The organism is Limibacillus sp. (assembly GCA_037379885.1).
Classification (GTDB): domain Bacteria; phylum Pseudomonadota; class Alphaproteobacteria; order Kiloniellales; family CECT-8803; genus JARRJC01.
In genome coordinates this window covers 1-56,926 of sequence record JARRJC010000026.1, presented here as the reverse complement: position 1 = coordinate 56,926, position 56,926 = coordinate 1, and the positions used below count along the sequence as shown (strand labels likewise).

Sequence of the window (56,926 nt, the reverse complement as noted above, 5' to 3'; positions counted from 1 at the left end):
CGCGGACCTCGAGCTTGCGGCCCTGGGAGGAGCTGATGGGGATCAGGGGCTTGTTCATGGCGTAGGGTCTCCTTCCCGGGGGCTCAGGCTGCCGCCGACTTGGCGGCGGCGGCCTTCTTGTCGAGGAACTTTTCGATCTGCAGGGCGGCGTCACGTCCGTCGCGCACCGCCCAGACCACGAGCGAGGCGCCGCGCACGATGTCTCCGGCGGCGAAGACGCCCTCAAGGCTGGTCTCGAAGGTGCGGAAGTCCGTCTTCAGCGTACCCCACTTGGTCACCTGAAGCTCGGGCACGTCGAACAGCCTGGGCAGGGCCTCGGCGTCGAAGCCCAGCGCCTTGATGACCAGGTCCGCTTCCAGGTCGAACTCGGACCCCTCGACCGGCTCGGGCGTCTGGCGGCCGGAGGCGTCGGCGACGCCCAGGCGCATGCGGAAGGCGCGCACGGCGGAGACCGCCTCGTCGCCCAGGAAGGCCTGGGGCGCGGCCAGCCACTCGAAGATCACGCCCTCGTCCTCGGCGTTGGCGACCTCTCGCTGGGAGCCGGGCATGTTCTGGCGGTCGCGGCGATAGAGGCAGGATACCTTGGTCGCGCCCTGGCGCACGGCGGTCCGCACGCAGTCCATGGCCGTGTCGCCGCCGCCGATCACCACCACCTTCTTGCCCTCGGCGTTGAGGCTGCCGTCGTCGAAAGCCGGCACCTCGTCGCCCAGGCCCTTGCGGTTGGAGGCGATCAGGAAGTCCAGGGCGGGCACGATGTTCTTCAGTCCGACGCCCGGCGCCTTGATGTCGCGGGCCTGATAGACGCCCGTTGCGATCAGAAGCGCGTCGTGCTTGGCGCGCAGCTCCTCGAAGCCGACCGTGACGCCGACGTCGACGTTGGTGTGGTAAGTCACGCCCGCGTCGGCGATCAGCTTGGCGCGGCGCTCCACCACTTCCTTCTCCAGCTTGAAGTTCGGGATGCCGTAGATCATCAGGCCGCCGATGCGGTCGTAGCGGTCGTAGATGTCCACCTTGAAGCCCTGGCGGCGCAGCTCCTCCGCGGCGGCGAGGCCGCCGGGGCCCGCGCCGATGATGCCGATGGACTCGCGGCGCTCCTGGCGCGGCGTCGCGGGCTTCACCCAGCCTTTTTCCCAAGCGGTGTCGGTGATGTACTTCTCCACCGACCCGATGGTGACGGTGCCGTGGCCCGATTGCTCGATGACGCAGTTGCCCTCGCAGAGACGGTCCTGAGGACAGATGCGTCCGCAGATCTCCGGGAAGTTGTTGGTGGACTGGCTGACCTCGTAAGCCTCCTGAAGGCGGCCCTCGGCGGTCAACTTCAGCCAATCGGGGATGTTGTTGTGCAGCGGACAGTGAACCTGACAGAAGGGGACGCCGCACTGGGAGCAGCGCCCGGCCTGATCGGCGGCGGCTTCCGGCACGTACTCGTCATAGATCTCCCCGAAATCCTTTGCGCGCTCTTCGGCGGCCCGCTTGTGCGGCATGGATTTCTCCAAATCCACGAAGCGCAGCATTTTCTTAGCCATGAGGCCCTTCCTCCGTCATGATTCTTTTGTGCTGAGCGGCCGCCGACGCGGTCCGTGGAAGGGTAGATACGTCAAAGACCCGCGGAAATCCAGTCTAAAGCGCAAAATAGGTCAAGTGTGTTGACTATTTGTCCGGCGCGCGTTCCCGGCTTTTGGAGATTTTCGCCCTTTATCCGCCCGCATCAGGTCTAATAGTCCGATTTTGAGACTATCTAGGCCCTGGCGGCGCGGCGGGGGATTGGTGTAAGCCCAGCGGCAAGGGCGCGGGCCCTGATGGGTAAATTGCCGCAAGACCGAGCGGGGTCAAGCTTGCCGATACTCTTCCTTCTGATCCTGGCGCTGGTGCAGGGCGTCACCGAGTTCCTTCCGGTCTCCTCCTCGGGCCACCTGATCCTGACCTGGGCGCTGTTCGACAGCGCCGGGGCCGAGGCGGCGCGCCTCAGCGAGTCCGAACGGCTGCTGATCGACATTTCGGTCCACTGCGGCACCCTGGGCGCGGTCTGCCTCTATTTCTGGCGCGATCTGGCGGCCATGACGGGCGGCTTCATCAAACTGCTCGGCGGCCAGCGCGGTCCCGGCGCGCGCCTTGCGGTCGCGGTGCTGATCGGCACGCTGCCGGTCATCCTGGTCGGCTTTCTGGCCAAGGACTTCATCACCCAGACCCTGCGCAGCGCGGAGGTGATCGCCTGGACGACCCTGCTGTTCGGGCTTTTGCTCTATGTCGCCGACAAGGTGGGCCTGACCGTGCGCCGGGTCGAGCACCTGACTCTCGTCCAGGCCGGCCTCATCGGCCTTTCCCAGTGCCTTGCCTTGATCCCGGGGACCAGCCGCAGCGGCATCACCATGACCGCGGCGCGCTTCTTCGGCTATGAGCGGGCCGAGGCGGCACGCTTTTCCATGCTGCTTTCGATCCCCGCGATCCTCGGCGCGGGCACGCTCGCCGCGCTCGACCTCTACAAGATCGGCGACCTCGCGCTGACGCAAAGCGCGCTGGTGGCGCTGGCGCTCTCCTTCTTCTCCGCCCTGATCGCAATCGCGTTAATGATGGCCTGGCTGAAGCGGGCCAGCTTCACGCCCTTCGTGATCTACCGCGTGCTGCTGGCGGGGGTTCTTTTCTGGCTGCTCTATGGCGGCGGGGCCGCGGCGCTTTAAGCCGGGCCCTCAGACCTCGGCCGTCGTGAAGCCGCCGCCCTTGCGGTAGCGCTGCAGGTAGGCGGGCACGATCGCCTCAAGCGCGCGCGGCTCGATCCCCAGATCCATCAGGCCCGGCATGCCCGGATCGACGACGTTGTCCCGCTCCAGCATCTTGACCTGATCGCGGGTCAGGAGCGGCGGACCGGGCAGCCTTTCCAGCACCGCCGCCTGAAGGTTCGCGAGCGGCACCGGAAGCGGCGCCAGGAAGCGGCGGCGCCCGATGGTCTCCAGCAGGAACTCCATCAGCTCCTTGAAGCTGTAGACCTTGGGCCCGCCGAGCTCGTAGGTCTTGCCCTCGGCCTTCGGATCCTCCAGGGCCTTCACCACGGCGTCCGCGACATCGGCTACGAACACCGGCTGGAAGCGCGTCTTGCCGCCGCCGATCAGCGGCAAAGCCGGGGAGAGTCTGGCCATCGCAGCAAAGCGGTTGAAGAACTCGTCCTCCGGTCCGAAGACGATGGAGGGCCGCAGGACCGTGGCCTTGGGGAAGGCCTCCATCACGGCCTTCTCGCCATAGGCCTTTGATCGGGCGTAGTCGGCTGGCGAGTCGTCATCGGCGCCGATGGCCGAGATCTGCACCAGCTTCGCCGTTCCGGCGGCTGCGGCGGCCTTGGCGATCCGCTCCGCGCCCAGGGCCTGGACGTCGCCAAAGGTCTGATCCCCGGCCTCATAGAGGATGCCGACCAGATTGATCACGGCGTCCGAGCCCTCGCAGGCCACCCGGACCGCCTCCGCGTCCTGCAGGGGCGCGCGGATCGGCACGATCTGCCCGACGTCGCCCAGAGGCTTCAGGAAGTTGGCGCCGCGCGGGTGACGCACCGCGACCCGGATGGTCCAGCCCTTGTCCGCCAGGCGCTCCACCACATAGCGTCCGATGAATCCCGATCCGCCAAAGATGGTAACTTGTCGCCCTGCCATCGCTTTGCCTTTCTTGAGCTTCCTGTTATCTCGACCGCCAATTCGCGAGCCTACCTCAGCCTGACCCGACGCGGAAAGGCCTCAAGCCCCGCCCGCGGCATCAAGGCCGCAGGCCCTGCATATCATCGCGGGAATATTAACGGCAAAGGCCTACCCCGCTAGTGGGAACAGAACTAACACGCCGCCGCCGCCGGACGCCTGTCCCATCCGGGGACCGCCCGTTCGGCGCCGGCCCCTCGGAAAAGCCTTGACCCGATATGGCGTACTTATTAAATAGCCGCTCTCACCTGGGCCCAGGTGGCGGAATTGGTAGACGCGCAGGTTTCAGGTACCTGTTCCTTAACCGGAGTGGAAGTTCGAGTCTTCTCCTGGGCACCATTCTCCCCGATCCGATAACGCTTTTTTGCCCTTTAGGGTCGTGGCGCCTTTCTTGAGGGGCGATTGCGATCGACCCGAGGGCGCCCGGGGGCACCTGAGGGCAATTGACCTGAGGGCGAAAGCGCGTACTCTCGCCAGCAGCGGGGCCGCCGGACGAGCGGGCGGCGCCTCCATTTGAGAAAACTCCGGGTTCGAGGCTCTTTCCCATGTCCATCTCCCTGCATCAGTTCGACCTTCCGGACGGTCTCGCCCTATCCGGCGACCTCGCCGTGGATACCGAAACGCTGGGACTGAACCTCAACCGCGACCGCCTTTGCGTGGTGCAGCTCTCCACCGGTGACGGCAGCGCGCATCTGGTTCACTTTCCCGAGCCCAACTACGCCGCGCCGAACCTGAAGGCGCTGCTGGGCGACGAGGGCCGGACCAAGATCTTTCATTTCGCGCGTTTCGACCTCGCGGTCATCGAGCGCGACCTGGGCGTGACCTGCCGCCCGGTCTACTGCACGAAGGTCGCCTCCCGGCTGGTGCGCACCTTCACCGACCGCCACGGACTGCGCGATCTCTGCCGCGACCTGCTGGAGGTCGAAATCTCCAAGCAGCAGCAGTCCTCGGACTGGGGCGCCGCCGAGTTGACGGAAGCGCAGATCGCCTACGCCGCCAGCGACGTTCTCTACCTGCACCGGCTGAAAGAGAAGCTGGAGGTCATGCTGGCGCGCGAAGGGCGCGGCGAGCTGGCTCAAGCCTGCTTCGATTTCCTACCCTGGCGCGCGCGCCTCGATCTCGCCGGATGGCCCGAGGTGGACATCTTCGCTCACGTCTGACGGCGCTCTGCCGCTTCACGAGACGGGCAAGGGGGGCCATTGCCCGGCGCGTAGATAGGGCGGCTGCCCGGCGCGTATAACTGTTGTAAAGTGATCTCGCGCCTTCGCGGCGCCACTATTTTGGATTATTAGGCTGGCTGCATGAAAAGCGACGCCAAACCCGCAAGCGTCAAGAAGGGCCGGGCCCCTGAGGACGACCGCAGCGCCGCCCAGCGCGTGCTGCGCATCGAAGGAGAGGGCCTGGAAGCTCTCAGCGCGGCGCTCAATGAGGACGACAGCCTGACCAAGGCCGCCGACCTGCTGGAAAGCCTGGAGGGCCGTCTGGTCGTCACGGGCATGGGCAAGAGCGGCCATATCGCGCGCAAGATCGCCGCGACGCTGGCCTCCACCGGCACGCCCGCGCTCTATGTCCATCCGGGCGAAGCGAGCCACGGCGACCTCGGCATGGTGGGGCGCGAAGACGCCGTGCTGGCGCTTTCCAACTCCGGCAACACGGCGGAGCTGGCGGACATCATCGGCTACACCAGGCGCTTTTCGATCCCGCTCATCGCCATGACCGCCCGCGGCGACTCCCAGCTCGCCGAGCAGGCGGATATCAGGCTCTTACTGCCGCGCGCGCCGGAAGCCTGTCCCATGGGCCTGGCTCCCACCACCTCGACCACGCTGATGCTCGCCCTCGGCGACGCGCTGGCCGTGGTGCTGCTGGAGCGCAAGGGCTTCTCGGCCAGCGACTTCGCGGTGTTCCATCCCGGCGGCAGCCTGGGCGGCCAGCTCCTGCGTGTTCAGGACGTGATGCACGGTGGCGGCGAGCTGCCGCTTTCGCCGCCCGATGCTCTCATGAGCGAGGCCATCGTCCGCATGACGGCAGCCGGTTTCGGCTGCATCGGCATCGCCGACCCCGAAGGCGCGCTGCTCGGCATCATCACCGACGGCGACCTGCGGCGGCACATGGGCGAGGACCTTTTGCAGCGGACCGCGGGGGAGGTGATGACCCGCTCCCCCAAGACGATCCGGCCCGAGGCCCTGGCCGCCGAGGCCCTGGGCTTCATGAACGAGAATCTGATCAGCTCGCTCTTCGTCACCGAAGGCGACCGTCCGGTGGGCATCATCCGCCTGCACGACTGCCTGCGGGCCGGCGTGGCTTGATAGGCGTAGCGTGAATGGGCATGACGCCGGGTTCTGGACTGGGCTTTTGGAAAGGTGAGGTTTGAGCGTGGCCGACGCCAATCGTCATAGCGGACCCGGCGCGGACGCGCCGCCGCGCTATTCGCTTCTGAGCGGATACTCGGCCTTCGTCGGCTTCATGAAGCTTGCCCTGCCCGCGATCGGGGTGGGGCTCATCCTCTTGATCTTCATCTGGCCGCAACTGCGCGACGAGGGCCGCGTCGCGATCGAATCGCTGGAGGTGACCGAGCAGGACTTGAGCGCGCGGAAGATGCGCAACCCCCGTTATGAGAGCTACGACAGCGACGACCGGCCCTTCATCATCACCGCCGACGAAGCCTCCCAGGAACGGGCGAACAAAAACCTGATCGACCTTGCCGCGCCCAAGGCCAAGGTCCAGATGGAAGGGGGACAGTGGGTCGATGTGGAGGCGCCCAAGGGCGTCTACAACGAGAAGGCCGAGATCGTGCGCCTGGACGGCGGCGTGCAGTTGCACCACGAGGATGGCATTACCCTGGAGACCGACTCGGTGCGCATTCTGGTCAAGAAAGGCCGCGCCGTCAGCGAGACGCCGGTCGTCGGCTCGGCCCCAGAGGGAGACCTTCAAGGCGAAGGATTCCGCCTGGTCGACGAGGGCCGCATCATCTTCCTGGACGGGCAGAGCCGGGTGGTGCTTTACGAAAGACCCACAAGCGGTGATAGTGTTCCGCCAAACGGCGGGACAGAAACGAACGAGAAGGAAGCGGACCCCCAATGACCCCGCGGCACCTGCGCGCAATCCGAACCACCGGGCTGGGCTTGGCCATGGCGATGGGCCTGATCGCGCTTGGCGCCGGTCTGGATGTCGGAGGCGCCGCCGCCCAGTCCGTCGGGCTCGGCAGTTCCAAGGGACCCCTGGAGATCACCGCCACCAACGGCATCGAATGGCGCCGCGACCAGAAGGTCTATATCGCGCGCGGCAGCGCCCGGGCGGCGCGCGGCGAAGTGACGGTGCTGGCCGACGAACTGCGCGCCCTCTACCGCGGCGAAGACACCTCGGCGATCTACCGCGTCATGGCGATCGGCAACGTGCGCATCTTCACCCCGCGTGAACAGGTGACCGGCGACCGCGCAGTCTATGATCTGGACACAGCCCACATGATCATCACCGGCGACGATCTGAGGCTGACCACCCAGACCGACGAGATCACCGCCGAGGAAAGCCTGGAGTACTTCGAAGCCGAGCAGCGCGCCCTGGCGCGGGGCAACGCGACCGTGGTGCGCGAAGACCGCCGTCTCGCCGCCGATTTCATGGAAGCCTTCTTCGTCGCGGGCCCGGACGGCGAGGACGATCTCGTGCTTGAGCGTGTCGATGCGACCGGCGATGTTCGTGTTTCCACGCCGAAGGACTACGCGCGCGGCGACAGCGGCGTATATTATGCGGATCAGGAACTGGCGACGCTGGAAGGCGATGTTAAGATCACCAGCGGCGAGAACCAGTTGAACGGCGGCTACGCCGAGGTGAACCTCAAGACCGGCGTCAGCCGGATGCTGGGCGGCCCGCCGGGCAGCGGACAGCGCGTTCGCGGACTGCTGCTGCCCCAGGAGAAACCGGAGCAGAATTGAGCATGGATCAGACCAGGCAGCGGCCAGAGGACGCGGAGAACGAACCGGAGGATTGGGCCGGCGGCCCCCGTCTCGTCGCCGCGAACAACGGCCTCCATGCCGTCAACATCGGCAAGTCCTTCAAGAAGCGGCCGGTTCTGCGGGATGTCTCCGTTTCGGTGCAGCGCGGGGAGGCCGTTGGCCTTCTGGGGCCGAATGGCGCCGGCAAAACCACCTGCTTTTACATCATCACCGGCCTGATCTCTCCCGACACCGGCTGGGTGACGCTGGACGGGCATGACATCAGCGACCTGCCGATGTACCGGCGCGCGCGCCTCGGCGTCGGCTATCTGCCGCGCCGGACCTCGGCGATGGCGCTGTCCGGCGGCGAGCGGCGCCGGGTCGAGATTTCCCGGGCCCTGGCGTCCAATCCTCAGTTCATCCTGCTGGACGAGCCCCTGGCCGGCATCGATCCCATCGCGGTCAACGATATCCGCGAGCTGGTCCTGCATCTGAAGGACCGCAACATCGGTGTGCTCATCACCGATCACAACGTGCGCGAAACCCTCGGCACGGTGGACCGGGCCTACATCATCCACGAAGGCGTTGTGCTGATGGAAGGCGCGCCCGAAGAGATCGTCGCGCACGAGGACGTGCGCCGCGTCTACCTGGGCGACCGCTTTTCCATGTAACGGCGCGGGAAAGGCCGTTTCCCATGGCCCAGAGCGCCAGCCTCTCTCTAAAACCCAGTCAACGCCAAGTCCTGGCGCTGACCCCTCAGATGCAGCAGTCGGTCAAGCTGCTGCAGATGACCCATGCCGAGCTGAGCGAGTTCGTGCAGCAGCAGGTCGAGGGCAACCCCTTCCTGCAGCGCGAAAGACTACGCGGCGGCGCGGGCGCAGGCAGCGGCGCGAGCGACCAGATCGGCGACTGGAGCGAACGGATCGCCGGCAAGCCGGACCTGCTCAGCCACCTGACCCAGCAGATCCGCCTGTCCTTCAACGATCCGGCGGAGCGCGGCATCGCTTTTCACCTGCTGACCCTGTTGGACGAGCGCGGCTTCCTACAGGAGCCGCTCGAAGACGCCGCGGCGCACCTCGGGGCCGCGGCCAGCGAGGTCGCCTCGGTGCTGGAGCGCCTGCAAACCCTGGACCCGCCGGGCATCTTCGCCCGCCACTTGGCCGAATGCCTTTCGATCCAGTTGCGCGAGGCGGGCGCGCTGGACGAGGCGACCAGGATCCTCCTGGAAAACCTGCCGCTCCTCGGCAAGCGGGATTACGCGGCGCTTCAGAAGCTCTGCGGCACCGACGCCGCCGGGCTCCAGGAGGCGATCGGCAAGCTGAAGGGCCTCAACCCGCGCCCCGCCGCCGAGTTCGAGCGCGGCGACCCGCAGATCCTGGCCCCCGACATTCTGGTCAAGCCGATGACCGGTGGCGGCTGGCGGATCGAGATCAATTCGGCGACCCTGCCCAAGGTCCTGATCGACCGCGAGTACTATGCCGAGATGCGCGCCGGGTCGAAGCGCAAGAAGGACAGGGAATACCTCTCCGAGCGTCTTCAGCACGCGCGCTGGCTCAGCCGCGCGCTGGACCGCCGCCAGACCACGCTGCTGCGCGTCGCAGAGGAGATCTTCAATCACCAGGAAGGCTTTCTGGCCTCGGGCATGGAGGCCTTGCGGCCCCTGACCCTGCGCGCCGTGGGCGATGCGCTCTCGCTCCATGAATCGACGGTGAGCCGCGCGGTCGCGCACAAGACGGTCGAAACGCCGCGCGGACTGCATGAACTGCGGGTCTTCTTCTCCGCGAAACTCTCGGGCAAGCACACTGGCGAAGGCGACGCGGGAGAGATCGCCGCCAGCGCCGTCAAGGCCATGATCCGGCGCAAGATCGCTGCGGAACGCAAGCCCGGCGAGGTGCTGTCGGACGCCGCTTTGGCTGAGGCGCTGGCCGCCGAGGGCGTGGAGGTGGCGCGCCGCACGGTCGCCAAGTACCGCGAACAACTCCACATGCCCGGCTCCGCGGCGCGCAAACGCGAGCTGCGCGCCAAGGCACAAGCGGTCGCAAAGCCTCGCTAGATCAGGGGTTTCGGGCTTTTGCTGGAAACCGCTACGGCAGCAATGCTATCGTCGCGGACAGGAGAACAAGTGGCGGCTTCGGCCAATTTCCCGATGGCGCCGGCTGCTATTGACTTCACCCAGGCTCGCCCATATGGTCGCGCCTCATTTGGCGAGGAGAGGAATGCTCTCCACCATCAAAAACAGTCGGAAATCCGGATAAGACACGCTATGCAAGTCTCTGTTCAGGGACGTCAGGTGGACGTCAGCGATGCCTTCCGTGAGCATGTCGAGACCAGTCTCGCGACGATCCTCGATAAGTACTTCGGGGACGCCATCGAGGCCACTGTCACGATCGCCCGGGAGGCGCACCTCTTCAAGGTGAGCGTGTCGGCCCACATCGGGCACGGCGTGGACGCCATCGGCAGCGCCGAGGCGGACCAGCCCTACCCGGCCTTCGACATGGCGGCGGAGCATCTGGCCAAGCGCCTGCGCCGTCACAAGCGCCGTCTGCGGGACCACAGCCGCAAGATGGAGCAGCGCGAAACCATGATCGCGCAGCAGTATATTCTCGCCGGGCAGGTGTCCGACGAGGAGGAAGAGGACAACAGCCCCGCGGGCGGCGACGACATGCCGCTGGTGGTCGCGGAGATGACCACGGAGATCCCGACGCTAACCGTCAGTCAGGCGGTCATGCGCATGGACCTCTCGGACCTCCCGGCGATGCTCTTCCGCAACAGCAGTCATGGCGGGATCAACATGGTCTACCGCCGCAGCGATGAGAACATCGGCTGGATCGACCCGACCGGAAATGGCGGATCTTGAACCAAGCCGTTCAATCGAGGTGATGAAATGGAGTTGCGCGACCTGATCGCTCCGGACGCCGTGCTCTGCGATTTGAAAGCCGGCAGCAAGAAGCAGGCCCTGCAAGAGCTGGCCAAGCGCGCCAGCCGAATCACGGGCCAGCCCGAGCGCGCCATCTTCGAGGTGCTGATCGAGCGTGAGCGCCTGGGCACCACCGGCGTGGGCAACGGGATCGCCATCCCGCACGGCAAGCTGCCCGAGCTGGATAGGCTCTACGGCCTCTTCGCGCGGCTGGAGACCCCTGTGGACTTCGACGCCATCGACGAACAGCCCGTCGACCTGATTTGCGTGCTGCTGGCGCCCGAAGGCGCCGGGGCGGACCATCTGAAGGCGCTGGCCCGCGTCAGCCGGGTGCTGCGCGACCGCGCGACCTGCGACAAGCTTCGCGGCGCGGACTCGGCGGACGGCATCTACGCCATCCTCAACGAGCAGGCGGACAGCCAGGCGGCCTGACCGCCCGGCCTTCCATCCGATTTTCTGGACTTCAGTCTCTTAGTTGAGCCGGACCGGCTCCAGGTCGTTCTGGCGGATCGCCGCCCAGGCGGCCTCTTCGCTCGCGACCAGAGCCAACTGGTTGCCGTCGGCGGAATGGATCGCGACCATCGGCTGGCCATCGACCTCGACCGGCTTGGCATAGGCGATACGGTCCATGCCCAGGGTTTCGAAATCCTGGGGGGAGAGGGGGGTCTGTCTTGCTGTCTCTTCAAACATCGCGCTCTGGTCTCCTTAGTTCTTCTCGCCCGCCCCGATCGTCTTGGGGCCACTGCCCTTGGCGCTGCGGATCTCTATGGTCTTGACCTCCGGCTCCTGCAGGGGGCGCAGAAGGTCGATGTGCAATAGCCCGTTGTCGAGGGTCGCATCGGTGACCTCGATCCCCTCGGCAAGCACGAAGTTGCGCTGGAACTGGCGCGCGGCGATCCCACGGTGGAGATAGACCCGCTCGCCTTCGTCGATCTGCTTGCCGCGAATCACCAGCTGCTGATCTTCGATCCTGACGCTCAATTCCTCCGGCTTGAAGCCGGCGACCGCCAGGGTGATACGTATCTGCTGCTCGCCGACCTGCTCCACGTTGTAGGGCGGATAGCCGTCGGTCGCAGCCTTGCTGATACGGTCGAGCGTGCGCTCGAACTGGTCGAAGCCCAGCATGAGCGGGCTGTTGAACAGGGAAACCCGAGACATTTCGTCCGAATCCTCCTCAAGGGTACGAGCAAGGACGTCTTGCGTTCTATGGGCGGCCGGTACGCTCCGCGCCGCCGGTCCCAACCCCGCGGCCCGAAAGGCGCCGCTGAGGCCTGACTGAAAGATGGTGAAGCGCCGTCCCTGTATCAAGCGGCATGAAAAGCGACCGCCGCTTCCGGCATTTTAAGCTTTCTTTAGCTGCGTGCCTCTATCCTGGGGTCCGGAAGCGGCGAATCCGCGGATTGGAGTAAGGCATCGGCAGCATGGAGAGACGGGCGAACCCCCTTTTGAGCGGAAAAGCGGACAAGGCCGCCGCGCCGAACCGGCGCGCCGCCTATGTGGGGCTGGCCTTGCTGCTCTCGCTTATCGCCTGGGGCTATATCTCCGCACTGATGACCACGGCGCAGGAACCCTGGCGCGGCGACTATCTCAACATCTACATCGCCGCCCACCAGCTTGTCGAAGGCGAGGACCCCTACCGCCAGGCGAGCTGGGAGGCCGCCGCGCCCAGCGTTCTGAAGGACGCCGGCCCGGCGAGCCGCCTCAGCGTCGTGTCGCGGCCGCAATCCCTACTGCTGCCCCCGGTCATGCTGCTGCTGGCAGCACCCTTCACCGAGATGCCGTTGACCTCCAGCTTCTACCTTTTCAGCGCGGTTTCCTTTCTCTGCCTGCTTCTGGCGCTCTTGAAGCTGGAACGCTCGCTTGGCCTGCTGCACCAGGACTGGCTGTTCCGTCCGGGCCGCCACCGCTTGCTTCTGGCCGCCGCCTTCTGCCTTCTGTTCTTTCCCACTTGGCTCAATCTCTGCCTGGGCCAGCCCTATCTCCTGCTGCTGCCCGCGGTGGTCTTCCTCTGGACCGCTGCGCGCAGCGCAAACGACCCCAGGGCCGGCGTCCTGCTGGGTTTCCTGATCACTCAGGTTCCAGGGCTCGTGCTGCTGCTGCTGTTCTTTCTCGGCTCGGGGCGCTTGCGCCTCGTGCTCTGGTCGCTGGCGGCCTGCCTGGCGCTCGGCTCGCTGCCAATGGTGCTGTTCCGCAGCGCAGTCTATCTCGACTATTCCAACGCCCTCTTCGCCGCCGCCTGGTTCGGGGCCGGCTGGAACGCCTCTCTTCTGGGCATGGTAAGCCCGGTCTTCGGCGCATCTGCCAACACGCCGCTCATCGACGCGCCCTGGCTGGCCGTCGGCTTCTGTGCGCTGGCCGCGGGCGGGATGGCGCTTCTGGCGTGGCGTCTCGGGCGGGGCCTTCGTCAAGCGAAGGAGCGCGCGCCGCACCGCGAGCGGCGGCTCGCCGCCCTGGCCGACCTCGGTTTCGCGGCCTGCTTCCCGCTTGCCTTCCTGGTGCAGCCGATCTCCTGGCTGCATACCTTCGCGCTGCTGATCCCCGCAGCCTTGATCGGCTTGCAGCTTCTGTTGCGCCGCCGCAACCCCTGGCGCTGGCGCGAGCGCCTGCTGTTCGTCTGGCTGCTCGCCGCGGCTCCCTATCCGCTGGTCACGGCGGCCGCCAACGACAGCGCCCTGCTCTGGATCGGGTACCCGACCTTCGACACCTACGCGCTCCTGCTGATGGCCCTGGCCCTCGTGGGCCTGTTCCGCCGCGAGCTGGGCGGGGAATCGAACGAGGCCAGCATCGCCTCCGGCGGCGGGCTATCCCTTCATGGGGCCGGTTAACCCTTCACGTCGAGCGACGCCGCAGCCTCAAACGACAAGACCCCCAGGTTTTGCCTGGGGGTCTTGATTGGTGGAGCCGAGGGGAGTCGAACCCCTGACCTCTACAATGCCATTGTAGCGCTCTCCCAACTGAGCTACGGCCCCGGTATCTGGTCTTTTGGGAACCCCCCGGCCGAGGCGGGGAGCGGCGGATCGCACGGGGTCATTTCGCCCCCGTCCTCCGCGAGCCGGGAAACTAGTGTCGGCTCAGCCGAACTGCAAGAGAAAAAATCTGCTTCCGGCGCCTGCCTCAGCGCTCCTCGTCGTCTTTCTCGATATCGATGTTGAGGTCGTCGTCGTCGTCCAGGTCGTCGGTGTCTTCGAGCAGGTCGTCGTCCAGGTCGTCGTCCAGCTCCTCGTCGTCGTCATCCTCGTCATCGTCGTCGTCGCCGAGAGTGGGCTTGATGCCCTTTGTGTAGTTGGCCTCGTCGTCCTCGTCCTCGTCGTCGTCACTGTCATCGAGCTCGTCGTCGGCCATGGCGTCGAGCGAGACTTCCTTGGAATCCTCGTCCTCGTCTTCGTCTTCCTCGTCGTCGAGGGTTTCGTCCTCCAGCTCCTCTTCGTCGTCCTCGACCGCCTTCTTCGCTGCTGCGGGCTTGGGCGGTTTGGCGGCCTTGACCTTGCGGGCGCGTAAGGACGCGTCCGGGTCGAATGCGGTACCGCACTTGGGACAGACAATGGGCGTGCGCTTCAAGTCGTAGTACTTGGCGCCGCAGGATTGGCAGATACGCTTGGTTCCCCAATCGGCTTTCGTCACGGCAAAGGCTCCCCTCGGATAGGCGGTGCGCGGCAGGCAGCCAGACCGGCCGGCGCATTGGTAAGCTACTTTTCGGCAATTGCCATGATCGGCCCCGGCTGTCAAAAGATAAATCCGCGAAGCGGCGCCACCGGGCTGCGCTGCTTGTGAGCCTGTGCTTTTGCAGGTAGGAACGAGGCCCGCACCGCTGGGAAGAGAGAGGCATGACCGCGCTGACCGCCCATCCGTCCGAAAGGCTCACCGGCCGCGCCCGCGTCCCGGGCGACAAGTCGATCTCGCACCGCGCGGTGATGCTGGGCGGCCTTGCCGTCGGGGAGACCCGCATCAGCGGCCTGCTGGAGGGCGAGGACGTGCTCTCGACCGCCGCCGCCATGCGCCAGCTCGGCGCCGAGATCGAGCGGAAAGAGGACGGCGCCTGGCGCATCTGGGGCCGCGGCCTGGGCGCGCTCTGCGAGCCGTCGGACGTGCTGGACCTGGGCAACTCCGGCACCTCGGCGCGCCTGCTGTCCGGCATCCTGGCGAGCCACCCCATCGTTTCCGTCATGACCGGCGACGCCTCGCTCAGACGCCGTCCCATGGGGCGGGTCACGGTCCCGCTGGGCAGGATGGGCGCGCAGTTCATCACCCGCGAAGGCGGGCGTCTGCCCATGACGGTGGTCGGCTCCGACAGTCTTCTGCCGCTGCGCTACAAGCTTCCCGTCGCCTCCGCCCAGGTGAAATCCGCCATCCTGCTCGCCGGACTCAACACCGCCGGCGTGACCGAGGTGATAGAGCCGGTCGCCACCCGCGACCATTCCGAGCGCATGCTGCGCGCCTTCGGCGCTCACCTTGAGATCGACGACACGCCGGAAGGCCGCTCGATCCGAGTGACCGGCCAGCCCGAGCTGCACGGCTGCGCCGTCGAGGTTCCCGCCGATCCTTCCTCCGCCGCCTTTCCCATCGTGGCCGCGCTTCTGCTGGAGGGCTCGGACCTGCTGCTGCCCGACGTCGCCATGAACCCGGCGCGCATCGGCCTGATCGAAACGCTGCGGGAGATGGGCGGCGACATCGAGGAACAGAACCGGCGGGAAGCGGCGGGCGAGCCGATCGCCGACCTGCGCGTTAGAGCCAGCCGCCTCCAGGGCGTTTCGGTGCCGCCCGAGCGCGCGCCCTCCATGATCGACGAGTATCCCGTGCTCTTCGTCGCCGCCGCCTGCGCGCAAGGCCGCAGTCATTTCGCCGGACTCGAGGAACTGCGGGTCAAGGAGAGCGACCGTCTGGCCGTCATGGCCGAGGGGCTCGCCGCCTGCGGCGTCGCCCTGAAGGCCGGGAAGGACGATCTGACGGTCGAGGGCTGCGGCGGACGCCCCAAGGGCGGGCAACGGGTCGCCACCCATCTGGATCACCGTATCGCCATGGCCTTTCTGATCCTGGGCCTGGCCGCCGAACAGGCCGTGACGGTGGACGACGCCAAGCCGATCGAGACCTCCTTTCCCGGTTTTGCCGGGCTGATGGGCTCCATCGGCGCAAAGCTGACCAGGGAGGAAGCGGCGTGATCGTGGCGGTCGACGGGCCCGCCGGCGCGGGAAAGGGCACGCTCGCCCGCCGTCTCGCCGCCAGCCTCGACTTCGCCTATCTGGACACCGGGTCGATTTACCGCGCCGTCGCGGCGCGCCTGCTGGCCGAAGGCGGCGACCCTTTGGACGCCGGGGCCGCAGCGGCGGTCGCCGAGAAGCTTTCGCCCGGCGACCTGGAGCGCCGCGACCTGCGCGCCGAGGCGACCAGCCAGGCCGCGAGCCAGGTCGCCAGTTATCCGGGCGTCCGCCGGGCGCTGTTGGCTTTCCAGAGGGATTTCGCCGCCCATCCTCCGGAGGGAAAGGCGGGTGCGATCCTGGACGGGCGGGACATCGGAACGGTGATCTGCCCCGAGGCCGAGGCCAAGATCTTCGTCACCGCGAGCCTGGAGGAGCGGGCGCGCCGGAGACATAAGGAGTTGCTTGATCGCGGAGAGGAGTCTATATACGCGCGCGTCCAGGACGAGATGGCCGCGCGGGACAAACGCGACAGCGAACGGGCGGAAGCGCCCTTGAAGCCCGCCGAAGACGCTTTCGTACTGGACACGACCGAGCTGGACATCGACGCGGCCTATGCCGCGGCCCTGTCTTATCTGCGTTCGCGCATGGAACCCCGCGAGCCGCAGTGACTTTCGAACCGAGTAGGGCTCCTTAACCTCTAGCGTTGACTGTTCGATTAACGCCCGGGGCCGATCGAAGACGAGAAGATCGACGAACCTTGGGAAGACCGCCGGTAAACCGGCTGGCCCGGATAGCGACGAATAAGCGAAGAGGACGATCCTTTACCCATGGCTACAGCCACCCCCCAGAAAGAAGATTTCGAAGCGCTCCTCGAAGAGAGCCTCGGCCAGTCCGAGCGTCTCGAAGGCAGCGTCCTGAAAGGCACCGTGATCGCCATCGAAGGCGACGAGGTGCTGGTTGACGTCGGCCTCAAGTCCGAAGGCCGCGTCGCCCTGAAAGAGTTTTCCTCCCCCGGCAAGCCCGCCGAGCTGAAGGCCGGCGACGAGGTCGAGGTCTATCTCGAGCGCATGGAGAACCGCTCCGGCGAGGCCATGCTGAGCCGCGAGAAGGCCCGCCGCGAGGAGTCCTGGAACGAGCTGGAGAAGGCCTTCGAGGCCGGCGAGCGGGTCACCGGCGCCATCTTCGGCCGCGTCAAGGGCGGCTTCACCGTCGACCTGGGCGGCGCCGTGGCCTTCCTGCCCGGCAGCCAGGTGGACATCCGCCCGGTGCGCGACGTGGGCCCGCTGATGGGCACCCCGCAGCCCTTCCAGATCCTGAAGATGGACCGCAGCCGCGGCAACATCGTGGTGTCCCGCCGCGCGGTTCTGGAAGAGACCCGCGCCGAGCAGCGCGCCGAGGTCATCGAGAACCTCAAGGAGGGCCAGGTGCTCCAGGGCGTGGTGAAGAACATCACCGACTACGGCGCCTTCGTGGACCTGGGCGGCGTCGACGGCCTGCTGCACGTCACCGATATTTCCTGGAAGCGCATCAACCACCCGAGCGAGGCGCTTTCCATCGGCCAGACCGTGGACGTCCAGGTCATCCGCTTCAACGCCGAGACCCAGCGCATCTCCCTGGGCATGAAGCAGCTTGAGGCCGACCCCTGGGAGGGCGTGGCCGCCAAGTATCCGGTCGGCGCCAAGTTCATCGGCCGCGTCACCAACATCACCGACTACGGCGCCTTCGTGGAGCTGGAAGCCGGGATCGAGGGCCTGGTCCACGTCTCCGAGATGAGCTGGACCAAGAAGAACATCCACCCGGGCAAGATCGTCTCCACCTCTCAGGAGGTCGAGGTCATGGTGCTGGACGTGGACGAGCAGAAGCGCCGCATCTCGCTCGGCCTGAAGCAGACCATGGAGAACCCCTGGGACGGCTTCCAGGCCAACTATGGCCCGGGCAGCGAGCTGGAAGGCGAGATCAAGAACATCACCGAGTTCGGCCTTTTCGTGGGTCTGCCCGGCGATATCGACGGCATGGTTCACCTGTCCGATCTGGACTGGAACCGTTCCGGCGAGGAGGCCATCCAGGACTTCAACAAGGGCGACATGGTGAAGGTCAAGGTGCTGGACGTCGACGTCGAGAAGGAGCGCATCTCGCTTGGCATCAAGCAGCTGGCCGACGATCCCTTCGCCGCCGCGATCGCGGGCGTCAAGAAGGGCGACGTCGTCACCTGCACCATCACCGAGGTGAACGACAACGGCATCGAGGTGGCGATCACGGACGGGGCCACCGGCTTCATCCGCAAGGCCGATCTCTCCCGCGAGCGCTCCGAGCAGCGCCCGGACCGCTTCGCCGTGGGCGAGAAGGTTGACGCCAAGGTCACCAACGTGGACCGGAAGTCGCGCAAGCTGAGCCTGTCGATCAAGGCCCGCGAGATCGAGGAAGAAAAGGAAGCGATGGAGAACTACGGCTCCAGCGATTCCGGCGCTTCGCTCGGCGACATCCTGGGCGCGGCCCTGTCTCAGGCCAAGGAAGGCGCTGAGGAAAAGGGCGAAGAGAAGCCCAAGGCCAAGAAGGCTCCCGCCAAGGCCACCAAGACCGCCAAAGCCAAGAAGACCGAGGACAAGGCTGAGGACGCGGCTGAAGAGAAGGCCGAAGAGGCCTCCGACGACGCCGAGGAGAAGTAAGCTCTCTCCCGCCGCTGGCGGGTCAGCATGAGCCGATAAGAGGGCCCGGTGTTCGACGCCGGGCCCTTTTCTTTGATGAAGTATTTAGAATGCCGCCAAAAAAACGTGGCAATATAAGCACTTAGTCTTGACTGTGCGCCGCGCCTCTGGCAGCGTCATCGGCCTTGGGAGGATGCCAGGGGCTCTTTGAGCCGGTCAGGGCGCTCTTTCGGAAGGCAAGAATACAAAGAAACGTGGGTCGGTCACCGAACGGGAGCGGAGACCGGGCTCGAGAGCAGGGTAGGGGAGACTCGTCCAAGATGACAAAGTCCGAATTGATACAGCGCATCGCTGAAATCAATCCGCATCTCTATCACCGTGACGTCGAGCGCATCGTGAACACGATCTTCGATGAGATCACGACCGCCTTGTCGCGGGGCGACCGCGTCGAATTGCGCGGCTTCGGGGCCTTTTCGGTCAAGCAGCGGGACGCGCGCATCGGGCGCAATCCGCGCACCGGCGAGAAGGTCGAGGTCGAGGAGAAGGTCGTTCCCTACTTCAAGACCGGGAAGCAGTTGCGCGAACGCCTGAACGACGAGTAGGCCGGCGCCCGCCTGCCGCCTCTACCCAAATTCCAGACCGCCTGCTAGCCTGAGCCAACGCGAGTGATCGCGCCTCATTCCTTGCAAGAGAGGGTCCGGCCCCGTGAAGCATCTTTCCTGGATCATCACCCTGCCGATCACCATCGTCGCGGTGGTTTTCGCACTGTCGAACCGCCAACCCGTCGTGATCGACATCTGGCCGCTGGAGTTGAGCCTGACGGCGCCGCTCTATCTGGTGCTGCTGCTGGCCGCGCTGGTCGGATTCATCCTGGGCGGCATCGCCATGTGGTTCACCGCCGGACGAAGCCGAAAGCGCGCCCGCGAGGCGGCGGCCAAACTGCGGGAGATGGAAGGCCAGATCGCAAACCTGAAGCGCAGCGAGCAGCTGCGCAGCGCCGCCAACGATAGCGTGGCGCAAGGGCCCGGCGGGGGCCAGGCGCGCCTGACCAGCGCGCGCGGCTAGCTGCCGTCCGGACGGTCCGCTCCGCCTCGCCATGCGCATCCTTGCCGCCTCCGATGTCGCCGGAGCCCTTGACCTGGAATCGACGGTCGAGCGCCTGCGCCAGGCTTGGCGCGGGCAGGAGGTGCAGCCCGGCCCCCTGGACCTCGACCTGCCGACCCTCGATGGACCCGGCGCAAGGCTCTCGCTCCTGCCCGCCTGGCAGCTTGGGCGCTTCGTCGGCCTGCGCATCACGACGGCCTTTCCCGGCAACGAGGAACGCGACACCCCCGTGGAGATGAGCAGCTACCTGCTGCTGGACGGGCGCAGCGGACAGCCGGTGGCGCTGATCGACGGCGCGCTTCTGGTGCGCAGGCGCGCGGCCGCGACCTCGGCGCTGGCGGCCGGCTATCTCGCGCGACCGGATTCCGAACGCCTCTTGATGATCGGAGCCGGGGCCATGGCCGGCCATCTGATCGAAGCCCACGCCAAGGTCCGCCCGATCTGCAACGTCTTGATCTGGAGCCGCAACGCCGGGCGGGCCAAGCGCCTCGCCAAGCGCCTGGACCGGCGCGATTTCCGCGTGGCGGCGACGGAGGACCTGGGCGAGGCGGTGCGCGGCGCGCACATCATCTGCTCGGCGACCCGCAGCCCCGACCCCCTGATCGAAGGGGCATGGCTTCAGGAAGGACAGCACCTCGACCTGGTGGGCTCCACGAGACTCGAGGTCTCCGAGTGCGACGCCGCCACCCTGCGGCGCGCGCGGCTGTTCGTGGACTCGCGGGAAGAGACGCCCCACCGCTCGGGCGAGCTCGCCGCTGCGCTGGCGGCGGGTGCGATTCAGCCAGAGGACATCGCCGCCGACCTCTTCGAGCTGACGCGCGGCGAGCGGGCGGGACGGCGCTATTATGACCAGATCACGCTTTTTAAATCGGTCGGACTCGGCCTTGCCGATTTGGCTGCGGCCCAACTTGTGCTACAGCGGCGCTAACCGAAAGCAAAGGAGCAGCGCCCCATGTCCGATCCATCGCCCCGAGAGCGCATCCTGGTTGCGCTCGACACCCAGGACTTGAGCCGCGCCGCCGCGCTCGCCAAGGATCTGCGCGGGTTGGTCGGGGGCATGAAGATCGGCAAGGAGTTCTTCACCGCCAACGGCCCGGACGGGGTGCGCGCCGCGGTGAGCGGCCAGCCGCTCTTCCTCGACCTGAAGTTCCACGATATTCCCAACACGGTGGCGGGCGCGATCCGCGCGGCCTGTCACTTGCACCCCATGATCGTCAACGTCCATGCCGCGGGCGGACGGGCCATGATGGAGGCCGCCGCCGAGGCCGCGCGCGAAGCGGCGGAGGACCTGGAAGTCGAACGGCCGCTGGTCATCGCCGTCACGCTGATGACGAGCCTGGACGAGGCGGACCTGAAGGAGGTCGGGATCCAGGGGCCGATGGAGGAACGCGTGGTCGCCCTGGCGCGGCTCGCGCAGGACTGCGGGCTCGACGGCGTGGTCTGCTCCGCGCGGGAGATCAAGGCCCTGCGCGCGGCTTGCGGTGAGACCTTCACGCTGGTGGTGCCGGGCATCCGTCCGGCCTGGGCCGCAAGCGGCGACCAGAAGCGCGTGATGACCCCGGCGCAGGCCGTCGCCGAAGGCGCCGACTATCTGGTGATCGGCAGGCCCATCACCGGCGCCGACAACCCCGCCGCCGCCGCCAAACGCATCATCGAGGAGTTGGATAGCGCGTGAGCGACCCCCATAACCCCGAGGACCCCCAGGACAGGCAGATTGGCGGCCAGCAGGGCGGCGGCGCCTCTTCCGGACCGCCGCCGGGCCCGGTGCGCGATCTGGCGGTCGGCCCAACGGTTCGGGACGTCTTTCTGGCGATCTTCGGCAATCTGCCCGCGTTGCTGCGCCTGATGGCGCTGCCTGCGGCCCTTCAAGCGGGCATCACGCTGATCGTGATGAGCGGCATCGAGAGCGGCGAGATCACCATGCAGGACCTTGCCTCCTTCCTGATCCCGCTGCTGCTTTTCTCCATGCTGCCCATGGCGGTCTTCGGATATGGCTGGCTGCGCTACCTGCTGCTGGGCGCCGGGGGCGCGCCGCTTCTCTGGCCGCGTGAGATCAAGGCCGTGATGAAGCTCTTTTTCAGCCTGCTCGGCATCCTGATCGTGTCCAGTCTCGCCGGTGCGCTGGCCTCCAACCTCGGGATCATGGTCCTGGGGCTGCCCACGGGAGGGCCGGCGAGCCTCGCTCAGTTCCTGCCCATCGCCCTCATCAGTCTCGGCGTCTCGCTCTGGCTGCTGCTGCGTCTGGGCCTCGTGCTGCCCGCCCGGGCGCTGCAGGAGAGCTACAGCCTGCGCCATTCCTGGAACCAGACCAAAGGCCAGAGCATGGCGCTGCTGCTGGCCGCCATCGCAACCCTGCCGCCGGTCTACATCGTCTCGGTCTTCCTTTCGAGCCTCACCGGCGGGGTGGCGGGCGTGATCCTCTCCGCCATCGGCATCCTGCTGGTCCAGGCCGCGTTCTTCGCGCTGCTGGCCAGCGCCTTCCGCCAGATCAGCGGCTGGGTCCCGCCCAACTGACAGGTCCGGGCCGACAAAATAAGACAAAAATGACGCTCCCTCCCGCCTGAAGCCGCTTTAAGCTGCGCAGGAACATATATCGAACATCATGGCTGTGCTCAAAGGCGCAAGTCGACCGAAAGGGCAGTAGGGTCAAAGGGCAGCGGGATCAAAGGGCGGTGGGATCATGGTGACGGCGCAGGACGAGCAACCTTCGGCGCATCAGGAAAACCTCCAGGATGTCTTGGGCGACTCGCTCAAGATCGCCTTCAAGAACTGGAAGGCGATGTTGGGGTTTGGTTTGCCCCTTTCCCTGGTGGCTATGTTCGCGGTCTTCCTGCTTTGGAAGGCGGACGTCGGCGTCGATCCCTTTCTTTACGGCTATCAAGTGATAGAGGTGATCGCGGTCGCGCTCTTCGCGGCGCTTTGGGTGCCCTGGTTGGAGCAGTCACTGGAGATCCGGCGCTGGCCGCGGCCCTTCGCGGTAACCTTCCTATGGGCGGTCGCGGGCACAATCCTGATCAGCGTGGTCGCGGGCGTGGTCATCGCTGCGAGCGAGGCTTTGATCACGGGCCCGCTCGGGTTGGAGATCACCTCTATCGGCTCGATCGCCATCCTCAAGCTCGCCAGCGCACTGGCGTACTCCCTGACCGGAGCCCTCTTTGCGGGATGGTTGGTGGTAGGGAGCAAGATGCCGGTCTTCGGGGCGCTCGGGGGAGCGCTCAAGCGTCAGTTCCATTTCTTCGCCATCTGCGCCCTGCTGACGATCGCCAGCTCGATCATGGGCGGCCTTGCGGGGGCGGCCATCGGCGCCATCCTCGGTTTCCTGACCGGGTACGGCCTTTGGGAGCAGACCATCGTGGAGTTCCTCGCCAAGATGATCTTCCACGCCTTCCTGCTGGCCTTCTCCCTCATGGCGCTGCACCAGGTTTATCCCGCGTTTCAGGAAGAGCCTCATGCCGGGTGAGTCGGGGAAGAAGGCTTCCGGCCTCAAATAAGAGACGACGCTCGCACTAGACGGCGCCGCGCGGCTGCATTACCTAAGGCGCTATGGCGATCGAGGTGAAAATCTGCGGGCTGTCGGACGAGCAAGGCGTCTCCGCCGCTTTGGCGGGCGGGGCGGACTTGCTTGGTTTCGTCTTCTATCCGCCGAGTCCGCGCTACGTCGCGCCGGCGAGCGCCGCGGCGCTCTGCCGCTATGCGGGCGAGCGGGCGCTGCGCGTCGGGCTCTTCGTCGATCCCAGCGACGACCTGCTGTCCTCGATCCTGGCGGCGGCGCCGCTCGACATGGTGCAGCTGCATGGCAAGGAGACGCCGCAACGCGTGGCGGAGATCCGGGAGCGCTTCGGCCACCCGGTGATGAAGGCCCTGCCGGTCGCAGAGGCCGCAGACCTGGAGGCCGCCGACAAGTACCTTCCGGTGGCCGACCGCCTGCTGTTCGACGCCAAGCCGCCCAAGGGCATGAAGGACGCCCTGCCGGGCGGCAACGCCCTTTCCTTCGACTGGAAGATCCTGGCCGGGCGCGACTGGAAGCGGCCCTGGATGCTGGCGGGCGGCCTCTCGCCCGACAACCTAGCCGAGGCGGTGAAGATTTCGGGCGCACGGCGGGTCGATGTCTCCTCCGGCGTCGAGTCCAAGCCCGGCAAGAAGGACCCGGAGCGCATCAAGGCGCTGCTCGCCATCGCCAAGGGCCTCTAAGCCAAGGCAAAAACGCGCGGGCGGCAGTTGCCCCGGACTGCGTCTTGGGGCAGAGTGCGCGGCGCTTTCAATCAGGCACGAAACTGCGGGACAAAGAGCATGGCCAAGCCGCTCAACAGCTACAGAACCGGCCCCGACGAGCAGGGGCATTTCGGCATCTTCGGCGGACGCTACGTCGCCGAAACCCTGATGCCCTTGATCCTGGAGGTCGAGAAGGCCTACGCCGACGCCAAGGCCGACCCGGATTTCTGGACCGAGTTCGACTACTACCTGAAGCACTACGTGGGCCGCCCGAGCCCGCTCTACTACGCCGCGCGCCTGACCGAGGAGCTGGGCGGCGCGAAGATCTACTTCAAGCGCGACGAGCTGAACCACACCGGCGCGCACAAGATCAACAACTGCCTGGGCCAGATCCTGCTGGCCAAGCGCATGGGCAAGAAGCGCATCATCGCCGAGACCGGCGCGGGCCAGCACGGCGTGGCCACGGCCACGGTCTGCGCGCGCTTCAACCTGCCCTGCGTGGTCTACATGGGCGAAGAGGACATCCGCCGCCAGAAGCCTAACGTCTTCCGCATGAAGCTGCTGGGCGCCGAGGTGATTCCCGTGACCTCCGGCACCGGCACCCTCAAGGACTCCATGAACGAGGCGCTGCGCGACTGGGTCGCCAACGTCGAGGACACCTTCTACATCATCGGCACGGTGGCGGGCCCGCACCCCTATCCGGCCATGGTGCGCGATTTCCAGTCCGTGATCGGGACCGAGACCCGCTGGCAGCTGGAAGAGCAGGAAGGCGAAGGCCGCCTGCCCGATTCCCTGGTGGCCGCCATCGGCGGCGGCTCCAACGCCATGGGGCTCTTCCACCCCTTCCTGGACGAGCCGGACATCGAGATCTACGGCGTCGAGGCCGCGGGCTTCGGGATCGAGACCGGCAAGCACGCCGCCTCGCTGACCGGCGGGCGTCCCGGCGTGCTGCACGGCAACCGCACCTACCTGTTGCAGACCGAGGACGGCCAGATCATCGACGCGCACTCCATCTCGGCGGGTCTCGACTACCCCGGCATCGGGCCGGAGCACGCCTGGCTGCACGAGAGCGGTCGGGTGAAATATGTCTCCGTCACCGACGACGAGGCACTGGAGGCCTTCAAGCTCTGCACCCGCACCGAGGGGATCATCCCGGCGCTGGAGCCCTCGCACGCGCTGTCGGTGGTCAGCAAGATCGCGCCCGAGAAGCCGGCCGACCACATCATGGTGATGAACCTCTGCGGGCGCGGCGACAAGGACATCTTCGCCGTCGCCGAAAAACTCGGCATGGAGATGTGATCCGCCATGAACGCGCGCCTTTCCGATTCCGGACGCCTCGAGAAACGCTTCGCCGCCCTGAAGGCCGAAGGGCGCGGCGGCCTCGTCACCTTCATGACCGCGGGCGACCCGGACCTGGAAACCTCCTTTGAGATCCTGGCGGGCCTGCCCAAGGCGGGCGCCGACGTGATCGAGATCGGCATGCCCTTCTCCGACCCCATGGCCGACGGCCCGGCGATCCAGGCCGCGGGCCTGCGCGCGCTCAAGGGCGGCATGACGCTCACCAAGACGCTTGCGCTGGTGCGCCGCTTCCGCGAGACCGACGCCGAGACCCCGGTGATCCTGATGGGCTACTACAACCCGATCTACTCCTACGGCAACGACCGCTTCCTGAAGGACGCGCGCGAGGCCGGGGTGGACGGGCTGATCGTGGTCGACCTGCCGCCCGAAGAGGACGACGAGCTCTGCATCCCGGCGCTCAACGCCGGGCTCAACTTCATCCGCCTGGCGACGCCCACCACCGACGACAAGCGCCTGCCCAAGGTGCTGAGCAACACCTCCGGTTTCGTCTACTACGTCTCCATCATGGGCATCACCGGCACCCGTTCGGCGGCGGAGGCGGATATCGAGGCCGCGGTCGCACGCCTGAAGCAGCACACCGATCTGCCGATCGCCGTGGGCTTCGGCATCAAGACGCCCGAGCAGGCCGGGGCCGTGTCCCAGGCCGCCGACGCCGCCGTGGTCGGCTCCGCCCTGGTCGCCAGGATCGCGGAGCACCTGGACGAGAACAACAAGGCGCAACCCGGCCTGACCCAGGCTGTGCTAGACTTCGTCGCCGAGTTGGCCGGGGGCGTCAGGGGCGCCCGCAGCGGCGCGGCTTGACGCAACAGTCCGAGGGGAACTAAGCAGAACGCCATGAACTGGATCGCAAACTACGTTCGCCCGAAAATCCGCGGCCTGATGAAGAGCCGCGATGTCCCCGACAACCTCTGGGACAAGTGCCCGGCCTGCGGCCAGATGATCTTCGCGCGCGAGCTGGAGAAGAACCTGCGCGTCTGCACCCACTGCGACCATCACCTGCGGCTCGGCGTGAAGCAGCGCTTCGAGCTGCTGTTCGACGAGGGCAAGTACACCAAGGTGGAACTGCCGAAGTCCGTCGTGGACCCGCTCAAGTTCCGCGACCGCAAGCGCTACAGCGACCGCCTGAAGGAAGCCCAGAGCAAGGTCGGCGGACAGGACGCCATCCAGGTCGCCCACGGTTCCATGGGCGGGCACCCGGTGGTGATCGCCTGTTTCGACTTCTCCTTCATGGGCGGCTCCATGGGCATCGCGGTTGGCGAAGGCCTGCTGGCCGCCGCCAAGCTGGCGGTCTTGCAGAACGCCTCCCTCATCGCCGTTCCGGCCTCGGGCGGCGCGCGCATGCAGGAGGGCATCCTCTCCCTCATGCAGATGCCGCGCAGCACCATCGCGGTGGACATGGTGAAGGAAGCCGGGCTTCCCTACATCGTTCTGCTGACCGATCCCACCACCGGCGGCGTCTCCGCCTCCTTCGCCATGCTGGGCGACATCTCCGTTTCCGAGCCGGGCGCGATCATCGGCTTTGCCGGCCGCCGCGTCATCGAGGAGACCATCCGCGAGCAGCTTCCGCCCGACTTCCAGACGGCGGAATACCTGCTGGAGCATGGCATGGTGGACATGGTGGTGGACCGCCGCGAGCTGCGCGACCGGCTCTGCCAGGTCATCGACCTGCTGCGCCGCCCCGGCCCCGCCGCCAAGATCCTGACCATGGATAAGAAGCGCGAGGAGAAGGCCGCCAAGGCCGCCGAGGCGGAAAAGAAGGCCGAGGCCAAGAGCGAGAAGTCCGAGGACAAGGCCGGAAAGCCGGAGCCCAAGCCCGAGAAGTGAGCCCCCTGGCATGACCCGCGGTCCCGCCGCGCCCAGAAGCGACGCCATTCTGGAGCGGCTGCTTAGCCTCCACCCCAAGATCATCGACCTGTCGCTCGGCCGTCTGGAGCGGCTGCTCGCGCGCCTCGGGAACCCCGAGACGCGGCTGGCCCCCGTGGTCCACGTCGCGGGCACCAACGGCAAGGGCTCGACCGTCGCCTACCTGCGCGCCATGGCCGAGGCGGCGGGCCTGCGCGTCCAGGTCTACTCCTCGCCCCATCTGGTGCGCTTTCACGAGCGCATCCGGCTTTCCGGCGGCCTGATCTCCGAGCCCGAGCTTTCCCGGCTTCTGGAGGTCTGCGAGGAGGCGAACGGGGGCGAGCCCATCACCTTCTTCGAGATCACCACGGCCGCCGCCTTCCTCGCCTTCGCGAGCGAGGAGGCCGACCTGCTGCTGCTGGAGGTCGGCCTGGGCGGGCGGCTGGACGCCACCAACGTGATCGGCGAGCCGGCCTTGTCGGTGATCACGCCGGTCTCCCTCGACCATCAGCAGTACCTGGGCGATACGCTGGAGCAGATCGCCTTCGAAAAGGCCGGGATCATCAAGGCCGGCAGGCCCGTCGTCATCGGCCCGCAGCAGCCCGCCGCCCGGGCGGTGATGCTGCGCCAGGCGGAGAACCTCTCCGCGCCGACCATCGTGGAGGGCCGCGACTATCACTGCGCCGAGGCGGCGGGCGGCGGCGCGCTGTCCTTTACCTGGCGGGACGAGCCGCCGAGGCCCGAGCCGGTGCCCAACCTCTACGGGCGGCACCAGAGCGAGAACGCCGGCATGGCGCTGGCCGCCGCCGAAGTGCTGGCCGGGGCTGGATTCGCCATCCCGCGCGAGGCCATGAGCCAGGGCCTGACCCGCGCCTACTGGCCGGGGCGCATGCAGAAGCTGGAAGCGGGCCGCCTCTGCGACCTGCTGCCCGAAGGCTGGGAGCTCTGGCTCGACGGCGGCCATAACGAGAGCGCGGGCGAGGCGCTGGCGAGAAGCCTCGGCGCCTGGCGCGAGAAGCCGCTGCATCTGGTCTATGGGATGCTGAACACCAAGAACGAGCGTCAAGGCCGCCCTCACCGAGCTGACCCGCAGCGAATCGCCCAAAGGCCCCGCCCGCATCCTAATCTGCGGCTCCCTCTATCTCGCCGGGAAGGTGTTGGGGGAGAACGAGGGGTAGGCCCTGTTAGTTCCTGAATGAAAAAACCCCGCGCCAGTTTCCCGGCGCGGGGTTTTTCGTCTCAGTCCCCTGGTGGGGGAGGGCGTTACATGTTCTGTTCGACCCACTCCATCAGCTGCTGCTTGGGCAGCGCGCCGACCTTGGTGGCGGCGACCTGGCCGTCCTTGAAGAGCATCAGGGTCGGGATGCCGCGCACGCCGTACTTCTGGGGCGTCTGCGGGTTCTCGTCGATGTTCAGCTTGGCGATGGTGACCTTGCCTTCCTTCTCGGAGGCGATCTCCTCCAGGGCCGGGCCGATCGACTTGCAGGGGCCGCACCACTCGGCCCAGAAGTCGACGACAACGGGGCCGGAGGCCTTGAGGACATCGGCGTCGAAGCTGCCGTCGGTGACTTTCGTCGTGGTCATCAGCGTTTCCCTCTTGGTCCTTCGTTAAAAAAACGGCCGCCGGTCTGGCGGGGCCGAAAGGTTCTTTTCACGTTCCCCTGACATATAGAAACGCCCCCCCGGAAGCGTCAAGGTGAATGCGCGTCCAAGGTCCTTTCACTGATCTGCATCAATCGCGGCGCTTCGGTCCAGAGCAGGTAGCAGGTGACCGGCCGGTCCGGGTAGATCGCCCGCAGAAGCGCGCGGTAGCTGGCCATCTGGCTCAGGTAGACCTCCGGCACCTCCGCCTCCGTCTCGGGCGCGGGGCGGTTGGTCTTGTAGTCGATGATCTTGATCTCCTCCGGCGTCACCAGAAGACGGTCGACCTGGCCGGAAACGCTGCGGGTCCCGATCACGCCGCCGACCGGTGCCTCGGCGCGGCTGCCCGGGCCGAAGAGTCCGGCCAGCTCCGGCGCGCGCAGAACGCCCAGCGTCTCCGTCGTCAGGTCCGCGGCCTGCGCGGCGGAAAGCCCGTGGACCCGCTGGCCGAGGAAGCGCGCCGCCGCCGCCGCCCAGTCCGCCTCCGGCAGGTCCGGCAGGGTCTGGAGCAGACGGTGGACGAGGTTGCCGCGCTTGAAGCGCCAGGCCTGCTCCTCGCCCAGCGGCGAGAGGCTGGCGGGCTCCGGCGCGCTGGGGCGCGAGGGCTGAAGCGGCTTCGTGGGCGTCGGCTCGACCGGCGCTTCGCCGGAGCGCGCCCAATCCGGAAGCGGGTCGAGGGCCGCCCCGGCCGCCGCCTTCTCCTTCTTCTTGACCGGCTCGCTCTGCGGGCAGGAGAGGCGGCGCGCGGAGAGGGTCACGCCCTGGCGCGGGGCCTCCACCTCGATCTCCTCGATGGTGGCGCCCGATTCCGCCAAACGCTCGAAGCCCTGCTGGACATGGCTGTACCAGGCCTCCTCCAGGTCGTCGCGCTCGCCGCGCCAGCCGCAGACGATCAGGCGGTCCTCGGCGCGGGTCATGGCGACATAGAGCAGGCGGCGGCGCTCCTCGGCCTCCCGCTCCTCCATCGCGCGGGCCGTCTCACCGGCCAGCGCGCTGCGTTCGCCCTTGGCGAGCGGGAAGAGCGGCAGCGCGGGGCCGCCCTGGCCGCCCTCCTCCGGGTCTTCGGTCCAGAGCATCTCCCGCGCGGTGCGCTTTGCGCCCAGGGTGTCGGGCAGGATCACCATGGGCGCCTGCAGGCCCTTGGCGGCGTGGGCCGTCATGATCCGCACGGCGTTGGCGCCCTGTTCCAGGTCGCGCTTCACCTGCCGGTCGTCCTGCGCCAACCAGTGCAGGAAACCCTGAAGGCTGGGCGGGTGCAGCCGCGCATGCTCCTGCGCCAGGGACAGGAACTCGTCCAGCGGGTCCTCCGCCTCCGGCCCCAGGCGCGCCAGCATGCGCTGACGCCCGCCCTCGGCCCCCAGGATGCGGCCATAGAACTGATAGGCGCTCTCGAAGCCCTCGCGGTTGTGCTCGGCCTCCAGGAAGCGCCAGGCGGCGGCGAAGGAGGGTTTGCTGGCGCTCTTGCGGCGCAGGCGCTCCCACAGGCTCGCGCCCTTGCGGTCGTAGGCCAGCTCGAACAGCTCGTCTTCCTCCAGGCCGATCAGCGGGCTTTTCAGCACGGCGGCCAGGGTCAGATCGTCTTCGGGCAGCAGCAGCACCTGACCCAGCGCCACCAGATCCATGATGGCGAGCTGATCCATCAGCTTCATGCGGTCGACGCCGGTCACCGGCACCTCGAGCGCCTTCAGCTCGCGCACCAGTTCCGTCACGAAGGCGTTGCGGCGGCGGACCAGCACCATGATGTCGCCGGGCCTGAGGCGGCGCTCCTGCGAGCGAAGCTGGGATTCCGGGTCCTGCGCGCCCGCCGGGTCCGAGGTCATGCGCCAGATGCGCTCGGCCAGGACCGCGGCCAGGGTCCGGCGGGGCTTCTCGGCCTCGAACTGCTGCCTGGCGGGCTCCCAAAGGTTGTGCTGTTCCTTCTCCTCCTCCGGGTCGATGGTCTGCCAGAGGTCCACGCTGCCGGCGTCGCCCTTGCGGAAGGCCGCATGCTCCTGCCAGTCCTCGTCGAAGACCACGCCCTTGTGCTTTTCCGGCGGGGCGAAGACCGCATCGACGGCCTGCAGCACGGCGCGCGTCGAGCGGAAGGACATGTTGAGCGGCACCCGGATCAGGTCCACCCCGGCGGCGTCGGCCAGCTTCTTGTACTGCTCGCGCTTCTTGGCGAAGAGGTCGGGGCGCGCGCCCTGAAAGCCATAGATCGACTGCTTGGGATCGCCCACGGTAAAGAGGCTGCGCTTGGGCAGCTCGGGGCTGCGCCGCTCCTCGGCGGCGGACTCGCCTTCGAAGAACTCGGTCACCAGCGCGCCGATGATGTCCCACTGCTCCGGGCTGGTGTCCTGCGCCTCGTCGACCAGCAGATGGTCGAGGCCGCCATCCAGCTTGTAGAGCACCCAGGACGGCAGGCCCGGCGACGACAGCAGCTTCTGCGCCTTGGCGATCTGGTCGTCGAAGTCGAGCGCGGCCGCCGCCGCCTTCAGCCGCTCGTAAGCGTCCAGCGTGTGATAGGCCATGCGCAGCAGGCCGATGGAAAGCCGCGCCTCCAGGGCCGCGAAGTAGCGCTGGCGTTCGGCGATGAGGCGTTCGGCTTCGGCCCCCAGGATCTCTTCGATCTCCGGACGGTCCCTCTTGATCTGCGCCGAGGGGGAGCGCTTCTGGCGTTCGCCCTTGGCCGTCAGGAAGCCGTTGGAATAGGTGAGGAAGTCGTCCAGCGCCCAGGCCGCCTTGGCGAGACCGGCGCGGATCAGGGCCGCGTTCGCCTTGTCCGTGTCGTTGCTCTCCGCCAGCACCCCGGCGGCCATGAGCAGGTCGCCTTCGCGCGCCTCGCCCATTTCCCGCGCGCGGGCGGCGATCGACTCCGGGCGGACCTTCGGCGGCAGGTCCAGGCGCTGATAGAGCGCCTCCTCGGCGAAATCGAGCGTACCCAGGCGCTCCACGCCGCTGCGCAGGCGGCCGTGCGCGGCGATAAGCTGATTGACCAGCTTGGCGAAATCGGCATCGCCGATGTAACTCACCAGATCGGGCAGCGCCTCGGCCAGCGCGCGCTGAGAGGCCACGTTCGCCAGTACGTCCTCGCGCGCCTCGCGCAGTTTCTCCAGCGCGCTGTTCTCGTCCAGCGTCTCGAAGTTCGGCGTCACGCCCGCCTCCAGGGGAAAGCGCGCCAGCACCGATTGGCAGAAGGAGTGGATCGTCTGGATCTTGAGGCCGCCCGGCGCGTCCAGCATCTTGGCGAAGAGGCTGCGCGCCGCGGAGCGCCGCTCTTCGCTCGGATCGTCCTCGCCCAGGAGCTCTTTCAGCTGCTTATCGAGCGCGGCGTCGCTGAGCGCCGTCCACTCGGCGAGCCGCTCGGCGATGCGCCGCTCCATCTCCGCCGCGGCGGCCTTGGTGAAGGTGAGGCAGAGGATGCGGGTCGGGTCGCCCTCGGCCAGCAGGAGACGCAGCACCCGGTCGCTCAGGACCCGGGTCTTGCCGCTGCCCGCCGAGGCGCCGACCCAAGCGGAGTACCTCGGGTCGGCGGCGAGACGCTGGTTCTCGACCGTGCGGCGGTAGTCCTCGTTGAGGGGCTCGGTGGCGCTCACGGTGTCCAGGCCTCCTCCACATCGCCCGCCCACTCCTTGATGCGGGCGAGGTGCGCATAGTCGTTGTAGCGCAGCGCGTGGGTCGGGCGCGGATAGGCGCGGAAAGGCTCCTTCGGGTCCAGGAAGTGGGCGATGAGACCGGTGAGGCCCGCGAGTTGCTCGTCGATCTCCGCGGCGCTCAACTCGATGCTGATCTCGGCGCCCGCCTTACGCAGTCCGGAGAGCTGCCAATAGACCAGCGCCGCCACCTCCCCGCCGGGCTCCAGCCCCTCGAACCCGCCGGCGCGCAGCATGGCGGCTTCCAGGACGAGCTGAGGGGCGCGCCCATCCTTCACCTCCGCCGCCGAGGGGACGCCGCCCGTCTTGTAGTCGAGCACCCGGTAGCCGCCGCCCACCAACCGCTCCAGCCGGTCGGCCTTGCCGAAGAGCTCGAAGTCCTCCAGGCCCGGCAGCTTCATCCTGCCCCAGCGCTCGGCATAGATCGTGGCGATCTCCTCGCGGCGCGCGCGCTCTGCCGACAGGACCCAATCGGCGATCCGCGCCAGACGCGGCGCCCAGAGGACACCCTGGCTGGGCCGCCGGTCCAGCCTGCTGCTGAGATCGGCGAAGGCATCGCGCAGCGCCTCATCGGCCTCCGCCGGAAGGACGTCGGGAAAGGCCTTGCAGAAGTTCTCCAGCACGTCATGCACGCCGGTGCCGCGCTCGGCTGCGGTGACGTCCGCTTCCAGCGGGTCGAGCGCCTTCAGCTTCAGCACGTTCTTGGCATAGAAGGCATAGGGGTCGCGCTGCAGCCGCTCGACATCCGTGACCGAGGCGCGCTTCGGCCGGGCGGCGGCGGGCGGACAGGGCTCAGGGGCGGCGCAGGGCTGCGGCGCGCCCTCCGGCTGGTCCAGGCTGCGCGCCCAGTGCTTCCACTGCGCGGCCTTCTCCTCCAGCAGGTTCGCGGGCGCGCCCACGGCCTGCAGAAAGGCGTTGAGGCGCAGCAGCCAGCGGGCGGGGACGCTGGGCGTGCCCTCCACGCGATCCGCGCGGGTCATCAGCACCTCGCCCGCGCCCAGCGCCTGCGCGAAGTCATGGGCCGACAGTCCGATCTTGCGTTCGGGCAGCGGCAGGCCGAAGCGTTCGGCCATGGGCCGGCTCATCCAGGGGCTGGGCTGCGTTTCCTTGGGCCAGGCGCCCTCGTTGAGCCCGCCCAGGATCATCAGGTCGGCGCGCTCCAGCCGGGCCTCGACCGTGCCCCAGATGAAGAGCCGCGGGTGGAGCGCGTAGGGACGCCGCACGCTCTCTTCCTCCAGCAGACCGTCGAAGAGATCGGCGTAGGCGCCGACCCGGACCTCTGGGTGCTGGCCCGCGCCCTCCATCAAGCCGCGCAGCAGCTTCGCCGACTGGTCGCCGTCCTCGCCGCGCCAGAGCCGGGCTGCGCCCGGCGTGTCGCCGCTTGAGGCCAGATCCTCGGCAAGACGCAGATGCAGCTCCAGAAGCACCGAAAGCGGCTGCTTCTGGTAGTGCTCCAGAACCGCCGGGCGCAGGAGCTTCGCCAGCTCCTCGAACCAGGGAACGAGGCGGTCCAGCGCCTCCTTGTCGGCCCCCTCCCGCGCGTCCTTACGCGCGTCTTCCAGAAGCGCGCGCAAGGTCGGTAGGTCGGGTTTCGGCGCGGGACCGCGCAGGACCAGACGCTCGAAGTCGCGCAGCCGCAGCCTGAACTCTCCCTCGGCGCTGCCGCCGCGCACCAGCGGGTGCTTCAAGGCGGCCAAAAGATTGAGGGCGCTGGGCCCTTCCGACAGCAGGCGCGCGACGAGGCGCAGGTAGCCGCCGACAGCGGTGTCCTTCAGCGGCACGCCGCCGGAATCATCTATCTCGATACCCCAGCGCCGCAGCTCGACCGCCACGCGCTGTGCGAGGTTCCGGTCAGGGGTCACCAGGGCGCCGGTCTTGCCTGAGGTCTCAAGGGTCTGGCGCAGCGCAAGGGCGATCACCGTCGCCTCTTCCTGCTCGCTGGCGCAGTCGATGCGCGCGACCGATTCGAAGGCCGCCGTCACCTGCCCGGCGGGAAAGCGGAAGGCCCGCTCCATCCAACGCGCGGTCTGCGGAGCGGGCCGCAGCGCTTCGGCCACGATCCGCCGCCTTGCCGCCAAGGGGCCGTCGGATTCCGGCAGCCAGGGTTTCACCTTGCGGCGCTCCAGCCCCATCTCCTTCAACAGCAGCGCCATGCCGAACTGCGGATGGCTCTGGTCGGCGGCGATGGCCTCCCACGCGTCCTCGTCGGCCTCCAGGTCGAGATTGGGCAGGATCACCTCGCCCTGCGGCAGCCCCGCCACCACGGCGATCAGCTTGCGGGGCGCGGGCATGGAGCCGGTCGTGCCCGCGGCGATCACCGGAAAGGCGGGCGGCGAGCGGCGCCAGGCCTCGGCCTGCCATTCGATCAGCAGGCGTTCGCGCCGCGCCTTGGAGGCGACACCGCGTTCGCGCTCCAGGGCGGGCCAGGCTCCGGTGACGATCTCTAGGAAGGTCAGGGTTTTCTGCCAATGTTCGGAGAACTCCTCGGGCACCAGGTCTTCGAGCTTGTCGAAGCTCAGCCCCTCTCGTTCCACCTGATCCAGCAGGCGGGCCAGTTCGCGGGCAAGGCGCAGGTTATGGGCGGGAGAGGCCTCGCCCTCGACCTTCAGCCGCCATTGTTCGACCAGGGTGGAGAGAATGAAGAGCCGTTCGTGCTGGTCGATGGCCTCGGGCAGGGCCGCTCCGGCCTCATCGGGCAGGGCGAGCGGGTCGCTCAGCAGAAGCTCTTCTTCCTCGGTGTCGCCGGTCGCCAGCATGCGCGGCAGGAGCAGCGGGCGGCCGTTGCTCTGGCGCAAGAAGGCCTCGCGCAGCCCCCGGCAGGCGCGCCGGTTGGGCAGCAGGATGAGGTGGCCGGCCAGATACTGCGGATCGTCGCCTGCACGCTTGCAGAGCTCCCCCGCCAGCGTATCGGCGAAGGGCAGCTCGCTGGGCAGGGTGAAGACCTTCATCGCTGGACCGTGTGGAATTCCATGTGGTGAAGCTGCGCCTCGGCGCGCTTCAGGTCGGGCGGCGTTCCGATGTGGAACCACTCGCCGTCATGGCGCAAGCCATAGAGCCGCTCGGCCTCCTGCGCCCGGTCGAAGATCACGTTCATGGAGAAGGGGCCGTCCGGCGTGTTCTCGAAGACCTCCGGCTTGACGATCTGGACCCCGGCGAAGACGAAGGGCGAGACTTGGCGTTCCCTGCGCCGCAGCAGGCGGCCCAGCTGGTCCATCATGAAGTCGCCCGGCCCGTTGTAGCCGATGGCGTAGGCGGTCGGATGCAACAGCAAGAGCAGGTCCATCGCCTCCGCGTCCCACTTGGTCGCCATGCGCGAGAGCGCGGACCTGAGCCCGTTCAACCAGAGGACATCTCCATTGATCAGGAAGAAGGGCTCCGCCCCCAGCAGCGGCAGCGCCTTCTTGGCCCCGCCGCCGGTCTCCAGTATCTCTTCCCGCTCCCAGGAGAAGACGACCTCGATGTCCGTCCTTTTGGAAAGCTGCGCTTCGAGCTGCTCGCCCAGGTAATGGAGGTTGACCACCGCCTCTTCCACGCCCGCCTCGACCAGCCGGTCCAGGATACGGTCGACCAGCGAACGGCCGCGCAGCGCCAGGAGCGGCTTGGGCGTGCTATCGGTCAGCGGCCGCATGCGCTTTCCCAGGCCCGCGCAGAGCACCATGGCCTTCTTCGGAAGCCCGGCGACGGGCTGCTGTGCTTCGGGGGAATCGGTCGTCTTTCCGGTCATCGTGGGGCCGTCTCGCTCTCAACGCTGTTTTCTTTTCTATCCTGGATCATCTTGCCGCCGTCAGACCGGCCTCGGCAAGGCGTGCGGGCCAGGGGTCGGGCCCCTCCAGGCGTACGTGCCTGGAATCCTCGGCAATCTCCATGCGTACGGACAAGGCATGCTCCGGCAGAAGGGGGCCGAGGCGTTCGGGCCACTCGATCAGGGAGATGGCCTCGGCGAAGGCCTCCTCCAGGCCCAGTTCCCAGCAGTCTTCGGGGCGTTCCAGTCGGTAGAGGTCGATGTGCCAGACCGGGCCCGCTGCGCGTTCGTAGGTCTGAACAAGCGTGAAGCTGGGACTCGGCACCTCCTCCGGCCCGCGGGTCCCGTCCGGGTGCGGCAAGGCGTTCAGCAGGGCGCGGGCGAAGGCCGTTTTCCCCGCCCCCAGATCGCCCCTCAGCGCCAGGATGTCTCCGGGCCTCAGCAGCGGCGCCAAGGCCGCAGCCAGCGCCGCCGTCTCGGCCTCGCCGGTGCAGCGGTAGACGCCGTTCACTTCAGGGGGTGGGACAGGGCGTGGCGACTGGGGTTCCATGCCTCGCCTTTTACCCCCGCCGCCCGCGCCGCCGCAACGGCGGAGCGCCCCAGGCCCAGCCTTGCCAAGGCCGCTCCGCGACGCCATCTTTAGCCCCGCCCGCAGAACACACGGCCCCACGAAGACGCAACGGAAGGACCGGACCGACATGGCCGCAAGCCCGCAGGAAACCGAGGTCGCCATCATCGGCGCCGGCCCGGTCGGCCTCTTCGCCGTCTTCGAGTTGGGCATGCTGGGCATCAAGGCCCAGGTCATCGACGCGTTGGACGCCGTCGGCGGCCAGTGCACCGCGCTCTATCCCGAGAAACCGATCTACGACATTCCCGGCATGCCCGAGGTCATGGCCGCCGACCTTGTCGCCCACTTGAAGCAGCAGGCCGCCCCTTTCGAGCCGCTCTATCACCTGGGCCAGCGGGTGGAGAAGCTGGAGCGGCGGGACGATGGCCGCTGGGCGCTGGTCACCTCCAAAGGCACGGAGATTCTGGCCCAAGCCGTGATCGTGGCGGCGGGCGTGGGCGCCTTCGGCCCGCACCGCCCACCGATCGAGGGCATCGAGGACTATGAGGAGAGCGGCGCGGTCCGCTACATGGTGACGCGGCGCGAGGACTTCCGTGGCAAGCGCGTGGTGATCGCGGGCGGCGGCGATTCCGCGCTCGACTGGACCCTTTCGCTTGCCGGGGTGGCTGAGAAGATCTTCGTCATTCACCGGCGCGACAAGTTTCGCGGCGCCCCCGATTCCGTCGCCAAGCTGCGCGCGCTGGCCGAGGAGGGAAGCCTCGTCGAACTGGTGGTTCCCTATCAGCTCCACGGGCTGGAAGGGACGGATGGCAAGCTGGAGGCCGTCATCGCCCAGTCCCTGAAAGGCGAGCAACGCCGCCTTGAGGCCGACCATCTTCTGCCCTTTTTCGGGCTTTCCATGAACCTGGGGCCGATCGCCGACTGGGGCCTGAACCTGGAGAAGAACCACGTGGCGACCACGCCCGCCACCTGCGCGACCAGCGCGCCCGGCATCTACGCCATCGGTGACATCGCGACCTACGAAGGCAAGCTGAAGCTGATCCTCTGCGGTTTCTCGGAAGCCGCCATGACGGCTCATGCGATCCGCAAGCAACTGCACCCCGACGAGGAGCTTCATTGGGAGTATTCGACCACCAGCGGCGTGCCCGGCTCCGACCAGGGGGCCGCTTGATGGCGGGCGGCGGCCGCGTCCTCTTGATCACCGGCTGTTCCTCGGGCATCGGGCTGGAGGCCGCACGCACCATGAAGGCGCGGGGCTGGAAGGTCCTGGCCACCTGCCGCAAGCCCGCGGACTGCGAGCGGCTGCGCGACGAAGGCCTGATCTCCTTTCCCCTCGACTACGAAGACGGCGCGTCCATCAAGGCGGGTTTCCAGCAGGCCCTCGAAGAGGGCGGCGGGCGCATCGACGCGCTCTTCAACAACGGCGCCTATGGCATTCCGGGCCTGATCGAAGACCTGCCGGGCGGCGCGCTCCGCGCGATCTTCGAGGCGAACTTCTTCGGCTGGCACGAGCTGACCCGCCTCGTCCTGCCGGTGATGCTAAAGCAGGGTTCGGGACGCATCGTCCAGAATTCTTCCATCCTGGGATTCGCCGCCATGAAGTACCGCGGCGCCTATAACTCGACGAAGTTCGCGGTCGAGGGCTACAGCGACACCCTGCGCCTGGAGCTGCGCGGCAGCGGGATCGAGGTCTGCCTCATCGAGCCCGGCCCCATCGACACGCTGATCCGCCAGAACTCCTACCCCCACTTCGAGAAGTGGATCGACTGGAAGGGCGCACGCAACCGGGCCTTCTACGAAAAGCAGATGATCCCACGACTGACGGCTGAGGAGGTCCCCACCCCCTTCGAGTTGCAGCCGGAAGCAGTGGTCAAGAAGCTGATCCACGCCCTGGAGTCGCCGAGACCGAGGGCGCGCTACTACGTGACGGTCCCGACCCACGTTTTCGGGACGCTGAAACGGCTGGTCCCGACCCGCTGGCTCGACTGGCTCTCGATCAAGGCCATCGATTGAGCGGCTTTCCGCGACGCGGCACGCTGCTCTAGACTCTTCAGCCGACAGTCGAGCGCGGAGAAGGGGTGCGGCGTGGCGCAGAGCCGGGGCTATAAAGTTTTCTGCCTGACCCTGCTGGGAGTTTTCCTCCTCTACTGGGGGGCCTTGGCGATCGCGCCCTACGACCGGCACGACTGGGTCTTGGAGAACCTGCTGGTCTTCCTTTTCCTGCCGCTGCTCTTGGTGAATCACCGCCGCCTGCCGCTGTCGCGCATCTCCTACGGACTGATCTTCCTCTATGCCTGCCTGCACAGTCTGGGCGCGCACTACACCTACGTGCAGGTCCCCTACGACGCCTGGGGCCAAGCGGTCCTCGGCTTTTCCATCGATGAGTCCCTGGGACTGACGCGCAATTCCTTCGACCGCTTCGTTCACTTCAGCTACGGCCTTCTGATCGCCTATCCGGTGCGCGAGATCTTCTTCCGCATGGCCAATGCGCGCGGCTTCTGGAGTTACTTCCTGCCGCTCGACATCGTCATGTCCACCTCCATGATCTTCGAGCTTCTCGAATGGGGCGTGGTGGAGCTCGTCGCCTCCGACCTGGGCGTCGCCTATCTCGGCACCCAGGGCGATGTCTGGGACGCGCACAAGGACATGGCGCTCGCCTCCCTCGGCGCGCTCCTGGCCATGGCGATCACCGTTGCGATCAACGCCCGCTTGCAGCGCGACTTCGCGCGGGAATGGCACGAGAGTCTGCGGGTCAAGTACGACGAGCCCTTGGGCGAGGTGAAGATCGCCCGCTATCTGAACGAACGGGACTGAGCGGCAGGGGTGAGCGGCAGAGGCGCCCCCGCCTTGGACTCCCCTGCCTTGGACTCCCCTGCCTTGGAATCGCCACTGGTTTCGCGGAATCACTTGGGTTAGAGCTTCTTCATGGCGACGAAAAAACCGGCGAAGGGCAAGACCGCGAAGAAAGGCGGCAAGGCCAAGACGCGCAAGAAGGCCGCTCCCAAGAAGCAGCGGTCTCTGTTGCGCCGTCTGGTGGTCTGGACGCTGGTGCTGGGCATCTGGGGCGCGGTCGCGCTCGGCGGCCTGATCGCCTACTACGCCTACGACCTTCCCGACGTCTCGCGCATGGCGGTGCTGGAGCGCCAGCCCTCCATCACCATTCTGGCGCGCGACGGCACCATCCTGGGCTCTTCGGGCGAGCTGACGGGCGAGGCGCTTCAGGTTGGCGAGATGCCGCGCCACCTGCCGCTCGCCGTGCTGGCGATCGAGGACCGGCGCTTCTACGACCATCCCGGCATGGACCTGATCGGCCTCGCCCGCGCCATGATGACCAACCTTCAGGCGGGCGCGCTGGTCCAGGGCGGCTCCACCATTACCCAACAGCTCGCCAAGAACCTCTTCCTGACGCCCGAGCGCACCATCAAGCGCAAGATCCAGGAAGCGCTCCTGGCCTTCTGGCTGGAGCGCAAGTTCAGCAAGGACCAGATCCTGACGCTCTACCTGAACCGGGTCTATCTGGGGGCCGGGACCTATGGGGTGGACGCCGCCGCCCGGCGCTACTTCGGGAAACCCGCGAGCGAGGTGACGCTCTACGAAGCAGCCCTTCTGGCCGGGCTTTTGAAGGCGCCCTCCCGCCTTGCCCCCACCAACGACCGCGACGCAGCGGAGGAGCGCGCCGAGGTCGTGCTCGCCGCCATGGTGGACGCCGGCTTCATCACCGATGAGACCGCCGCCAGCGCGCGCCGCAGCAAGAGCCCGGCCCTCGCGGTGCCGGGCCCGCGGGCGCGCTACTTCACGGACTGGGTGCTGCAGGAGCTTCAGGCCTTCCTCGGCCGGCCCGACCGCGACCTGATCGTGCAGACCACCCTGGACCCCCGTCTGCAACGGCTGGCCGAACAGGAGCTGGAGGCCGCGCTGAAGCGCGGGGCGGAGATGAAGGTCGGTCAGGCCGCCCTGGTGGCGCTGTCCCCGGACGGGGCGCTGCGCGCCATGGTCGGCGGGCGCGACTACGGTCAAAGCCAGTTCAACCGGGCGACCCAGGCCCAGCGCCAGCCGGGCAGCGCCTTCAAGACCTTCGTCTATCTGGCCGCCTTCGAGGCGGGCTGGCACCCCGACTCCAGGGTGATCGACGAACCGGTTACGGTTGGCAAGTGGTCGCCCGCCAACTACGACGGCAAGTACCGGGGCGAGATCACGCTGCGCCAGGGCTTCGCGCAGTCGATCAACACAGCCGCCGTGAAGCTGGGGCAGTCGGTCGGCACCAAGACGGTGGTGGAGAAGGCGCAGAGCCTGGGTCTGACCGGCATTCAGGGCGGCGACGCCTCGGTGGTGCTGGGAACCTCCGAGACCACGCTGTTGCAGATGACCTCGGCCTACGCCGTTCTGGCGAACCGGGGCCGGGCCGTCTTTCCCTACGGCATCACCAAGGTGAGCGACGCCGCGGGCCGGGTCCTGTTCCAGCAGTCCGAGTTCGAGGGCGCCCTGCTGGTGGAGGCTCAGCCGCTCGCCAAGATCGTGGACGTCATGACCGCGACGGTCGAGTGGGGCACCGGCAAGGCCGCGCGGCTGGAGCGGCCCGCCGCGGGCAAGACCGGCACCAGTCAGGACTTCCGGGACGCCTGGTTCGTCGGCTACACCGCCGAGTTGGTGACCGGCGTCTGGTTCGGCAACGACGACAACAGCCCGACCGACAGGGTCACGGGCGGCGGCCTGCCCGCTGAGACCTGGGCCGCCTTTTCCGCCCGCGCCCTGGCCGGGGAGAGCGCAAAGCCGCTGCCCGGCGCCTCGACGCCCCTGGAGCCGGTCGGCGCACCGCCTGAGGCCGTAGCGGGCGGCAGCGACGATTTCATCGGCGGGCTGCTGAATTCCCTTCGCGGCGTGCTGTCCGGCGAAGAAGGAAGCAGCGGAAGCCAGGGCGGCGGCGGCCTGCTGCGGAACACGCCCGACTATCCAGAAGAGGACCGGCCCGGCGGACAGTGAGGCGCTTCCCGCCGGCGCTCTGGACTCTTAAAGAAACTCAGTTATAGTTGCGCGCGACGCGTACGAGGGCGCTCCCCGGCGCGCCACTTTATAACGAAGCAATGGCGGCGCCGCGGCGACCTCTCCCTTTTCCATAGGGAAGAATGCTGGGCGATCAGCTGACGTTGTGAAGCGGCCGCCCCTGCTTTCAAACAAGCAAGTGTTAAGGAGCCCCTGTTCCATGAAACTCGGACAAGACAGCCTCAAGACCCGCCGCACGCTGGACGTGGACGGCGAGTCCTTTGATTACTACAGCCTGCCCGCCGCCGCGGAGGCCGGGATCGGCGATCTTTCCCGCCTGCCCTTCTCCCTGAAAGTGCTGCTGGAGAACCTGCTGCGCTTCGAAGACGGCGACAGCGTCTCCGTCGAGGACATCAAGTCGCTGGCCGCGCGCGCCAGCGGCGAAGGCGACGAGCGGGAGATCGCCTACCGACCGGCCCGCGTCCTGATGCAGGACTTTACCGGCGTTCCGGCGGTGGTCGATCTGGCCGCCATGCGTCAGGCGATGGTCAAGCTGGGCGGCGACCCGCGCAAGATCAATCCGCTGTCGCCCTGCGACCTGGTGATCGACCACTCGGTCATGGTGGACTACTTCGGCGGTCCGGATGCCTTCAAGAAGAACGTGGAGCGCGAGTTCGAGCGCAACCGCGAGCGCTACGAGTTCCTGCGTTGGGGCCAGAGCGCCTTCGACGACTTCAAGGTTGTCCCGCCGGGCACCGGCATCTGCCATCAGGTGAACCTGGAGTACCTCGCCCAGACGGTCTGGACCAACAAGGTCGAGGGCAAGAACATCGCCTACCCCGACACCGTGGTCGGCACCGACAGCCACACCACCATGATCAACGGCCTCTCCGTCCTCGGCTGGGGCGTGGGCGGCATCGAGGCGGAGGCGGCCATGCTCGGCCAGCCGGTCTCCATGCTGATTCCCGAGGTGATCGGCTTCAAACTGACCGGCGAGATGACCGAAGGCACCACGGCCACCGACCTGGTGCTGACCGTCACCAAGATGCTGCGCGCCAAGGGCGTGGTGGGCAAGTTCGTGGAGTTCTACGGGCCCGGCCTCAAGCATCTGGGCCTGGCCGACCGCGCGACGCTGGGCAACATGTCGCCTGAGTTCGGCTCGACCTGCGCGATCTTCCCGATCGACGCCGAGACGCTCAAGTACCTGCGCTTCACCGGCCGCGACGAGAAGCGCATCAAGCTGGTCGAGGCCTACGCCAAGGCGCAGGGCATGTGGCACGACGACAGCACGCCCGATCCGGTCTTCACCGACTCGCTCGAGCTCGACATCTCGACGGTGGTGCCGTCCATCTCCGGGCCGAAGCGTCCCCAGGACAAGATCAACCTGGACGAGGGCGCTGCCGCCTTCACCCGCCTGCTGGCCCAGGAGCGTGGCATGGACCCGACCGGCCCCGAAGGCGACTTCGCGGCCGAGGGCGGCGCCACGACGAAGGAACATCAGCTGGTCCGCGAGGTCCCGGTGGAAGGGGAGAACTACAGCCTGTCCGACGGTGACGTGGTGATCGCCGCCATCACCTCCTGCACCAACACCTCCAACCCCTCGGTGCTGATCGGGGCGGGCCTGCTGGCCCGCAACGCGCTGGCCAAGGGCCTGAAGGTGAAGCCCTGGGTCAAGACCTCTCTCGCGCCGGGCTCCCAGGTGGTGACCGACTATCTGGAGAAGGCGGAGCTTCAGGACGACCTGGACGGCCTCGGCTTCAACCTGGTCGGCTACGGCTGCACCACCTGTATCGGCAACTCCGGTCCGCTGCCCGACAAGATCGCGGCGGCCGTGGAGGCCGAGGACCTGCTGGTCACCGCCGTGCTTTCCGGCAACCGCAACTTCGAGGGCCGCATCAGCCCGCATGTCCGCGCCAACTATCTGGCCAGCCCGCCTCTGGTGGTGGCCTACGCGCTGGCCGGCTCCATGCGCGCGGACCTCTTGAAGGATCCGCTGGGCGAGGACGCGGACGGAAACCCGGTCTTCCTCAAGGATATCTGGCCCTCCAACAAGGAGATCGCGGACACCATCAGCCGCTCGCTGACGCCCGAGATGTTCCGGGAGCGCTACGGCAACGTCTTCGAGGGGCCCGAGGAGTGGCGCGCCATCAAGACCACGACCAGCGAGACCTACGAGTGGGACAGCGGGTCCACCTACATCGCCGACCCGCCCTACTTCGAGGGCATGACCATGGACCTGCCGCCGCTGGCCGACATCAAGGGCGCGCGCCCGCTGGCCATGCTGGCCGACTCGATCACGACCGACCACATCTCTCCGGCCGGATCGATCAAGAAGGAAAGCCCGGCCGGCGCCTATCTCGGCGAATATCAGGTGCGTCCGGCGGACTTCAACTCCTACGGCGCGCGGCGCGGCAATCACAACGTGATGATGCGCGGCACCTTCGCCAACATCCGGATCAAGAACGAGATGATCCCGGGCGTCGAGGGCGGCTACACCAAGCACATTCCCTCCGGCGAGCAGATGGCGATCTACGACGCCGCCATGAAGTACCGCGAGGAAGGCGTGCCGCTGGTCATCATCGGCGGCAAGGAGTACGGCTCCGGCTCCTCGCGCGACTGGGCGGCCAAGGGCACCAACCTCTTGGGCGTCAAGGCCGTGATCGTGGAGTCCTTCGAGCGCATCCACCGCTCCAACCTGGTCGGCATGGGCGTGCTGCCCCTGCAGTTCAAGGACGGGCAGGACCGCAAGACCTTGAAGCTGACCGGCGAGGAGACCTTCGATATCGAGGGCATCGAAGGCGGCATCAAGCCGCTGATGGACGTGAAATGCACCATCCATCGCCCGGACGGCTCGTCTGAGGACATCACGCTGCTCTGCCGCATCGATACCCAGACCGAGGTGGAGTACTACAAGAACGGCGGTATCCTGCACTACGTGCTGCGCAGCCTGGCCAAGGCCGCTTAAGCCGCTGATAATAAACAAGAAAAAGGCCGCGTTCCCAAAAGGAGCGCGGCCCTTTTTCTGTCCGGCGCTTGATTACAAAGGGCGGCTCAGGCGGGCGATCAGGTCGTCGAGCTGTTCCAGGGTCTTGTAGCTGAGGGTCAGGCTGCCGCCCTCCTCGCGGTGGTGGATCGTCACCTTCACGCCGAGCTCGGCCTCCAGGTCCTTTTCCAGGGCGATGGTGTCGGAGTCCTTCTCCACCTGCTTCTTGATCTTCGTGGCGACCTTGCCCGACTTGACGCTCTGGGACAGCCGCTCGACCTCGCGCACCGAGAGGCCGCGCGCGGCGACCTGCTTGGCCAGCGTCACCGGGTCGGGCGCGCCGATCAGCGCGCGGGCGTGACCGGCGGTCAGCTTGCGCTCGGCGATCAGCTCCTTCACCTGCTTGGGCAGACCCAGAAGCCGCAGAGAGTTGGCGATGTGGCTGCGGGACTTGCCGACCACCTTGGCGATGGCCTCCTGGCTGTTGCCGAACTCGTCGATCAGGCGCTGATAGCCCTCGGCCTCCTCCAGAGGGTCGAGGTCCTGACGCTGCACGTTCTCGACGATCGCGATCTCGAGCGTCTGGGCGTTGTCGAACTCGCGGATCAGGACCGGAACCTCGTGCAGGCGCGCCTTCTGCGCCGCACGCCAGCGCCGCTCGCCGGCGACGATCTCGAAATGGTTCTTCTTGGAGGAGTGAGGCCGCACCAGGATCGGCTGCAGGAGCCCGTTCTGCGCGATGGAAGCGGCGAGCGCGTCCAGCGCCTCCTTGTCGAAGCGCTGGCGCGGCTGGTAGGGGCTCGGCTCGATCCGCTCGATCGGAAGGGTCCGGGGAACCTCCGCCTTGGCCGGCGCGGCGGAGGAGCCCGATGCGGTCTTCTTGCCCTTGGCTGCGGTCTTGGCCGTCGCGGAAGCTTCCGGGGCGGCGGCTTCGCTCGCGCCCTCGTCGAACAGCGCGGCGAGACCGCGTCCCAGGCCCCGCTTCTTGGGTGTTTGAGCCATGACCGTCACACTCCCTCAGGTACGTCTATTGGTTGTTATAGCGTCGCTTCAGGCAGCTTGAACTTCTGCCCGTCGCGCTTCAGCATCTCGGCGGCAAGCCTGATATAGGCCTGCGATCCCTGGCAGCGCCAGTCATAGAGCAGCGCAGGAAGTCCGAAGGAAGGCGCCTCGGAAACCCTTACGTTCCTTGGAATTACCGTCTTGAAGACCTTGTCGCCGAAGTAGGCGCGAACATCGTCGGCCACCTGGTCCGAGAGGTTATTGCGCTTGTCGTACATGGTGACGGCAATGCCGTGAAGCTTCAATTCGGGGTTGTAGAGCGCCTTCACCCGCTCCACCGTCTGCATCAGGTGGCTGAGCCCCTCCAGCGCATAGAACTCGGCTTGCAGCGGGACCAGAAGCCCATCGGCGGCGGCCAGCGCATTGATCGTGAGCAGCCCCAGCGCCGGCGGGCAGTCGATCAGGATGTAGTCGTAGTCGCCGCGCGCGGTCTCCAAGGCGTCCTTCAGCCGGTAGGCCCGCCGCTCCGCTCCGACCAGCTCCAGCTCGGCGCCCGATAGATTGGTGTCGGAGGGAACAATGGCGAGTCTCGGCACAGCCGTCTCGATGATCGCATCCGCCAGGTCGAGGTCGCCCATCAGGACGCCGTAGACGTCGTTGTCCCGCGCCTTCATGTCGATGCCGAGGCCGGTGCTGGCGTTGCCCTGCGGGTCCAGGTCGATGATCAGCGCCTGCATCTCACAGGCGGCAAGCGCGGTCGCCAGATTGACGGCTGTCGTGGTCTTGCCCACCCCGCCCTTCTGGTTCGCGACGGCGATGACGGTGGCGCGGCGCTTCTTTGCGGAACTCTCGGCGGGCACTGTCTGATCCCTATCGGTCTGGGCGGTGGATGCGGCGCGGCTCCCGGATCTCCAACAGCGCCGCGGAAGGGTCGCTGAGGCTGGGATGGCGTTCTACGATCATCATCCATTCTTGAGCCGCGAGGGTCAATTCCTCCTCGGCGCTTTTCCCCTTCAAAAAGAGGCAGAGGCTGTCCGCCGTCATGAAGGGCTCGGCATAGGCCAGGAGGTCGGTGAGGGGCGCCAGCGCCCGGGCCGTCACCACGTCCGCCGCGAAGGGCTTGAGCTCTTCGATCCTCACCGCGTGAACATGGACCTCGGCCCCTGTTTCACGTGAAACTTCGCGCAGGAAGGCCGCCTTGCGCTGGTCGGACTCGACGAGATGCACATCTCCGTCGCCCATGATCGCCAGCACCAGGCCCGGGAACCCCGCCCCGCTGCCAAAGTCCACAAGGCGTAGCGGCCGGTCCTTGGGCGGAGACGGAAGGTGCGACAGGAGTTGAGCGGAGTCCAGGAAGTGCCGCCGCCAGGGGTCCGCGAGCGTTCCCTTCCCCACGAGGTTGATCGCGCGGTTCCATTTCCGGAGCAGCGCTTCGTAGCGCTCCAGCTTCTCCATTGTTTCACGTGAAACAGAAAGCTGCTCGGCGAAGGCTTCCGGCGACAGCGGGGCCGTCATGGCCGTCAGGCCGCCGAGGAGGCCGAGCCCTCGCGGCGCTTCACATAGCGCAGCAGGGCGACGATGGCGGCAGGGGTGATGCCCGGCAGGCGCGCCGCCGCGCCCAGGCTTTGGGGCCGCGAGCGCGACAGGATCTGCTTCACCTCGTTGGAGAGGCTGGGGATGCCCTCGTAGTCCAGGTCCGCGGGAAGTTGGAGCGCCTCGTCCCGTCGGTAGGCCGCGACGTCCGCTTCCTGCCGCGCAAGATACCCGGCGTAGTGCGCGTCGATCTCGAGCTGCTCTCGTAGAGCCGGGCTCAGACCGGCCAGTTCCGGCCAGAGACGCGCCAGTCTTTCGCTGTCTATTCCGGGCAGAGCCATCAGGTCGAGAACATTCCGGCGGCGGCCGTCTTGATTGATGGAGAAGCCTGCCTTCGTCAGTTCATTGGGCGTGGCGCTGAGCTTTTCCGCAAGCGCCCGCGCCGCCGCCAAGGCTGCCTTCTTCTCGACCCAGGCGGCGCGCCGCTCCGCGCCGACACAGCCCCAGACAATTCCTTTGTCGGTTAGCCGCTGATCCGCGTTATCTGCCCGCAAGCGAAGCCGGTATTCGGCGCGGCTGGTGAACATGCGGTAAGGCTCCGTCACCCCCCGCGTCACCAGATCGTCGATCATCACACCGATATAGCCCTCGGTCCGCTCGACCGAGACAGCCTCCGCTCCCGACGAAAGCCTCGCCGCGTTCAGTCCAGCCATCAGGCCCTGGGCCGCCGCTTCCTCATAACCCGTGGTTCCGTTGATCTGCCCGGCGAGGAAGAGTCCCGGGAGACGGCGGGTTTCCAGGGCCGGCGTCAGTTCGCGCGGGTCGATGTAGTCGTACTCGATGGCGTAGCCATGCTGCAGAACCCGCGCCCTTTCAAGGCCCGGTATCAGCCGCAACATCTCGTCCTGAACCTCAGCGGGCAAGGAGGTGGAAATGCCGTTGGGATAGACCGTGTTGTCGTCCAGCCCTTCGGGCTCCAGGAAAATCTGATGGCGCGCCTTGTCGGCGAAACGCACCACCTTGTCTTCGATGGAGGGGCAGTAACGCGGCCCCTGGCTTTCGATCTGACCGCTGTAGATCGGCGCGCGGGAAAGGTTCGCCTCGATAACGCCGTGCGCCTCGGGCGTCGTGTAGGTGATATGGCAGTCGATCTGCGGGACCGTGATCTTGGCGGTCAGCGTGGAAAACGGCTCCGGCGGATCGTCGCCCTTCTGCCGTTCCAATGCCTGCCAGTCAATGGTCCGGCCATCGAGCCTCGGCGGCGTGCCGGTCTTGAGGCGGCCGAGCGCAAACCCCAGGCTCTCGAAGCGCTCCGAAAGCCCCAGGGCCGGCGCTTCTCCGACCCGCCCGGCGGGCGTGCGCTCCTCACCCCTATGGATCATGCCGCGCAGGAATGTGCCTGTGGTGATGACCACGGCGTCTGCGCGCAGCACGCGGCCATCCTCAAGCAGAACGCCCCGGCAGCGCCCCTCTTCCACGATCAGGTCCCCGACAGCGCCTTCGAGGATCGTAAGGTCCTGTTGGCTTTCCAGCAGTTCCTGAACGGCCCGGCGGTAGAGCGCCCGGTCCGCCTGAGCGCGGGGGCCGCGCACGGCCGGGCCCTTACTGCGGTTCAGCAGGCGGAACTGGATGCCGGACCGATCGATGGCCCGCCCCATGAGGCCGTCCAGCGCGTCGATCTCGCGCACGAGATGGCCCTTCCCGAGACCGCCGATTGCCGGATTGCAGGACATGACCCCGATGGTGTCGCGCTTATGGGTCGCCAAGGCGGTGCGCGCCCCGAACCGCGCAGCCGCGGCGGCGGCCTCGCAGCCTGCATGGCCGCCGCCGACAACGATTACATCGAAGGTCCGGTTATCCGTCATGGCGACTAGATAGGCGAAGCCTGCCCGCCCTGTCAAAAGAAGCCTGCCCTGCAGCCCGGCCAAGACTGTTTCACGTGAAACAATGAACGACGGGCCGGCCCTACTTCCCGATGCAGAAGTCGCTGAAAATCACGCCCAGCAGGTCCTCGACATCGACGCGCCCGCTGATCCGACCAAGGGCTCTCAGGGCAAGCCGCAACTCTTCTGCGCGCAGCGCCACCTCTTCCACTGCCGCGGCGCGCGTCAGTGCCTCGGCGGTTTCTTCGAGCGCGGCGCAGTGACGCTGACGGGTGAACTCCGGCGCCTCCAGCGCGGGCGCCAAGTCCAGCGCCAGCTTCTTCTCAAGCCAGGCCTCCAGGGCGTCCAATCCCTGCCCCTCCTTGGCGGACAGCAGCAGCAGCGTCCGGCCTTCCGGGTCTTCGGGCGGCGCAGCGTCACCAACCAGGTCGATCTTGTTGAGCAGGATCGCCCCCTCGCGCCCGAGCAGCGCCAGCGTGGCGGCGTCCAGGTCCGGCCAGGCCGTCGCGTCGAAGACCGCCAGCACCAGATCGGCGGCGGCGGCCCGCTCCCGGCTGCGGCGCATGCCCTCCCGCTCAACAGGGTCGATCTCGTCGGCTTCGGCGGCGCGCAGGCCCGCCGTATCGGCCAAGGTCACCGGCAGTCCGCCCAGAGAGAGATGCACCTCCACGACGTCGCGCGTGGTCCCGGCCCGCTCCGATACTATGGCGGCCTCGCGCCCTGCTATCTTATTGAGAATACTTGATTTACCGGCATTCGGAGGCCCGACGATCGCGATCTGAAGTCCCTGCCTCAAGCCCCGCGCTCGCGCCGAGCGCTCCAGCGCCTCGCCGATCTCTGCGGCCAGCGCGGTCAGGGCCGCCGCCTGCCCGTCGAGCAGGTCTTCGGGCAGCTCCTCCTCGCTGAAGTCGATGGCTGCTTCCAGATGCGCGAGTTGGCGCGTCAGGCTCTCTCGCCAGGGCGCGAGCCGCGCCTCCAGCCCGCCTTCCATCTGGCGGAGCGCCTGCCTGCGCTGCGCCTCGGTCTCGGCGTTGATCAGGTCGGCCAGACCCTCCACCTCGGTCAGGTCCAGCTTGCCCGCGTCGAAGGCACGGCGCGTGAACTCCCCGGCCTCCGCCGGGCGCAGGCCGGGCCGCGCGGCGAGCGCTGCGAGGACGCCCTCGACCACGGCGCGCCCGCCATGGCAGTGGATCTCGGCCATGTCCTCTCCCGTGAAGCTCCCGGGGGCCGGAAACCAGAACAGCAAGGCTCTGTCCAGGGGCACGCCGCTCCCAGGGTCGCGGAGCGGCCGGAGGCTCGCGCGTCTCGGCTCGGGAAGCTCGGACCCGCAGAGCGCCTTCAAGGCGGCAGCACTCTCAGGCCCCGAGAGACGCAGCACGGCCACTCCCGCCCGGCCCGCGCCGCTCGAAAGCGCGAAGATGGTCTGGGCGCGGTCGCTCATGGGGCGGACCCGGTCAGCCGCCTACTTCGGCCCGTCTTCGGGCGTCAGCAGCAGCCGCTCCACCCGGCGGCCTTCGATCAGGTGTGTCTTGAGGATCTCGTCCACGTCTTCGGCGCTGTCGTAGCGGTACCAGACCCCTTCGGGATAGATCACCATCACGGGGCCCAGTTCGCAGCGGTCGAGGCAACCGGACTGGTTGATGCGCACGCCGGGAATGCCAAGCTCCTTCGCGCGCGCCTTCATGTAGTTGCGAAGACGAACCGCGCCGCCCGCAGAGCAGCAGCCGCGCGGGTGCCCCTCGGGCCGCTCATTGATGCAGGCGAAGACATGGGCCTCGTAGTAAGGCGCCGGATCGCCGGGCAGGCTCCGATTCAACTCTTTGTTCTTGCTGTCTATTTCGCTCATTTCTTGTCGTCCGGTCCCTTGTCTTTACCGCTTGCGTCTTTGCCGCTTGCGCCCATGCCGCCTGCACCCATGCCGGCCGCCATCTGCTTCCAGAAGATCTGCTGAAGCTGCTCGAAGCCTTGAACGCCCGCCGGCAGCCAGGTCTTCAGGAGCTGCTCGGGATCGCTCGCCTGCATGTTGCTCATCAGACGGCGCTCCACCTCTTTCATCACATTTTCCTGCATGGGCGCAACGTCGGGCAGCCCCAGGAAGCGGCGGGCCTCCTCCGGCGTGCAGTCGATGTCGAACTTGATCTTCATCGGGCTTCCTTTCGGTCCGGACCTGTCACGGGCGCCGCATCCGAGAATACGGTTGAGCGAGCGCTGCAATGCGAACATATAGGAGGGACGAGCATAACCGGCCAGCAAAAGCGGGCAAGACGCCTTAAGGGAGAGACGAGTGACCATCAAAGCCGAGACGCCGGACGGATCGGCGGGGACAAGCGCGCAGAGTGGCAATCGCCTTTCGGGGGAAAGCAGCCCCTATCTGCTCCAGCACCGGGATAACCCGGTCCACTGGCAGCCCTGGGGCGAAGCGGCCTTCGCCCAGGCGCGCGCGGAGAACAAGCCGGTTCTGCTGTCGGTCGGCTACGCCGCCTGCCACTGGTGCCATGTCATGGCCCATGAGTCCTTCGAGAACGAGTCCGTCGCGGACTTGATGAACCGCCTCTTCGTCAACATCAAGGTGGACCGGGAGGAACGTCCCGACCTCGACGGCATCTACCAGAACGCGCTTGCGATCCTGGGTGAACAGGGCGGCTGGCCGCTCACTATGTTCCTGACTCCAAAGGGAGAACCCTTTTGGGGCGGCACCTACTTCCCGCCCGAACCGCGCTATGGCCGCCCGGGATTCCCGCAGGTCCTCCAGGCCCTGTCCGAGGCCTACCACGGCGACCCCGAAAAGATCGCCAGCAACGTGACGGCGATCCAGGGCGCGCTGCAGAAGCTCTCCAATCCGGCCGGCGGCGGCGCCATCGACGCGGAGATGCTGGAGCGCGTCTCCCAGTCTTTGGGCCGGGAGATCGATCCCATCAACGGCGGAATCGGACAGGCGCCCAAGTTCCCTCAACCCGCGATCCTGAAACTGCTGTGGCGCGGCTGGAAGCGGACGGCCAACAGCGCCTACCGGGACGCCGTGCTGCTGTCGCTCGCCAAGATGAGCCAGGGCGGCATCTACGATCATCTGGGCGGCGGCTACGCCCGCTATGCGACCGACAACCGCTGGCTGGTCCCCCACTTCGAAAAGATGCTCTACGACAACGCCCAGCTTCTCGACCTTCTGACCCTGGCGATCGCGGAGACCGGCGATCCCTTTCTGGCCGAGCGGCGCGAGGAGACCATCGGCTGGCTGCTGCGCGAGATGATCGCCGAGGACGCCGAGGGTCAGCCGTCCGGCGCTTTCGCCGCGACCCTGGACGCGGACAGCGAGGGCGAGGAGGGCCGCTACTATGTCTGGAGCGCAGCGGAGATCGACAGCCTTCTGGAGGCCGAGTTGGCGGCGCTCTTCAAGCAAGTCTACGACGTTTCGCCCGGCGGGAACTGGGAAGGCAATAACATACTGAACCGTACGGAACATGCCGAACGCCTCTCCGCGCAAGAGGAAGAGCGTCTGTCGAACGCCCGCGCAACGCTTTTCGAGGCGCGCGAGAAGCGGGTGCGGCCCGGCTGGGACGACAAGGTGCTGACGGACTGGAACGGCATGATGATCGCCGCCCTGGGCCGCGCCGCCTTCGCCGCCGGGCGAAGCGACTGGTTGGAGGCCGCGCGCCGCGCCTATCGCGTCGTGGTCGATCTGCTCGACCACGGCGGACGGTTCCACCATTCCTGGCGGCGTGGAATCCTGCGCTCCGACGGGACGCTGGACGACTACGCCCAGATGATCGACGCCGCCCTCACCCTCCATGAGCTGACGGGCGAGGACCGCTACCTGCGGGACGCGCGCCGCTGGCTGGAGACGCTGGAGCGGCTATTCGAGGACAAGGAAAAGGGCGGCTTCTTCCTGACCGCAGCGGACGCCGAAGACCTGATCGTGCGGCCCAAGCACGCACATGACAACGCGACGCCAGCGGGCAACGGCGTGATCGCGGCCCAGCTTGTCCGATTGTTCTTCCTGACCGGCGAGCGGGCCTACGCAGAGAAAGCGGAGCGCTGCATCGCCGCCTTCACCGGAAACCTGGAGCGGGAGTTCTATGCGCTGCCGAGCATTGTCAGCGCCGACGAATTCCTGAAGTCGGGCCGCCAGATCGTCGTGGTCGGAGAGACTGGGGATCCCGACCGCGAGGCGCTGATCGACGTCCTGCGCGCCCATCCGGACCTGCATGACGTCCGCCAGTTGCTGGCGCCCTCGACCCCGCTGCCCGAGAGCCATCCGGCGCACGGCAAGGGCCTCAAGGACGGCAAGGCCGCGGCCTACCTCTGCCAGAATCAGAGCTGCTCCCTGCCGATCACCGATCCCGCCGCCCTGGCAAGCGCGTTGCAGGGGCGCCAGCCGTGACGGCGAGCGCGCTCCTAGCGGACTCCCCCTTGGGGGCCCTCCTGGTCACGGTGGAAGGTGAGGCCATCACCCGGATTACCTGGGGCGAGGGTCTGGAGCAAAAAGAGGGAGCGGCGGCAGAGAACGCCCTGGCGCAAGAAGCGCTCGACCAACTGAGGGGCTACTTCGACGGAACCCGGCGCGCCTTCGACTTGCCGCTCGCCCCCGCGGGCAGCGCCTATCAACAGAAGGTCTGGCGCGCGATGACCGAGATTCCCTATGGCAAGAGCGAGACCTATGGCGAACTCGCCGGACGGATCGGCTCGGTCGCCCGCGCGGTGGGCGGGGCCTGCGGGTCCAACCCCATACCCATCGTCATCCCCTGCCACCGGGTTCTCGGCGGCGGCGGCGGGATGGTCGGATTCTCCGCGGCGGGCGGCGTCGCGGATAAACGCCTGCTCCTCGCGCTGGAGCGCGGAGAGCCCGCTCTGCCCTTCGGCTGACAAGGCGGTGGCATTGCGGCTAGACTCCCGCGCCGGCGGGGTCAGAATGAAAATCCAAGGGAGGACAGACACCATGAGCAAAATGACCGTTTCCACGCCCGATGGCAGCTTCGACGCCTACGTGGCCTTGCCCGCGCAAACGCCAGCACCCGGGATCCTGGTGATCCAGGAGATCTTCGGCGTGAACCAAGTCATGCGCGACATCTGCGATGGCCTGGCGGCCCAGGGCTATGTCGCCTGCTGCCCCGACATCTTCTGGCGCATCGAGCCGGGCATCGACATCACCGACAAGACCGAGGCCGAGTGGGCCCGCGCCTTCGAGCTCTTCGGCGCCTTCGACGTGGAAAAGGGGGTCGAGGACCTGAAGGCCTCGCTCGCCGCGCTGCGCGATCATGACGCAACCAACGGCAAGGCCGGTACGGTCGGTTACTGCCTCGGCGGCAAGATGGCCTTCCTGATGGCGACCCGCTCGGACGCCGACTGCAACGTCAGCTATTACGGCGTCGGACTCGATGAGCTTCTGGGTGAGGCCGAAAACATCACCAAGCCGACCCTGTTGCACATCGCGAGCGAAGACCAATTCGTACCCAAGGAAGCTCAGGAGAAGATCAAGGCCGCGCTTTCCGGCCACCCTCAGGTGACGCTTCACGTCTACGAGGGCCAGGACCACGCCTTCGCGCGCGAGGGCGGCGCCCACTACGACGCCGAGGCGGCGAAGCTCGCCAACGAGCGGAGCGCCGCTTGCTTCAAGCAGAACCTCGGCTGAGGCCAACGGCGGACCATCCCATCAAGAATAACAACGGAGCCTGAAAACACATGGTTAAAGCCATCCGCATCGAAGAGACCGGCGGCCCGGAAGTCCTGAAGTACGTGGACGTCGAGGTCGGGGATCCCGGCGAGGGCCAGGTGCGCCTGAAGCAAACGGCCATCGGCCTCAACTACATCGATGTCTATCACCGCACCGGCCTCTATCCGGTCGAACCGCCGCTGGTGATCGGCATGGAGGCGGCGGGCGAGGTGATCGCCACCGGCCCCGGCGTCACCGATCTCGCGGTCGGTGACCGGGTTGCCTATGCGACGCCGCCGCTGGGCGCCTATGCCGAAGAGCGGCTGATCCCGGCGAACCGCGTCGTCAAGCTGCCCGACGCCATCGACGACAAAACCGCCGCCGCCATGATGCTCCAGGGCATGACGGTGGAGTACCTGATCCGGCGCACCTATCCGGTGAAGCCGGGCGATACGGTCCTGTGGCAGGCGGCCGCCGGCGGCGTCGGCCTGATGGCCTGCCAATGGCTGAAGCACATCGGCGCGACGGTCATCGGAACGGCGGGCTCGGAAGAGAAGTGCGCCCTGGCCAAGGCGCACGGCGCCGATCACGTGATCAACTACCGCGAGGAGAACTTCGCCGAGAAGGTCAAGGAGATCACGGACGGCAAGGGCGTACCTGTCGTCTACGACGGCGTGGGCAAGGACACCTGGGAAGGCGCGCTCGACTGCCTGCAGCCGCGCGGCCTGATGGTCACCTTCGGCAATGCCTCCGGTCCGGTGCCGCCGGTCAACCTCGGTATCCTGTCGGCCAAGGGCTCGCTCTACGTGACCCGCCCGACGCTGATGACCTACACAGCCAGCCGTTCGGACCTCGTGGAGAGCGCCAGCGCGCTCTTCGATGTCGTCACCAAGGGCGCGCTCAAGATCGAGGTCAACCAGACCTATCCTCTGAGCGAGACCGAACAGGCGCACCGCGATCTGGAAGCGCGGAAGACGACCGGCTCAACGGTCATTCTGCCGTAAAGGGGAACAGGCGGCGCTCCTTCACAGGGGCGCCGCTCCCTCTACCTTGCCGCCCTCTCGAAGCGGCTTGCCTTCTCCAGGAACGCCGGGATGTCCATGGTCAGGTAGTGGTCGGCCGCCTCGCCTGTGACCTCCTCCAGCAAGAAGAGACTCGGCGCCACAAGGTGCTTCAGCGTCTTCTCGAAGGGCGTGCTGTCGGGCGGCGCGACGGCGGCCACCTCGGCGCAGGCCTTCTGATACTGGGAAATCAAGGAAAGCGTGGAGAAGCTGACCGCACCGCTGCGGAACAGGATGTCGATCATCTCTTCCATCTCCGCAAAGGCAGTGCCGTCATGGAGACGCTCCCGGAAGACCTCCCGCTCCGGATGATCCGCGGTCTCTGCATAGAGAATCGTCAGGTTCAGCGTCCGTCCGGTCCAGTCGGGCTCTTCCGGAGTCTTGATGGCGTCGGTAAGATCGTCGTTTACCTGAAGGAGCCGGGCGAGACCGAGACCGAGCGGCGCGAACTTCGCCGCCCAACCGGCGCTCTCCGGCCCGCAGACGGCCCGCGCCCCGAGGCTGAGCCCGAAAGAGAAAAGACTGCCGGTCGTGCCATCCACCGTGCGCCAGTAGACTTCCTGGCTGCGCTCGGGACAAACGCTGCCGTCCTGCGCCAGACAGAAGGGCAGGATCATGGCCTCCAGCTCCCGGCGGAGGGACAGGCGGACCCTCTCGTCCTCACTCACGTGGTCAACCAGACGGAAGGCGACGGCGGTCGCCGCCTGAGCGCTGTTGGCGAGGCGGCCTTCCCCCTCGCTCTCCATATCCGGCCAGTCCTCCTCGTCCAGCAGCCAGTCGATCATCTTGAAGGCAGCGGTCAAGACGTGCATGACCGCGCCAGCGGCGGCCGAGGGCTCGCACCCCAGAGCGCGCGCTGCGATGCCGGGCACATGGTAGATGATGAACCCGGAGCGGTGCGGCAGCTTCAGGCGTTCGGCCAGTGACGGCCAGCCAAGCCCCAGACAGGTCTCCCGGATCATGGCGTCCGCTTCGGCTCTCTGGTCCGCATTGAGCAACTGCTCGCCGTAGCTGGTCTCGCCGCTCATCAGGCTTCTTGTTGTCTTTGACATGGATCGCCCCCCTTCTCGAAGACCCAGAGACTTGAAAGGCGGTTCCGCGTATTGCCGCGGAACCGCCCATCTAGCTCTTAGGGTGCCTCACCGTTCAAAAGGACCGGCATCCAGGTGGTGGGGCGTTCGAAACGGTCGTTCGAAGACCGCACCGCCATGGCCCCCACCACCGCTTCTTGGTTGCCCCTTACTGATCCATCAAGCGCCAATCACGAGCCCCAAGGGATTCAGTCTCTGGAGGAAGCGGCGTCCTTTCTTTCATCGACCCGCTAGGAGTCGAGCTTGCGCATCGTCTGGATGCTTTCTTCGGCACCCCAGGGATCCCAATTATCGGCCAATGAAGCGTTTCTCGCTCCCTCGACCCATTCGGCGTCGAGCCGGC

51 protein-coding genes, 2 tRNA genes and 1 pseudogene (1 of these 54 cut by a window edge) are annotated in these 56,926 nt (G+C 67.2%); 34 read left to right on the top strand and 20 right to left on the bottom strand.

Translation table 11 applies throughout. The features are described from left to right. Positions 1–58, bottom strand: the 5' portion of a protein-coding gene (gene gltB / locus P8X75_09670; GenBank protein MEJ1995461.1) for a glutamate synthase large subunit. It extends 4,529 nt beyond the left edge of the window; 58 of the gene's 4,587 nt are visible here — the first part of the coding sequence; the start codon lies at positions 56–58; the stop codon falls past the left edge of the window. Between the two features lie 25 nt (positions 59–83). Further along, complete coding sequence (locus tag P8X75_09665) at positions 84–1,526, bottom strand: NAD(P)-dependent oxidoreductase (GenBank protein ID MEJ1995460.1); 1,443 nt, start codon at positions 1,524–1,526, stop codon at positions 84–86. A 309-nt stretch (positions 1,527–1,835) separates the two neighbouring features. On the opposite strand from P8X75_09665, the gene P8X75_09660 reads away from it, so the two are divergent. Beyond that, positions 1,836–2,678 (top strand): undecaprenyl-diphosphate phosphatase, encoded by an 843-nt coding sequence (locus P8X75_09660; GenBank protein MEJ1995459.1) that lies wholly within the window; start codon positions 1,836–1,838, stop codon positions 2,676–2,678. A gap of 9 nt (positions 2,679–2,687) precedes the next feature. Here the strand turns inward: P8X75_09660 and P8X75_09655 are convergent, their stop codons facing one another. Then, positions 2,688–3,638, bottom strand: coding sequence for a complex I NDUFA9 subunit family protein (locus tag P8X75_09655; protein ID MEJ1995458.1), 951 nt, complete (start codon positions 3,636–3,638; stop codon positions 2,688–2,690). 291 nt (positions 3,639–3,929) lie between these two features. On the opposite strand from P8X75_09655, the gene P8X75_09650 reads away from it, so the two are divergent. The 9 genes from P8X75_09650 (at position 3,930) to ptsN (ending at position 10,955) form a co-directional block, all read left to right on the top strand. Beyond that, a tRNA-Leu gene (locus P8X75_09650) sits at positions 3,930–4,016 on the top strand. 206 nt (positions 4,017–4,222) lie between these two features. Next, positions 4,223–4,837 (top strand): ribonuclease D, encoded by a 615-nt coding sequence (locus P8X75_09645; protein ID MEJ1995457.1) that lies wholly within the window; start codon positions 4,223–4,225, stop codon positions 4,835–4,837. Positions 4,838–4,978: 141 nt separating this feature from the next. Next, positions 4,979–5,983, top strand: a complete 1,005-nt coding sequence (locus P8X75_09640) for a KpsF/GutQ family sugar-phosphate isomerase (protein MEJ1995456.1) — start codon at positions 4,979–4,981, stop codon at positions 5,981–5,983. 67 nt (positions 5,984–6,050) lie between these two features. Then, positions 6,051–6,758: an LPS export ABC transporter periplasmic protein LptC gene (gene lptC, locus P8X75_09635; protein MEJ1995455.1), complete on the top strand. Its 708-nt coding sequence runs from the start codon at positions 6,051–6,053 to the stop codon at positions 6,756–6,758. Beyond that, on the top strand, positions 6,755–7,606 hold the full coding sequence (locus tag P8X75_09630; protein MEJ1995454.1) for an LptA/OstA family protein: 852 nt from the start codon (positions 6,755–6,757) through the stop codon (positions 7,604–7,606). Before lptC ends, P8X75_09630 begins: the two co-directional genes overlap by 4 nt. 2 nt (positions 7,607–7,608) lie before the next feature. Beyond that, positions 7,609–8,277 carry an ATP-binding cassette domain-containing protein gene (locus P8X75_09625; GenBank protein ID MEJ1995453.1) on the top strand — a complete coding sequence of 223 codons (669 nt, stop codon included), beginning with the start codon at positions 7,609–7,611 and terminating at the stop codon, positions 8,275–8,277. Positions 8,278–8,300: 23 nt separating this feature from the next. Continuing rightward, positions 8,301–9,659 carry an RNA polymerase factor sigma-54 gene (gene rpoN / locus P8X75_09620; protein ID MEJ1995452.1) on the top strand — a complete coding sequence of 453 codons (1,359 nt, stop codon included), beginning with the start codon at positions 8,301–8,303 and terminating at the stop codon, positions 9,657–9,659. 210 nt (positions 9,660–9,869) lie between these two features. Then, positions 9,870–10,463: a ribosome-associated translation inhibitor RaiA gene (gene raiA, locus P8X75_09615; protein ID MEJ1995451.1), complete on the top strand. Its 594-nt coding sequence runs from the start codon at positions 9,870–9,872 to the stop codon at positions 10,461–10,463. A gap of 27 nt (positions 10,464–10,490) precedes the next feature. Beyond that, entirely contained in the window at positions 10,491–10,955 is a 465-nt protein-coding gene (gene ptsN, locus P8X75_09610; protein MEJ1995450.1) for a PTS IIA-like nitrogen regulatory protein PtsN, read from the top strand. A 39-nt stretch (positions 10,956–10,994) separates the two neighbouring features. Here ptsN and P8X75_09605 read toward each other — a convergent pair whose 3' ends face one another. Continuing rightward, positions 10,995–11,213, bottom strand: coding sequence for a DUF1150 family protein (locus P8X75_09605; protein MEJ1995449.1), 219 nt, complete (start codon positions 11,211–11,213; stop codon positions 10,995–10,997). A 15-nt stretch (positions 11,214–11,228) separates the two neighbouring features. Beyond that, positions 11,229–11,681: an Hsp20 family protein gene (locus tag P8X75_09600; GenBank protein MEJ1995448.1), complete on the bottom strand. Its 453-nt coding sequence runs from the start codon at positions 11,679–11,681 to the stop codon at positions 11,229–11,231. A gap of 287 nt (positions 11,682–11,968) precedes the next feature. Between P8X75_09600 and P8X75_09595 the strand changes: the two genes are divergently transcribed. Continuing rightward, positions 11,969–13,348, top strand: coding sequence for a glycosyltransferase family 87 protein (locus P8X75_09595; GenBank protein MEJ1995447.1), 1,380 nt, complete (start codon positions 11,969–11,971; stop codon positions 13,346–13,348). A gap of 68 nt (positions 13,349–13,416) precedes the next feature. On the opposite strand, the gene P8X75_09590 is transcribed toward P8X75_09595, so the two are convergent. Further along, positions 13,417–13,492, bottom strand: a tRNA-Ala gene (locus P8X75_09590). Positions 13,493–13,637: 145 nt separating this feature from the next. Further along, positions 13,638–14,144, bottom strand: coding sequence for an FYDLN acid domain-containing protein (locus P8X75_09585; GenBank protein MEJ1995446.1), 507 nt, complete (start codon positions 14,142–14,144; stop codon positions 13,638–13,640). Positions 14,145–14,347: 203 nt separating this feature from the next. Between P8X75_09585 and aroA the strand changes: the two genes are divergently transcribed. The 14 genes and pseudogenes from aroA (at position 14,348) to P8X75_09515 (ending at position 27,998) form a co-directional block, all read left to right on the top strand. Further along, positions 14,348–15,679, top strand: coding sequence for a 3-phosphoshikimate 1-carboxyvinyltransferase (gene aroA, locus P8X75_09580; GenBank protein ID MEJ1995445.1), 1,332 nt, complete (start codon positions 14,348–14,350; stop codon positions 15,677–15,679). After that, positions 15,676–16,326, top strand: a complete 651-nt coding sequence (gene cmk, locus P8X75_09575; protein MEJ1995444.1) for a (d)CMP kinase — start codon at positions 15,676–15,678, stop codon at positions 16,324–16,326. Before aroA ends, cmk begins: the two co-directional genes overlap by 4 nt. A gap of 159 nt (positions 16,327–16,485) precedes the next feature. Then, a complete protein-coding gene (gene rpsA, locus P8X75_09570) occupies positions 16,486–18,324 on the top strand; it encodes a 30S ribosomal protein S1 (protein ID MEJ1995443.1) in 1,839 nt (612 codons plus the stop codon). Positions 18,325–18,623: 299 nt separating this feature from the next. Next, positions 18,624–18,905, top strand: a complete 282-nt coding sequence (gene ihfB, locus P8X75_09565; protein ID MEJ1995442.1) for an integration host factor subunit beta — start codon at positions 18,624–18,626, stop codon at positions 18,903–18,905. A gap of 103 nt (positions 18,906–19,008) precedes the next feature. Beyond that, positions 19,009–19,368: a LapA family protein gene (locus P8X75_09560; GenBank protein MEJ1995441.1), complete on the top strand. Its 360-nt coding sequence runs from the start codon at positions 19,009–19,011 to the stop codon at positions 19,366–19,368. A gap of 31 nt (positions 19,369–19,399) precedes the next feature. Next, the gene (locus P8X75_09555) at positions 19,400–20,335 is read left to right on the top strand and encodes an ornithine cyclodeaminase (protein MEJ1995440.1); all 936 of its coding nucleotides are present in this window, start codon (positions 19,400–19,402) and stop codon (positions 20,333–20,335) included. Positions 20,336–20,359: 24 nt separating this feature from the next. Beyond that, a complete protein-coding gene (gene pyrF / locus P8X75_09550) occupies positions 20,360–21,082 on the top strand; it encodes an orotidine-5'-phosphate decarboxylase (protein ID MEJ1995439.1) in 723 nt (240 codons plus the stop codon). Further along, a complete protein-coding gene (locus P8X75_09545; protein ID MEJ1995438.1) occupies positions 21,079–21,921 on the top strand; it encodes a hypothetical protein in 843 nt (280 codons plus the stop codon). Before pyrF ends, P8X75_09545 begins: the two co-directional genes overlap by 4 nt. A 166-nt stretch (positions 21,922–22,087) precedes the next feature. Next, positions 22,088–22,867 (top strand): hypothetical protein, encoded by a 780-nt coding sequence (locus tag P8X75_09540; GenBank protein MEJ1995437.1) that lies wholly within the window; start codon positions 22,088–22,090, stop codon positions 22,865–22,867. Between the two features lie 83 nt (positions 22,868–22,950). After that, entirely contained in the window at positions 22,951–23,598 is a 648-nt protein-coding gene (locus P8X75_09535; GenBank protein MEJ1995436.1) for a phosphoribosylanthranilate isomerase, read from the top strand. Between the two features lie 99 nt (positions 23,599–23,697). Next, entirely contained in the window at positions 23,698–24,918 is a 1,221-nt protein-coding gene (trpB, locus tag P8X75_09530; protein ID MEJ1995435.1) for a tryptophan synthase subunit beta, read from the top strand. A 6-nt stretch (positions 24,919–24,924) separates the two neighbouring features. Next, complete coding sequence (trpA, locus tag P8X75_09525; GenBank protein ID MEJ1995434.1) at positions 24,925–25,779, top strand: tryptophan synthase subunit alpha; 855 nt, start codon at positions 24,925–24,927, stop codon at positions 25,777–25,779. Between the two features lie 33 nt (positions 25,780–25,812). Beyond that, positions 25,813–26,802, top strand: coding sequence for an acetyl-CoA carboxylase, carboxyltransferase subunit beta (accD, locus tag P8X75_09520; GenBank protein ID MEJ1995433.1), 990 nt, complete (start codon positions 25,813–25,815; stop codon positions 26,800–26,802). 10 nt (positions 26,803–26,812) lie between these two features. Beyond that, a pseudogene (locus P8X75_09515) lies at positions 26,813–27,998 on the top strand (Mur ligase family protein). 85 nt (positions 27,999–28,083) lie between these two features. Here P8X75_09515 and trxA read toward each other — a convergent pair. The 5 genes from trxA to tsaE all read right to left on the bottom strand — a co-directional run bounded on the left by trxA (position 28,084) and on the right by tsaE (position 36,385). Next, positions 28,084–28,404: a thioredoxin TrxA gene (gene trxA, locus P8X75_09510; GenBank protein MEJ1995432.1), complete on the bottom strand. Its 321-nt coding sequence runs from the start codon at positions 28,402–28,404 to the stop codon at positions 28,084–28,086. A 107-nt stretch (positions 28,405–28,511) separates the two neighbouring features. After that, a complete protein-coding gene (gene addA / locus P8X75_09505; GenBank protein MEJ1995431.1) occupies positions 28,512–32,036 on the bottom strand; it encodes a double-strand break repair helicase AddA in 3,525 nt (1,174 codons plus the stop codon). After that, positions 32,033–35,041 (bottom strand): double-strand break repair protein AddB, encoded by a 3,009-nt coding sequence (gene addB / locus P8X75_09500; protein MEJ1995430.1) that lies wholly within the window; start codon positions 35,039–35,041, stop codon positions 32,033–32,035. Before addB ends, addA begins: the two co-directional genes overlap by 4 nt. Continuing rightward, positions 35,038–35,817 (bottom strand): nucleotidyltransferase family protein, encoded by a 780-nt coding sequence (locus P8X75_09495; protein MEJ1995429.1) that lies wholly within the window; start codon positions 35,815–35,817, stop codon positions 35,038–35,040. Before P8X75_09495 ends, addB begins: the two co-directional genes overlap by 4 nt. Positions 35,818–35,863: 46 nt before the next feature. After that, positions 35,864–36,385, bottom strand: coding sequence for a tRNA (adenosine(37)-N6)-threonylcarbamoyltransferase complex ATPase subunit type 1 TsaE (gene tsaE / locus P8X75_09490; GenBank protein MEJ1995428.1), 522 nt, complete (start codon positions 36,383–36,385; stop codon positions 35,864–35,866). Positions 36,386–36,533: 148 nt separating this feature from the next. On the opposite strand from tsaE, the gene P8X75_09485 reads away from it, so the two are divergent. The 5 genes from P8X75_09485 (at position 36,534) to acnA (ending at position 44,348) form a co-directional block, all read left to right on the top strand. Continuing rightward, positions 36,534–37,574, top strand: coding sequence for an NAD(P)/FAD-dependent oxidoreductase (locus tag P8X75_09485; protein ID MEJ1995427.1), 1,041 nt, complete (start codon positions 36,534–36,536; stop codon positions 37,572–37,574). Continuing rightward, entirely contained in the window at positions 37,574–38,416 is an 843-nt protein-coding gene (locus tag P8X75_09480; protein MEJ1995426.1) for an SDR family NAD(P)-dependent oxidoreductase, read from the top strand. The genes P8X75_09485 and P8X75_09480 overlap by 1 nt, the downstream gene beginning before the upstream one ends. Before the next feature lie 72 nt (positions 38,417–38,488). Further along, positions 38,489–39,217, top strand: a complete 729-nt coding sequence (locus tag P8X75_09475) for a DUF2238 domain-containing protein (protein ID MEJ1995425.1) — start codon at positions 38,489–38,491, stop codon at positions 39,215–39,217. A gap of 111 nt (positions 39,218–39,328) precedes the next feature. Next, complete coding sequence (locus P8X75_09470; GenBank protein ID MEJ1995424.1) at positions 39,329–41,383, top strand: PBP1A family penicillin-binding protein; 2,055 nt, start codon at positions 39,329–39,331, stop codon at positions 41,381–41,383. 220 nt (positions 41,384–41,603) lie between these two features. Beyond that, the gene (gene acnA, locus P8X75_09465) at positions 41,604–44,348 is read left to right on the top strand and encodes an aconitate hydratase AcnA (protein MEJ1995423.1); all 2,745 of its coding nucleotides are present in this window, start codon (positions 41,604–41,606) and stop codon (positions 44,346–44,348) included. A 72-nt stretch (positions 44,349–44,420) separates the two neighbouring features. Here acnA and P8X75_09460 read toward each other — a convergent pair whose 3' ends face one another. From P8X75_09460 to P8X75_09430, 7 genes are all read right to left on the bottom strand, one after another. Beyond that, positions 44,421–45,368, bottom strand: coding sequence for a ParB/RepB/Spo0J family partition protein (locus P8X75_09460; GenBank protein ID MEJ1995422.1), 948 nt, complete (start codon positions 45,366–45,368; stop codon positions 44,421–44,423). A 35-nt stretch (positions 45,369–45,403) separates the two neighbouring features. After that, complete coding sequence (locus P8X75_09455; protein ID MEJ1995421.1) at positions 45,404–46,228, bottom strand: AAA family ATPase; 825 nt, start codon at positions 46,226–46,228, stop codon at positions 45,404–45,406. A 10-nt stretch (positions 46,229–46,238) separates the two neighbouring features. Further along, entirely contained in the window at positions 46,239–46,883 is a 645-nt protein-coding gene (gene rsmG / locus P8X75_09450) for a 16S rRNA (guanine(527)-N(7))-methyltransferase RsmG (protein ID MEJ1995420.1), read from the bottom strand. Between the two features lie 5 nt (positions 46,884–46,888). Then, a complete protein-coding gene (gene mnmG, locus P8X75_09445) occupies positions 46,889–48,766 on the bottom strand; it encodes a tRNA uridine-5-carboxymethylaminomethyl(34) synthesis enzyme MnmG (GenBank protein MEJ1995419.1) in 1,878 nt (625 codons plus the stop codon). Between the two features lie 100 nt (positions 48,767–48,866). After that, the gene (mnmE, locus tag P8X75_09440) at positions 48,867–50,225 is read right to left on the bottom strand and encodes a tRNA uridine-5-carboxymethylaminomethyl(34) synthesis GTPase MnmE (protein MEJ1995418.1); all 1,359 of its coding nucleotides are present in this window, start codon (positions 50,223–50,225) and stop codon (positions 48,867–48,869) included. Positions 50,226–50,246: 21 nt separating this feature from the next. Further along, positions 50,247–50,630, bottom strand: coding sequence for a (2Fe-2S) ferredoxin domain-containing protein (locus P8X75_09435; GenBank protein MEJ1995417.1), 384 nt, complete (start codon positions 50,628–50,630; stop codon positions 50,247–50,249). After that, entirely contained in the window at positions 50,627–50,929 is a 303-nt protein-coding gene (locus P8X75_09430) for a DUF6489 family protein (GenBank protein ID MEJ1995416.1), read from the bottom strand. Before P8X75_09430 ends, P8X75_09435 begins: the two co-directional genes overlap by 4 nt. Before the next feature lie 139 nt (positions 50,930–51,068). Between P8X75_09430 and P8X75_09425 the strand changes: the two genes are divergently transcribed. The 4 genes from P8X75_09425 (at position 51,069) to P8X75_09410 (ending at position 55,435) form a co-directional block, all read left to right on the top strand. Continuing rightward, on the top strand, positions 51,069–53,162 hold the full coding sequence (locus tag P8X75_09425) for a thioredoxin domain-containing protein (protein ID MEJ1995415.1): 2,094 nt from the start codon (positions 51,069–51,071) through the stop codon (positions 53,160–53,162). After that, complete coding sequence (locus P8X75_09420; GenBank protein ID MEJ1995414.1) at positions 53,159–53,644, top strand: methylated-DNA--[protein]-cysteine S-methyltransferase; 486 nt, start codon at positions 53,159–53,161, stop codon at positions 53,642–53,644. The genes P8X75_09425 and P8X75_09420 overlap by 4 nt, the downstream gene beginning before the upstream one ends. A 73-nt stretch (positions 53,645–53,717) precedes the next feature. Then, on the top strand, positions 53,718–54,410 hold the full coding sequence (locus P8X75_09415) for a dienelactone hydrolase family protein (protein ID MEJ1995413.1): 693 nt from the start codon (positions 53,718–53,720) through the stop codon (positions 54,408–54,410). A gap of 50 nt (positions 54,411–54,460) precedes the next feature. Beyond that, on the top strand, positions 54,461–55,435 hold the full coding sequence (locus tag P8X75_09410) for a quinone oxidoreductase (GenBank protein MEJ1995412.1): 975 nt from the start codon (positions 54,461–54,463) through the stop codon (positions 55,433–55,435). A 41-nt stretch (positions 55,436–55,476) separates the two neighbouring features. Here the strand turns inward: P8X75_09410 and P8X75_09405 are convergent, their stop codons facing one another. Then, positions 55,477–56,544 (bottom strand): hypothetical protein, encoded by a 1,068-nt coding sequence (locus P8X75_09405; GenBank protein ID MEJ1995411.1) that lies wholly within the window; start codon positions 56,542–56,544, stop codon positions 55,477–55,479. Positions 56,545–56,926 lie beyond the last annotated feature (382 nt).

Bases quoted from the DNA above. Each gene is read 5' to 3' on its own strand.
- P8X75_09495 (MEJ1995429.1), bottom strand. From the start codon at position 35,817: ATGACCGGAAAGACGACCGATTCCCCCGAAGCACAGCAGCCCGTCGCC.
- P8X75_09655 (MEJ1995458.1), bottom strand. From the start codon at position 3,638: ATGGCAGGGCGACAAGTTACCATCTTTGGCGGATCGGGATTCATCGGA.
- rpoN (MEJ1995452.1), top strand. From the start codon at position 8,301: ATGGCCCAGAGCGCCAGCCTCTCTCTAAAACCCAGTCAACGCCAAGTC.
- P8X75_09645 (MEJ1995457.1), top strand. From the start codon at position 4,223: ATGTCCATCTCCCTGCATCAGTTCGACCTTCCGGACGGTCTCGCCCTA.
- P8X75_09415 (MEJ1995413.1), top strand. From the start codon at position 53,718: ATGAGCAAAATGACCGTTTCCACGCCCGATGGCAGCTTCGACGCCTAC.
- aroA (MEJ1995445.1), top strand. From the start codon at position 14,348: ATGACCGCGCTGACCGCCCATCCGTCCGAAAGGCTCACCGGCCGCGCC.
- rsmG (MEJ1995420.1), bottom strand. From the start codon at position 46,883: ATGACGGCCCCGCTGTCGCCGGAAGCCTTCGCCGAGCAGCTTTCTGTT.
- P8X75_09480 (MEJ1995426.1), top strand. From the start codon at position 37,574: ATGGCGGGCGGCGGCCGCGTCCTCTTGATCACCGGCTGTTCCTCGGGC.
- P8X75_09555 (MEJ1995440.1), top strand. From the start codon at position 19,400: ATGCGCATCCTTGCCGCCTCCGATGTCGCCGGAGCCCTTGACCTGGAA.
- P8X75_09435 (MEJ1995417.1), bottom strand. From the start codon at position 50,630: ATGAGCGAAATAGACAGCAAGAACAAAGAGTTGAATCGGAGCCTGCCC.
- P8X75_09640 (MEJ1995456.1), top strand. From the start codon at position 4,979: ATGAAAAGCGACGCCAAACCCGCAAGCGTCAAGAAGGGCCGGGCCCCT.
- trpA (MEJ1995434.1), top strand. From the start codon at position 24,925: ATGAACGCGCGCCTTTCCGATTCCGGACGCCTCGAGAAACGCTTCGCC.
- ptsN (MEJ1995450.1), top strand. From the start codon at position 10,491: ATGGAGTTGCGCGACCTGATCGCTCCGGACGCCGTGCTCTGCGATTTG.
- mnmG (MEJ1995419.1), bottom strand. From the start codon at position 48,766: ATGACGGATAACCGGACCTTCGATGTAATCGTTGTCGGCGGCGGCCAT.
- P8X75_09625 (MEJ1995453.1), top strand. From the start codon at position 7,609: ATGGATCAGACCAGGCAGCGGCCAGAGGACGCGGAGAACGAACCGGAG.
- P8X75_09485 (MEJ1995427.1), top strand. From the start codon at position 36,534: ATGGCCGCAAGCCCGCAGGAAACCGAGGTCGCCATCATCGGCGCCGGC.
- P8X75_09540 (MEJ1995437.1), top strand. From the start codon at position 22,088: ATGGTGACGGCGCAGGACGAGCAACCTTCGGCGCATCAGGAAAACCTC.
- addB (MEJ1995430.1), bottom strand. From the start codon at position 35,041: ATGAAGGTCTTCACCCTGCCCAGCGAGCTGCCCTTCGCCGATACGCTG.
- raiA (MEJ1995451.1), top strand. From the start codon at position 9,870: ATGCAAGTCTCTGTTCAGGGACGTCAGGTGGACGTCAGCGATGCCTTC.
- P8X75_09410 (MEJ1995412.1), top strand. From the start codon at position 54,461: ATGGTTAAAGCCATCCGCATCGAAGAGACCGGCGGCCCGGAAGTCCTG.
- mnmE (MEJ1995418.1), bottom strand. From the start codon at position 50,225: ATGAGCGACCGCGCCCAGACCATCTTCGCGCTTTCGAGCGGCGCGGGC.
- P8X75_09405 (MEJ1995411.1), bottom strand. From the start codon at position 56,544: ATGTCAAAGACAACAAGAAGCCTGATGAGCGGCGAGACCAGCTACGGC.
- P8X75_09460 (MEJ1995422.1), bottom strand. From the start codon at position 45,368: ATGGCTCAAACACCCAAGAAGCGGGGCCTGGGACGCGGTCTCGCCGCG.
- ihfB (MEJ1995442.1), top strand. From the start codon at position 18,624: ATGACAAAGTCCGAATTGATACAGCGCATCGCTGAAATCAATCCGCAT.
- P8X75_09535 (MEJ1995436.1), top strand. From the start codon at position 22,951: ATGGCGATCGAGGTGAAAATCTGCGGGCTGTCGGACGAGCAAGGCGTC.
- P8X75_09605 (MEJ1995449.1), bottom strand. From the start codon at position 11,213: ATGTTTGAAGAGACAGCAAGACAGACCCCCCTCTCCCCCCAGGATTTC.
- P8X75_09630 (MEJ1995454.1), top strand. From the start codon at position 6,755: ATGACCCCGCGGCACCTGCGCGCAATCCGAACCACCGGGCTGGGCTTG.
- acnA (MEJ1995423.1), top strand. From the start codon at position 41,604: ATGAAACTCGGACAAGACAGCCTCAAGACCCGCCGCACGCTGGACGTG.
- P8X75_09430 (MEJ1995416.1), bottom strand. From the start codon at position 50,929: ATGAAGATCAAGTTCGACATCGACTGCACGCCGGAGGAGGCCCGCCGC.
- P8X75_09600 (MEJ1995448.1), bottom strand. From the start codon at position 11,681: ATGTCTCGGGTTTCCCTGTTCAACAGCCCGCTCATGCTGGGCTTCGAC.
- rpsA (MEJ1995443.1), top strand. From the start codon at position 16,486: ATGGCTACAGCCACCCCCCAGAAAGAAGATTTCGAAGCGCTCCTCGAA.
- pyrF (MEJ1995439.1), top strand. From the start codon at position 20,360: ATGTCCGATCCATCGCCCCGAGAGCGCATCCTGGTTGCGCTCGACACC.
- tsaE (MEJ1995428.1), bottom strand. From the start codon at position 36,385: ATGGAACCCCAGTCGCCACGCCCTGTCCCACCCCCTGAAGTGAACGGC.
- trxA (MEJ1995432.1), bottom strand. From the start codon at position 28,404: ATGACCACGACGAAAGTCACCGACGGCAGCTTCGACGCCGATGTCCTC.
- P8X75_09470 (MEJ1995424.1), top strand. From the start codon at position 39,329: ATGGCGACGAAAAAACCGGCGAAGGGCAAGACCGCGAAGAAAGGCGGC.
- P8X75_09665 (MEJ1995460.1), bottom strand. From the start codon at position 1,526: ATGGCTAAGAAAATGCTGCGCTTCGTGGATTTGGAGAAATCCATGCCG.
- trpB (MEJ1995435.1), top strand. From the start codon at position 23,698: ATGGCCAAGCCGCTCAACAGCTACAGAACCGGCCCCGACGAGCAGGGG.
- accD (MEJ1995433.1), top strand. From the start codon at position 25,813: ATGAACTGGATCGCAAACTACGTTCGCCCGAAAATCCGCGGCCTGATG.